At 47.5% G+C, this 50,459-nt stretch carries 41 protein-coding genes; 27 read left to right on the forward strand and 14 right to left on the reverse strand.

Translation table 11 applies throughout. The annotated features are described in order from the left end of the window. The first annotated feature begins 361 nt into the window (after window positions 1–361). The 4 genes from hrcA to dnaJ all read left to right on the forward strand — a co-directional run bounded on the left by hrcA (window position 362) and on the right by dnaJ (window position 5,391). The gene (gene hrcA / locus GKG43_RS12660; protein ID WP_025657232.1) at window positions 362–1,411 is read left to right on the forward strand and encodes a heat-inducible transcriptional repressor HrcA; all 1,050 of its coding nucleotides are present in this window, start codon (window positions 362–364) and stop codon (window positions 1,409–1,411) included. Between the two features lie 27 nt (window positions 1,412–1,438). After that, complete coding sequence (gene grpE / locus GKG43_RS12665; RefSeq protein ID WP_129879189.1) at window positions 1,439–2,140, forward strand: nucleotide exchange factor GrpE; 702 nt, start codon at window positions 1,439–1,441, stop codon at window positions 2,138–2,140. Between the two features lie 40 nt (window positions 2,141–2,180). Beyond that, window positions 2,181–4,058, forward strand: a complete 1,878-nt coding sequence (gene dnaK / locus GKG43_RS12670) for a molecular chaperone DnaK (RefSeq protein WP_025657234.1) — start codon at window positions 2,181–2,183, stop codon at window positions 4,056–4,058. Between the two features lie 136 nt (window positions 4,059–4,194). Continuing rightward, window positions 4,195–5,391 (forward strand): molecular chaperone DnaJ, encoded by a 1,197-nt coding sequence (dnaJ, locus tag GKG43_RS12675; RefSeq protein WP_129879164.1) that lies wholly within the window; start codon window positions 4,195–4,197, stop codon window positions 5,389–5,391. Between the two features lie 481 nt (window positions 5,392–5,872). On the opposite strand, the gene glgX is transcribed toward dnaJ, so the two are convergent. The 3 genes from glgX to GKG43_RS12690 form a co-directional block, all read right to left on the reverse strand. Continuing rightward, window positions 5,873–7,990 (reverse strand): glycogen debranching protein GlgX, encoded by a 2,118-nt coding sequence (glgX, locus tag GKG43_RS12680; protein ID WP_129879165.1) that lies wholly within the window; start codon window positions 7,988–7,990, stop codon window positions 5,873–5,875. Window positions 7,991–8,051: 61 nt separating this feature from the next. Next, a complete protein-coding gene (locus GKG43_RS12685) occupies window positions 8,052–8,672 on the reverse strand; it encodes a response regulator transcription factor (protein ID WP_129879166.1) in 621 nt (206 codons plus the stop codon). Window positions 8,673–8,675: 3 nt separating this feature from the next. After that, on the reverse strand, window positions 8,676–9,743 hold the full coding sequence (locus GKG43_RS12690; protein WP_129879167.1) for a histidine kinase: 1,068 nt from the start codon (window positions 9,741–9,743) through the stop codon (window positions 8,676–8,678). Between the two features lie 358 nt (window positions 9,744–10,101). On the opposite strand from GKG43_RS12690, the gene GKG43_RS12695 reads away from it, so the two are divergent. The 5 genes from GKG43_RS12695 (at window position 10,102) to GKG43_RS12715 (ending at window position 15,858) form a co-directional block, all read left to right on the forward strand. Further along, window positions 10,102–11,031: an ABC transporter ATP-binding protein gene (locus tag GKG43_RS12695; RefSeq protein ID WP_129879168.1), complete on the forward strand. Its 930-nt coding sequence runs from the start codon at window positions 10,102–10,104 to the stop codon at window positions 11,029–11,031. A gap of 11 nt (window positions 11,032–11,042) precedes the next feature. Beyond that, complete coding sequence (locus GKG43_RS12700; protein ID WP_129879169.1) at window positions 11,043–12,173, forward strand: ABC transporter permease; 1,131 nt, start codon at window positions 11,043–11,045, stop codon at window positions 12,171–12,173. Continuing rightward, on the forward strand, window positions 12,160–13,311 hold the full coding sequence (locus GKG43_RS12705) for an ABC transporter permease (protein WP_129879170.1): 1,152 nt from the start codon (window positions 12,160–12,162) through the stop codon (window positions 13,309–13,311). Before GKG43_RS12700 ends, GKG43_RS12705 begins: the two co-directional genes overlap by 14 nt. A gap of 178 nt (window positions 13,312–13,489) precedes the next feature. Beyond that, window positions 13,490–14,884 (forward strand): MATE family efflux transporter, encoded by a 1,395-nt coding sequence (locus GKG43_RS12710; protein ID WP_347562038.1) that lies wholly within the window; start codon window positions 13,490–13,492, stop codon window positions 14,882–14,884. 146 nt (window positions 14,885–15,030) lie between these two features. Continuing rightward, a complete protein-coding gene (locus tag GKG43_RS12715; protein WP_025657242.1) occupies window positions 15,031–15,858 on the forward strand; it encodes an Mrp/NBP35 family ATP-binding protein in 828 nt (275 codons plus the stop codon). A 73-nt stretch (window positions 15,859–15,931) separates the two neighbouring features. On the opposite strand, the gene GKG43_RS12720 is transcribed toward GKG43_RS12715, so the two are convergent. Continuing rightward, window positions 15,932–16,627: a S1 RNA-binding domain-containing protein gene (locus tag GKG43_RS12720; RefSeq protein ID WP_025657243.1), complete on the reverse strand. Its 696-nt coding sequence runs from the start codon at window positions 16,625–16,627 to the stop codon at window positions 15,932–15,934. A gap of 381 nt (window positions 16,628–17,008) precedes the next feature. Here GKG43_RS12720 and GKG43_RS12725 point away from each other — a divergent pair, with 381 nt between their 5' ends. Together GKG43_RS12725 and GKG43_RS12730 are read left to right on the forward strand one after the other, a co-directional pair. After that, complete coding sequence (locus GKG43_RS12725; RefSeq protein WP_129879171.1) at window positions 17,009–18,661, forward strand: putative manganese-dependent inorganic diphosphatase; 1,653 nt, start codon at window positions 17,009–17,011, stop codon at window positions 18,659–18,661. Window positions 18,662–18,732: 71 nt separating this feature from the next. Then, a complete protein-coding gene (locus GKG43_RS12730; RefSeq protein WP_129879172.1) occupies window positions 18,733–19,314 on the forward strand; it encodes a flavin reductase family protein in 582 nt (193 codons plus the stop codon). Window positions 19,315–20,076: 762 nt separating this feature from the next. Here the strand turns inward: GKG43_RS12730 and galT are convergent. From galT to GKG43_RS12745, 3 genes are read right to left on the reverse strand one after another with little or no spacing between them, the layout of a single operon-like run. Next, the gene (gene galT, locus GKG43_RS12735; RefSeq protein ID WP_129879173.1) at window positions 20,077–21,567 is read right to left on the reverse strand and encodes a UDP-glucose--hexose-1-phosphate uridylyltransferase; all 1,491 of its coding nucleotides are present in this window, start codon (window positions 21,565–21,567) and stop codon (window positions 20,077–20,079) included. Further along, on the reverse strand, window positions 21,561–22,571 hold the full coding sequence (galE, locus tag GKG43_RS12740) for a UDP-glucose 4-epimerase GalE (protein WP_025657248.1): 1,011 nt from the start codon (window positions 22,569–22,571) through the stop codon (window positions 21,561–21,563). The genes galT and galE overlap by 7 nt, the downstream gene beginning before the upstream one ends. A 36-nt stretch (window positions 22,572–22,607) precedes the next feature. After that, window positions 22,608–23,780, reverse strand: coding sequence for a galactokinase (locus GKG43_RS12745; RefSeq protein ID WP_129879174.1), 1,173 nt, complete (start codon window positions 23,778–23,780; stop codon window positions 22,608–22,610). A 254-nt stretch (window positions 23,781–24,034) separates the two neighbouring features. Between GKG43_RS12745 and GKG43_RS12750 the strand changes: the two genes are divergently transcribed. Continuing rightward, entirely contained in the window at window positions 24,035–24,865 is an 831-nt protein-coding gene (locus tag GKG43_RS12750) for an AraC family transcriptional regulator (protein WP_129879175.1), read from the forward strand. Between the two features lie 2 nt (window positions 24,866–24,867). Here the strand turns inward: GKG43_RS12750 and GKG43_RS12755 are convergent, their stop codons facing one another. After that, a complete protein-coding gene (locus GKG43_RS12755) occupies window positions 24,868–26,262 on the reverse strand; it encodes an MATE family efflux transporter (protein ID WP_129879176.1) in 1,395 nt (464 codons plus the stop codon). A gap of 98 nt (window positions 26,263–26,360) precedes the next feature. Here GKG43_RS12755 and GKG43_RS12760 point away from each other — a divergent pair, with 98 nt between their 5' ends. The 3 genes from GKG43_RS12760 to GKG43_RS12770 all read left to right on the forward strand — a co-directional run bounded on the left by GKG43_RS12760 (window position 26,361) and on the right by GKG43_RS12770 (window position 29,259). Then, complete coding sequence (locus GKG43_RS12760; RefSeq protein ID WP_129879177.1) at window positions 26,361–27,095, forward strand: polysaccharide deacetylase family protein; 735 nt, start codon at window positions 26,361–26,363, stop codon at window positions 27,093–27,095. Between the two features lie 86 nt (window positions 27,096–27,181). Further along, a complete protein-coding gene (locus GKG43_RS12765; RefSeq protein WP_129879178.1) occupies window positions 27,182–27,907 on the forward strand; it encodes a tRNA threonylcarbamoyladenosine dehydratase in 726 nt (241 codons plus the stop codon). Between the two features lie 35 nt (window positions 27,908–27,942). Next, a complete protein-coding gene (locus GKG43_RS12770) occupies window positions 27,943–29,259 on the forward strand; it encodes a replication-associated recombination protein A (RefSeq protein ID WP_129879179.1) in 1,317 nt (438 codons plus the stop codon). On the opposite strand, the gene GKG43_RS12775 is transcribed toward GKG43_RS12770, so the two are convergent. From GKG43_RS12775 to GKG43_RS12785, 3 genes are read right to left on the reverse strand one after another with little or no spacing between them, the layout of a single operon-like run. Beyond that, entirely contained in the window at window positions 29,236–29,748 is a 513-nt protein-coding gene (locus GKG43_RS12775; protein ID WP_129879180.1) for a DUF4364 family protein, read from the reverse strand. The genes GKG43_RS12770 and GKG43_RS12775 overlap by 24 nt on opposite strands. After that, window positions 29,741–30,667: a TIGR01212 family radical SAM protein gene (locus tag GKG43_RS12780; RefSeq protein ID WP_173020108.1), complete on the reverse strand. Its 927-nt coding sequence runs from the start codon at window positions 30,665–30,667 to the stop codon at window positions 29,741–29,743. Before GKG43_RS12780 ends, GKG43_RS12775 begins: the two co-directional genes overlap by 8 nt. Beyond that, window positions 30,668–31,816: an NADP-dependent malic enzyme gene (locus GKG43_RS12785; protein ID WP_129879181.1), complete on the reverse strand. Its 1,149-nt coding sequence runs from the start codon at window positions 31,814–31,816 to the stop codon at window positions 30,668–30,670. 696 nt (window positions 31,817–32,512) lie between these two features. Between GKG43_RS12785 and rho the strand changes: the two genes are divergently transcribed. Next, window positions 32,513–33,862 carry a transcription termination factor Rho gene (gene rho, locus GKG43_RS12790; RefSeq protein WP_025657258.1) on the forward strand — a complete coding sequence of 450 codons (1,350 nt, stop codon included), beginning with the start codon at window positions 32,513–32,515 and terminating at the stop codon, window positions 33,860–33,862. Window positions 33,863–33,929: 67 nt separating this feature from the next. Here the strand turns inward: rho and GKG43_RS12795 are convergent, their stop codons facing one another. Continuing rightward, entirely contained in the window at window positions 33,930–34,712 is a 783-nt protein-coding gene (locus GKG43_RS12795) for a TSUP family transporter (RefSeq protein ID WP_153920998.1), read from the reverse strand. 195 nt (window positions 34,713–34,907) lie between these two features. On the opposite strand from GKG43_RS12795, the gene rpmE reads away from it, so the two are divergent. The 4 genes from rpmE to prfA all read left to right on the forward strand — a co-directional run bounded on the left by rpmE (window position 34,908) and on the right by prfA (window position 38,377). Next, window positions 34,908–35,108, forward strand: a complete 201-nt coding sequence (rpmE, locus tag GKG43_RS12800; protein ID WP_025657260.1) for a 50S ribosomal protein L31 — start codon at window positions 34,908–34,910, stop codon at window positions 35,106–35,108. A 212-nt stretch (window positions 35,109–35,320) separates the two neighbouring features. Next, window positions 35,321–36,373: a DUF1385 domain-containing protein gene (locus GKG43_RS12805; protein WP_243125855.1), complete on the forward strand. Its 1,053-nt coding sequence runs from the start codon at window positions 35,321–35,323 to the stop codon at window positions 36,371–36,373. Further along, the gene (prmC, locus tag GKG43_RS12810) at window positions 36,370–37,275 is read left to right on the forward strand and encodes a peptide chain release factor N(5)-glutamine methyltransferase (RefSeq protein WP_129879182.1); all 906 of its coding nucleotides are present in this window, start codon (window positions 36,370–36,372) and stop codon (window positions 37,273–37,275) included. Before GKG43_RS12805 ends, prmC begins: the two co-directional genes overlap by 4 nt. Before the next feature lie 28 nt (window positions 37,276–37,303). Further along, entirely contained in the window at window positions 37,304–38,377 is a 1,074-nt protein-coding gene (gene prfA / locus GKG43_RS12815) for a peptide chain release factor 1 (RefSeq protein WP_129879183.1), read from the forward strand. A gap of 116 nt (window positions 38,378–38,493) precedes the next feature. Here prfA and GKG43_RS12820 read toward each other — a convergent pair whose 3' ends face one another. Further along, window positions 38,494–39,111, reverse strand: coding sequence for a VanZ family protein (locus tag GKG43_RS12820; protein ID WP_129879184.1), 618 nt, complete (start codon window positions 39,109–39,111; stop codon window positions 38,494–38,496). Window positions 39,112–39,454: 343 nt separating this feature from the next. Here GKG43_RS12820 and GKG43_RS12825 point away from each other — a divergent pair, with 343 nt between their 5' ends. The 4 genes from GKG43_RS12825 to hisC all read left to right on the forward strand — a co-directional run bounded on the left by GKG43_RS12825 (window position 39,455) and on the right by hisC (window position 44,813). Continuing rightward, complete coding sequence (locus GKG43_RS12825; RefSeq protein WP_025657265.1) at window positions 39,455–41,191, forward strand: ABC transporter ATP-binding protein; 1,737 nt, start codon at window positions 39,455–39,457, stop codon at window positions 41,189–41,191. A 350-nt stretch (window positions 41,192–41,541) separates the two neighbouring features. Further along, the gene (locus GKG43_RS12830) at window positions 41,542–42,456 is read left to right on the forward strand and encodes a phosphatidylglycerol lysyltransferase domain-containing protein (protein ID WP_025657266.1); all 915 of its coding nucleotides are present in this window, start codon (window positions 41,542–41,544) and stop codon (window positions 42,454–42,456) included. Window positions 42,457–42,547: 91 nt separating this feature from the next. Further along, entirely contained in the window at window positions 42,548–43,735 is a 1,188-nt protein-coding gene (locus tag GKG43_RS12835) for a pyridoxal phosphate-dependent aminotransferase (protein WP_129879185.1), read from the forward strand. Between the two features lie 16 nt (window positions 43,736–43,751). Then, the gene (hisC, locus tag GKG43_RS12840) at window positions 43,752–44,813 is read left to right on the forward strand and encodes a histidinol-phosphate transaminase (RefSeq protein ID WP_129879186.1); all 1,062 of its coding nucleotides are present in this window, start codon (window positions 43,752–43,754) and stop codon (window positions 44,811–44,813) included. 170 nt (window positions 44,814–44,983) lie between these two features. Here hisC and GKG43_RS12845 read toward each other — a convergent pair whose 3' ends face one another. Beyond that, complete coding sequence (locus GKG43_RS12845; protein ID WP_025657268.1) at window positions 44,984–45,349, reverse strand: helix-turn-helix transcriptional regulator; 366 nt, start codon at window positions 45,347–45,349, stop codon at window positions 44,984–44,986. Window positions 45,350–45,552: 203 nt separating this feature from the next. Between GKG43_RS12845 and GKG43_RS12850 the strand changes: the two genes are divergently transcribed. The 3 genes from GKG43_RS12850 to GKG43_RS12860 all read left to right on the forward strand — a co-directional run. After that, window positions 45,553–46,011: a hypothetical protein gene (locus GKG43_RS12850; RefSeq protein ID WP_129879187.1), complete on the forward strand. Its 459-nt coding sequence runs from the start codon at window positions 45,553–45,555 to the stop codon at window positions 46,009–46,011. 74 nt (window positions 46,012–46,085) lie between these two features. Beyond that, window positions 46,086–47,141: a flavodoxin-dependent (E)-4-hydroxy-3-methylbut-2-enyl-diphosphate synthase gene (gene ispG / locus GKG43_RS12855; RefSeq protein ID WP_129879192.1), complete on the forward strand. Its 1,056-nt coding sequence runs from the start codon at window positions 46,086–46,088 to the stop codon at window positions 47,139–47,141. Beyond that, window positions 47,129–50,459 (forward strand): PolC-type DNA polymerase III (locus GKG43_RS12860; RefSeq protein ID WP_129879188.1); only part of this gene is annotated, 3,331 nt, incomplete at its 3' end. The genes ispG and GKG43_RS12860, both read left to right, overlap by 13 nt.

Raw genomic sequence — 50,459 nt, forward strand, 5'->3', positions numbered from 1 at the left:
TTTGCCTTACCAGGCAAATTCTGATGCCGCCTGCGGCGCGAATGCATCGGCATTCGGGCCAAATGCGGCATGTACCTCCCTTCCCGTTCCGTTTTCTTCTACAGCTTCTTCGCGAAGTGTCAGGACATTTCACCAGCAGACATTGCCCCGCCAGCTCCCGGACTCACCTCGTCATTCGCGTCCGCCGTCCGTCAACGAGGTCTAAAGCTCGTTAACTATATCCCGATTTTGTATAAAAAATATATAAAGACTGTTGACAAAAATTATTCATGGTGCTATCTTAGTATACGTAAGGTGTTAGCACTCAAAAGTAAAGAGTGCTAATAAGCAAGAAGGCTGAATCAGAAAGGAGGGTCCGGATATGGCAGCAGTTACTGAAATGACTGACAGGAAGTTAGTGATATTAAAAGCAATTATCCGGAATTATCTGGAGACAGGCGAACCGGTAGGTTCCAGAACCCTTTCGAAATATACGGAATTAAATTTGAGTTCAGCCACCATTCGAAACGAGATGGCAGATCTGGAGGATCTGGGATACATATTCCAGCCTCACACGTCTGCAGGGCGCATTCCTTCAGACAAAGGCTATCGGTTGTATGTGGATATGCTGATGGAGGAGAAAGAGCAGGAGATCACGGAACTGAGGAATACAATGCTGGAGAAGACAGACAAAGTTGACAAGATATTGCAGCAGGCAGCCAAAGTTCTTGCAGCGAATACAAATTATGCGACTATGGTTTCGGCTCCGGTCAACAGCAGGAACACATTGAAGTTTATCCAGCTATCACAGGTGGATGAAGAACAGATTGTGGCAGTGATCGTGATGGGAGGCAACGTCATCAAGAATAAAATTATTGATGTCGGTGAAACTTTAAGTAGTGAGACTCTGCTAAAGCTGAATATGCTGCTGAATACGACCCTGAACGGGATGTCCATAGAAGAGATTAACCTCGGGCTGATCGCAAGGCTGAAGGAACAGGCTGGGATTCACAGCCAGGTGATCAGTGATGTTCTGGATGCTGTGGCAGAAATCATCCATGTGGATGATGATATGGAGATTTATACCAGCGGTGCCACGAATATTTTTAAGTATCCGGAGCTTAGCGATAAGCAGAGCGCACAGGAAATTATCAGTGCATTTGAAGAAAAGCAGCAATTGGCCGATCTCGTTACCGAGACACTGGCCAGTGAAGATAATCATGGAATTCAGGTATACATTGGAGATGAAGCACCGGTGAAGACCATGAAAGACTGCAGTGTTGTGACAGCAACCTACGAATTGGGCGAGGGCATGAAGGGTACTATAGGTATTATAGGTCCAAAGCGTATGGATTATGAACATGTCATGAAGACGCTGAAGACTCTGCAGAATGAGTTGGATGCAATTTATTACAAAGACCCAAAAGAATAGGAAGGTGAATAGCTGGTGGAAGAGAAGATGAGCAAAGAAGATATGGTAAGAGAAGCCGTAGAGGAAGCCAAGGCCAAGGCCGCAAAGGAAGCGGAAAAAGAAAGAGACGAAAACCAGTCTGAGTCCGAAGCCGGGCCGGAAGCTTGCGAGGACGTACAGGAAGAAACAGAATGCACAGACAGCGGTGAGGACGCGGAAGAAGCCGAAGATAATGAAGAACCGGATGCGGCTGAGGATGAAGAAGACAAATCCGTTAAAGAAAAGAAGCGCTTCGGCAGAAAGAATAAAAAAGATAAAAAAGACGAGAAGATCGAAGAACTGACTGACAGGCTTACCCGTCAAATGGCAGAGTTTGATAACTTCCGCAAGCGTACAGAAAAGGAGAAATCCCAGATGTACGAGATAGGTGCGAAAGATATCATAGAAAAGATTCTTCCGGTCGTGGATAATTTTGAACGCGGCCTGGCAGCTGTGCCGGAGGAAGAACAGTCCAATCCTTTTGCAGAGGGAATGGAAAAGATTTATAAACAGCTGATGACTACACTAGAAGAGATTGGCGTGAAACCGATCGAGGCGGTTGGAAACGAATTTAACCCGGACTTCCATAATGCAGTCATGCATGTGGAGGACGAAGAAATTGGCGAGAATATCGTAGCCGAGGAGTTCCAAAAAGGATACACATACCGCGACAGTGTAGTGAGACATAGTATGGTAAAAGTAGCAAACTAATTTCTCATTCAAAATCAAAATATTTTAGGAGGAAATGATTATGGGCAAAATAATTGGTATTGACTTAGGTACAACAAACAGCTGCGTAGCTGTTATGGAAGGTGGACAGCCGACTGTCATCGCAAATACAGAGGGTGCAAGAACAACTCCGTCCGTAGTAGCATTTACAAAGACAGGAGAGCGTCTTGTGGGAGAACCTGCAAAACGTCAGGCAGTAACAAATGCAGACAAAACAATCTCTTCCATTAAAAGAGAGATGGGAACCGATTACAAAGTAACAATCGATGACAAAAAGTATTCTCCACAGGAGATTTCTGCTATGATTCTTCAGAAAATGAAAGCGGATGCGGAAGGATATCTTGGAGAAAAAGTAACGGAAGCAGTTATCACCGTACCGGCTTACTTTAACGATGCACAGCGCCAGGCAACAAAGGATGCAGGAAAGATCGCAGGGCTGGACGTGAAGCGTATCATTAACGAGCCTACAGCAGCAGCGCTTGCATACGGCCTGGACAATGAAAAAGAGCAGAAGATCATGGTATACGATCTTGGCGGCGGTACATTCGACGTATCAATCATTGAAATTGGAGACGGAGTTATCGAAGTATTATCTACAGCAGGAAATAACAGACTCGGCGGAGACGATTTTGACCAAAAGATTACAGATTATATGCTGGCTGACTTCAAATCAAAAGAGGGCGTAGACTTATCCGGGGATAAGATGGCTCTTCAGAGACTGAAAGAAGCTGCTGAGAAGGCAAAAAAAGAGCTTTCATCTGCAACAACAACCAACATCAACCTTCCATTTATCACAGCTACATCCGAAGGACCAAAGCATTTCGATATGAACCTGACAAGAGCAAAGTTCGATGAACTGACACATGATCTTGTTGAAAAGACAGCCGAACCGGTAAGACGCGCACTGTCAGATGCAGGCATCTCCGCATCTGAGCTGGGCCAGGTACTGCTGGTTGGTGGTTCCACACGTATTCCTGCAGTTCAGGAAGAAGTAAAACGTCTGACAGGCAAAGAGCCAAGCAAGTCTCTGAACCCGGACGAGTGTGTTGCACTTGGCGCTTCTGTACAGGGCGGTAAGCTGGCAGGAGACGCAGGTGCAGGCGATATCCTTCTGCTGGATGTTACACCACTGTCACTTTCTATTGAAACAATGGGCGGCGTAGCAACAAGACTGATTGAAAGAAATACAACAATACCTACAAAGAAGAGCCAGATCTTCTCCACAGCTGCAGATAATCAGACAGCAGTTGATATCAATGTTGTACAGGGAGAGAGACAGTTCGCAAGAGACAACAAGTCTCTCGGACAGTTCAGGCTGGATGGAATTCCGCCGGCTCCACGTGGAATCCCGCAGATCGAAGTAACATTCGATATCGATGCAAACGGTATCGTAAATGTATCAGCGAAAGACCTCGGAACAGGCAAAGAGCAGCACATCACAATTACGGCGGGCTCCAACATGTCAGATGATGACATCCAGAAGGCAGTTAAGGAAGCTGCTGAATTCGAGAGCCAGGATAAGAAACGTAAAGAGGCGATTGATACGAGAAATGAAGCCGACAGTATGGTATTCCAGACCGAAAAAGCGATTAAGGAAGTGGGCGATAAACTGGATGCTACAGACAAAGCAGCCGTAGAGGCTGACTGCCAGGCATTGAAAGATATCCTTGCAAAATCTACTCCGGAAGATACCTCAGACGCTCAGGTTGCTGAGATCAAGGCGGCCAAGGATAAACTGATGGAAAGCGCTCAGAAGTTATTTACAAAGATGTACGAGCAGGCAGGAGCTGGTGCAGGAGCTGGAGCAGGCTTCTCAGAGGGCCCGGGACCGGAAGCAGGTCCGGCGCCGGAAGGCTACCAGGGAGATGATGTAGTAGACGGAGATTATAAAGAAGTATAAAATCCGTTGGCAGAAAGGTTCTACGAAGCCGCGAAATGCGGCCTCGTAGAATTTCTTTGTTGCAAACTGTCTATAAAAAGGCTGCGAGCGTCTTTTTGTGGCAGAATTAAGCAGACAGATGAAAGGGTAGAGTGTTATGGCAGAGTCAAAAAGAGATTATTACGAGGTGCTTGGCGTAGGCAGGGATGCAGATGACGCGGCAATTAAAAAGGCATACCGAGTTCTGGCCAAAAAGTACCATCCGGATATGAATCCCGGAGATGCCGAGGCCGAAAAAAGGTTTAAAGAGGCATCGGAAGCGTATGCAGTACTTAGCGACCCTGATAAACGCCGCCAGTATGACCAGTTTGGACACGCAGCATTTGAAGGTGGGGCCGGCGGAGCAGGCGGCTTCGGCGGATTTGATTTTAACGGTGCTGATTTCAGTGATATATTTGGTGATATTTTCGGAGATTTGTTTGGCGGAGGCGGACGCAGAGGCGGCAGGGCCAGCAACGGTCCGATGAAGGGGGCAAATATCCGCAAGAGTATTAGAATTACATTCGAGGAAGCAGTCTTTGGGTGTGAAAAGGAATTGGACGTTGCATTAAAGGATCCATGTACAGCATGTAACGGAACAGGGGCAAAGCCGGGCACATCTCCTGAGACTTGTCCGAAGTGCGGAGGAAAAGGCCAGGTGGTCTATACATCCCAGTCCTTCTTCGGCACAGTACAGAATGTCCAGACCTGTCCGAACTGCGGTGGTTCAGGAAAAGTCATTAAAGAAAAATGTCCGTCCTGTTCAGGCACGGGATATACATCCAGCAAGAAGCGCATCAAGGTAATTGTGCCTGCCGGCATAGACAGCGGGCAGAGCGTCCGTTTGCGGGAAAAGGGCGAGCCGGGGGTTAACGGCGGACCGAGAGGCGATTTGCTGGTAGAAGTAAATGTAAGCAGACATCCGATCTTCCAGAGGCAGGATATGCATATCTTCTCAACCGTACCGATTACATTTGCACAGGCAGCGCTGGGGGGGGACATCAGAGTACCTACCGTAGACGGGGACGTTTTGTATACCGTAAAAGCAGGCACCAAGACAGATACAAAAGTGCGCTTAAAAGGAAAAGGTGTTCCGTCCCTTCGTAATTCTCAGGTGCGGGGAGACCATTATGTGACATTAGTCATCCAGACGCCGGAAAAACTTAGCCCGGAGGCAAAGGAAGCATTGAAGCAGTTTGATAAATTATCGGGGAATTCACTGAACCAGGATGTGGAACCGGAAGAGGAAAGCAAACCTACAAAGGGGAAGAAAAAAGGGTTCAGAGGGAAAGTGAAGGATGCGGTGGATGAGTGAAGAGGGGGACGCTTCGTGAAACCTCGGAATGGCCGTCCTCCCAGGAATCGGATATAGGGGCAGTCGGAGAGACGGGTTTTGACTGTAAGCTGGAGTAAAGCAAAAGAGAAGAAAAGCCAGGGTAACCTGGCCACATCACGTGAAGTCTTGATGGCTTCACGCGTTGGGGCCAGGGATTCTTGTGATTTGTGATCACAAGAATCACCCTAGTTTTTCTTCTCTTTTCCTTAACTCCAACTAACAGCCAAAAGACGCTTCCGACTGCCCCTATATCCGACTCCCGGGAGGACGGCCATTCCGAGGTTTCACGAAGCTGGGGCGTCCAAGGCGGGAGGTACGCTGCGGGGATGGGGATCGAAGGAAGTATAGTTTTAATGGTGGGTATACTGGACTCTACTTTAAATAAGGACTTAATTAATATCAAAGGATTTATATGTCACTCGTGCTCTCGGGGGCTAGCTGCCGTCAAAGAAAGGGGGACTTACTGACATTGGGAAGCAGCAGTCAGGCAGATGATTGAGCGGCCTCCCAGGAGTACGGTTCCAGTTGCCTTGGGGGCAGTGTTTTCATCGTAAAGCATTTGTGACGAATCGCCGGTGTTTACTGCTATGTGCCAGCTGTAATCCGGGGGGAGCTCAGGAAGGGTTAGTTCTAGTGTTCGCCAGTAGGGGTTCACTGCCAGGTATACGATGTCTTCTTTTTTCGTTTCTTCGTCGTATCCGGCGAACATGATTCCTATGGTTCTTGATTCGGGAGTGTAGTCTGGTGTCCAGGGGGTCAGGCCGTGTTCACTGGTGCACGGAAAACCTGTACGGCTGGGAGCCAGGTTCTTTCGGATTGCGGGATGGCTTTTCCGAAAGGCGGTCATGTAGCAGAAAAACTGGAAGAGATCTTTGTTTTTCTCTAAGAGACGCCAGTCCAGCCAGGAGATGAGATTGTCCTGGCAGTAGGGATTGTTGTTTCCAAAACGGGTATCCCCGAACTCGTCTCCAGCGAGGAACATGGGGGTTCCTCTGCTGCACATTAAGACCGCACAGGCGTTGCAGATCATGCGGAAACGGAGTGTATTGACCTCAGGATTGTCGGTTTCGCCTTCTACACCGCAGTTCCAGCTGTTGTTGTCATCCGTTCCGTCGGTATTGTCCCAGCCGTTGGCTTCGTTGTGCTTCTGGTTGTAGGAGTACAGGTCGTAGAGGGTGAAGCCGTCATGGCAGGTCAGGAAGTTGACAGAGGCATTCAGGCCTCTGGAATCCGGATCGTATAGATCAGGTGAACCCAGGATTCTCATGGCGGCGGCTCTGGCCATGCAGGCATCTCCTTTTAAGAATCTGCGGAGGTCATCCCGGTATTTGCCGTTCCATTCCGCCCAGCGCTTCCAGGATGGGAAGGAGCCTACCTGGTATAACCCGCCCGCATCCCAGGCTTCTGCGATCAGCTTTACATTGCCGAGAATAGGGTCAAAGGCAAGGCTGCGCAGCAGCGGAGGCTGGCTCATAGGAGAGCCGTCGTCGCTGCGGCCGAGGATGGACGCCAGGTCGAAGCGGAATCCGTCAACACGGTAATCTGTCACCCAGTAACGCAGGCAGTCCAGGATCAGCTGCTGTACGACCGGGTGGTTGCAGTTCAACGTATTGCCGCAGCCGCTGAAGTTATAGTAATAACCATCGGGGGTCAGCATGTAGTAAATATGATTATCAAATCCTTTAAAACAAAAGCAGGGGCCGTATTCATTGCCCTCGGCAGTGTGATTGAACACAACATCCAGAATCACATCAATGCCGTTGTCGTGCAGGGTTTTGATCAGTTCCTTGAGTTCCCTGCCCTCCTGGTTATATTCCACGGAAGAGGCGTAACTAGTGTTTGGGGCGAAGAAACTGACCGGATTGTAGCCCCAGTAGTCCAGCAGCTGGTTATTGTCCAGCAGCCGTGCATCGCGCATCTCATCAAACTCAAAGATAGGCATCAGCTCCACGGTATTGATGCCGAGCTGCTTCAGGTATGGGATCTTTTCTTCCAGCCCCCGGAAGGTGCCGGGATGTTTTACACGGGAGGAATCATCTTTGGTAAAGCCTCTGACGTGGGTCTCATAGATGATCATATCTTCCATGGGGATCTGAGGCTGGCGTTCCCGTCCCCAGTCGAAATTATTGCGCACAACGCGCGCCCGGTAGCCGTGCTGTGAGCAGTTCATGCAGCCCCATTTGCTCTGGCCGGTGACGGCCCTGGCATAAGGGTCCAGCAGAATCTTTGTTTTATCAAAACGAAGGCCTTTCTTCTCGTCATAAGGCCCGTCCAGGCTGTATGCATATTCGAAATCTTCGATGTCCAGCCCGAAAACAATCATAGAATAGACAAACCCGATCTTATAATGTTCAGGAAAGGGAATCACTGCGAAAGGGTTCTCCGCTTTCCTGTGGAAGAGAAGCAGTTCGCAGGAATAAGCTTTATGGGACTGAATTGTAAAATTGACCCCTCCGGGAATGATAGTTGCTCCAAAGGTATTAAAAAATCCCGGACGAACGAGAAAACCGCTGATCATGTCAAGCGGTTCCAGCTGCCCGCTGGGGACAAGAGACATATCGGTAGTCTGTAATGGCATAAATATCAGATCCTTTCTTTTTTTTCTGAGAATATTTTGGCTGTAATTTTGTGTGCCGGCATTATTTGTGCTGATAATAAAAGACGGCAACCTGGGTCCGGTCCCTCAGCTCCAGCTTATCGAGGATAGAACTCAGGTAATTCCGTACAGTTCCTTCGCTTAGATACAGAGCAGAGGCAATCTCCTTATTGCTCAGCCCGTCAGCTATGAGCCGGATGATTTCCAATTCTCTGTCATTGATATCATAGGAAGCGTAGTCGAAGGCCGGGAGCCTCTGGAGAAGTGAGGGAATCTTCGAGACTATGGCATCTCCGAACACGGTCTGGCCCGAATACACGGCCCGGATGGCAGGCACGATATTTTGGTAGTCCTGTTTCAGGAGGTACCCCTTTGCACCCAGCTTCAGCGCTTTGATAATATATTCATCGTCAGAAAATGTGGTAAGAAGCAAGATTCTTGCTTCCGGAAATTCTCGGAGTATTTCCGCTGAAGCATCCAGTCCGTTCATATCTTTCATACGGATATCCATGAGAAGGACATCAGGCCGGTGCTGCCTAAACAGCGCTGCTGCCTCACTTCCGTCACTTCCGCAGGCCGGTACATGAAAGTCTTCCTGCGTCTCAAGTATCGTTTTCAGGGCTCCTGCCACGAGAAAATCATCGTCTACGATCAAAATGTTCATACTTTAAATCTCCTTTGGTATGGTGATAAATATTTTGAAACCTTTGTCCGTCTGAATCTGTATATTGCCTTTCAGGGACTGGATCCTGTCTTTCATATTGACAAGCCCGATCCCGGTACCCGAGGGGGAAAGGACTGTTCCGTTGTCCTCAATTAAGAGCTGGTAAAGTGCCGGATGCTCACGCATAATAATCGTTACATGTGTCGCATTGCTGTGTTTTATGATATTGGAGAGCGCCTCTTTTGTAATACTGATAAAGGAGTATTTGACTTCACGGGGTAATTCCCGACTCATGTCATATTCAAATGATACCGTGCAGGCTGTAAAATCTTTGAGCAGGCTGTTCACCGCCTCTTCTAAGTTTATGGCCTCATCATGGAGGTCATGCACGCTGCTGCGAATGGTGTTCATGGCAGAATTTAGAGTAGAATCCAGGGTCTCCAGCGGCTCCGACAGTGCAGGCTCCTTATGAACAGCGCGCAGGGCCCCCACCATGAGAATGGAGCGGGAAAGAAGATGTCCGACATTATCATGAATCTCACGGGCAATCCGGTTGCGTTCCCTCAGGGTGGCGGCGTAGATCTCGTAATCCTGTTTTTCCAGCAGTGCATGGTTCTTTTCCGTAAGAAGAAGATTCAGCTCCGTACTGTCATCTCTTGTCCGTTTATAGAGACTGTCCAGCTGCTCATAGGTTCCTGAGTTTCTTTGGAGCAGAAAGGCTAGCATCACCCCGAAGATTCCAAGAAAGAGAAGGTACAGGTCTGCTTCCCGGATGCCATATGCCCAGATATACAGGCAGAGGCCTGCAGCGGCAGGAATATAGCGCTTATGATGCAGGAGCACATATGCACATGCCGGATAAAAATAAAGCAGCTCAGGAAGCAGTATGGATACGAGCAGATACAGGAGGGAGATGGGCAGGAGCAGCTTATTCAGCTCCAGAAAATAATCGGCGCAGCAGATAATCAGAGCCGTTAAAAACCCAAATACATAAACAATATCCGGTGAATCATGAAATAAAGTGAAAAAGCAAAATACAATCAATAATCCAGTGTCTCTGAAAAAATTCATGGGAACCTCTTTCTGTGCGGATAAATCATCACAGTCTGTTATATTTTCCATTATATCATGAATCAAAGATTCATGACCGCCATTTGCTGTTCGGAAAATGTACAGACACGCTTTTCTAACTAACGCTCATTATATCATAAAATGGCTGGATACGTAACTAATATGGTACAGGCTCCGCGGGTAAGAGATACCGTTCCTGTATATACCCTGCGGACGTATACAGGAAGAAGGTGACATTTGTCACATGAAGATCATGACGTATGACACTACCAGAAGGAAAGAAAAGAAAGTATACTAAAACTATAAAGAACAAGGCCGCCGAGCGGCTAAGGAAAATGAAGTCAGAGGAGGCTTTGGAATGATAAAAATAGAAAACCTGGTAAAACGTTATGGAAAACTTGTGGCACTGGATCATTTGAATCTGGAGATAGAGGAAGGGGAGATATATGGACTGCTCGGTCCAAACGGATCCGGAAAAACGACGGCGATCAGCTGTATGCTCGCACTTTTAAAATACGACAAAGGCACGGTAAGCATTTTCGGCGAGGAGATGAGGCCTGATAATTATGGTATTAAACAGCAGATTGGAATCGTCCTTCAGAATATAGCAGTCTTTGATGAGCTTACTGTCTATGAAAATATCGACTATTTCTGCGGGCTGTATGTGAAAGAAAGAGAGAGAAGAAAAAAGCTGGTTTTGGAGGCCATTCACTTTGTGGGGCTGGAGGACTATATAAAAATGCGGCCAAAGAAGCTTTCGGGAGGCCTGCTCAGACGTCTGAACATTGCATGCGGCATTGCACATAAACCCCGCCTTATCATCATGGATGAGCCGACTGTTGCGGTGGACCCGCAGAGCAGAAACCGGATTCTGGAGGGGATACAGGAATTGAACAGACAGGGATCTACCATCATCTACACATCCCATTACATGGAGGAGGTAGAACAGATCTGTACTAAAATCGCTATCATGGATCACGGCAGAAGCATTGCGGTCGGAACAAAAGAAGAACTAAAGGGCATGATTAAGACAGGGGAGACGGTTACCATAGAGGCAGCTGCTCTTGATTCGGAACAGATCAAGGATATCCGCCTTCTGCCCCATGTGTTCGATGTAAAATATGAAGAACAGACACTAACCGTGCGCTGCACAGGGGCAAAACACAATCTGATACGTATATTGAACTATTTACAGGAAAATGAAATACCATTCGGCAGGGTATTCTCGGAGCTTCCGACACTGAATGACGTTTTCCTCGAAATCACGGGAAAAGAGCTGAGAGACTAGGAGGGGATCACATGCTGCATTTAATGAAATATGATGTCAAAGTAAAGCTGCATAATTTTAATATGCTGTTTTGGCCCTTCTTTTTTCCGCTTTTGCTGGCTACCTTCTTTTACTTTGCGTTCGGCAAAATAGACGAAGCTGATTTTGAGACAGTGCCGGCTGCGGTTGTAGAGGAGAAAGGGCAGGCAGCGGATCAGGAATTTTTGGAGTTTCTGGATATGATGGAGCAGGATGATTCCAAACTGATCCATATAGAAACTATGGATGAAAAAAAGGCACTCCGTGCTCTGAAAGGAAAAGAGATATCCGGGATATTCTATGTAGGGGAGACTCCAACCCTTACCGTTGGAGGCGTGGGAATGGGAGAAAGTATCCTGCAGTCTCTGCTGGAAAGTTATTTGGACGGGAAACAGACGATGATGACGATCGCGGCGGAACACCCGGAGGGAATCCGTAATGCAGCCGCCCAGATGTCCGATTATCAAGAGATGGTAAAACAGGTTTCTTTGGGCGGCAAGACAACAGACGGAAACTCACAGTTCTTTTATGCGCTCATCGCAATGGGCTGCCTGTACGGCTGTTTTATTGGATTTGGTTCCGCGCTCACCCTGCAGGCCAACCTGACCGCACTTGCGTCCAGAAGATGTGTTACGCCGACTCATAAACTGAAACTGATCCTGTCAGAGATGCTGACTTCATTTGGGATACATTTTATGAATATCATCATCCTGCTATTATATCTGCGTTATGTGCTTCACTTAGAATTCAGAGGGGAAATGCCGCAGATGCTGCTCGTGTCATTTATAGGCTGTCTGATCGGTGTTTCCATGGGAATCTTTATCAGCAGTATCAGCAAGTTTGGGGAAGGCATCAAGATAGGGATACTCCTCGGTATTTCCATGGTGTGCAGTTTTCTGGCAGGGCTGATGAACTCGGAAATGAAATATACGGTAGAAAGATACTGCCCGATTTTAAACCGCATTAACCCGGCGGCTCTGATATCAGACGCATTCTACTGTATCAATGTCTATGATGATCCGGCGAGATTCAAGCGCAGCCTTCTTATTTTAACGTTCATGTCAGTGGTGTTGATCCTGGGATCATTCTTAGTAGTCAGGAGGGAACGTTATGACAGTATTTAAAGGTTATATGAAAATTGTAAAAGCAAATGTGGGACTGATGCTGATGTACCTGGCTATCTTTTTCGGCATCACTATGATGATCCAGGCAGTTACAAAAGATACCGGGAGCGGCAGCTACAGCGCGGAAAGCGTACATGTAGGCATCGTTGATGAGGACGGGGGCGCTCTGGCAAAAGGGCTGAAGGAGTATCTTGGACAGTTCCATAACCTGACTATGATAGATAATGACAAAGAAAAATTACAGGAAAGCCTGTTCTACAGAGAGTTAGAGTATATAGTAAAGATTCCCGCCGGCTTTGAAAAAAAGTGTCTGGAAGGCGGGGAGAAGCTGGAGGTGACGAAGGTGCCCGGCTCTTACACCAGTTTTTATGTGGATCAGCAGATTACCAGTTTTTTGAATAGTGTGAAGACCTACTATGCAGCCGGATATTCTGCATCGGATGCAGTTGATGCGGCTCTGGAAAGGCAGGGGGCAGAGATCACCATGCTGGACATCAATGGCAATGCAGGAGAAGTGCCAGGTTATACTTATTATTTCAGATACATTCCATATCTGATGATGAGTGTCCTCTGCTATGTGCTGGGAAATATCTTATCCGCATTCCATAAAGGGGATATCCCCAAAAGAATGCAGGCATGCGCAGTTTCAAACCGGAGGCAGAACCTGGAAGCGCTTCTGGCTGCCGGGCTGCTGGGCGGAGCGTTGTGGGCGGTCTGCATGCTGGGGAACCTGGTTCTCTATGGCAAAGCGTTCCTCAAGAGCAGTTCCATTCCTTACTATCTGCTCAACTCGCTGGCGGTTCTGCTCGTGGTTCTGGCGCTGGCATATCTGGTGGGAATGCTGACCAACAATACAAATGCACTCAACGGCATTGTTAATACGGTGTCGCTTGGCATGTGCTTCCTGTGCGGGGTCTTTGTGCCGCTGGAAGTCCTGAATAAAGGGGTAATAACAGTTGCACAGTTCCTGCCGGTTTACTGGTACGAAAAAGCCAATGATATGCTGGCGGATTTTGGAAATATTACAGGCAGTGTGCGCACAGAAGTGCTGCAGGCGGTTGGAATCCAGCTGGTATTTGCAGCTGCTATCCTGTGTATCGCTATGGCAGTGTCAAAAAAGAAGAAGATAGGGGCATAAACTGTAAAAACAGGACTGTACCTTTCTGGGAATATATGTTAGAATCTAAAAAAGATGTTCTCTGCACAGTGCGGAGAACATTTTTTCTGGGATTGAAAGAAAAAATTGTTACTGTCTACAGACAAACCTGTAAACGGTAACGATAAATTTTACTGAGTGAGGAGAGGTACGGGACTATATGACATTTATGAAGCGAATACTATTCGGAGATGACGGATTAGGGATTGACTGGGGAAAGTTTTACCGGAGTGTTTTTGCTCTTGTAATTCCTATGGCGCTGCAGAACCTGATTAATGTGGGGGTAACCGCCGCCGATGTAATTATGCTGGGGAGGGTGGGAGAGAAGGCGCTTTCAGGAGCGTCCCTGGCGGGACAAGTGCAGTATATCATGGTGCTTTTTTTGTTTGGGCTGACCTCCGGCGCCACAGTGCTGACTGCACAGTACTGGGGGAAGGGAGATAAGAAAACTATAGAAAAGATTCTGGGACTGGGGATGAAAGCGGCCATTATTGTCACTGCCATATTTACGGTGGCGGCCCTGCTGATCCCGGATATTCTGATGCGGATATTTACAAATGATCCTGCGGTCATTTCCGAGGGTATGAAGTATCTGAGAATTGTTGCCTTTTCCTATGTCTTGATGGGAATTACCCAGGTTTACCTTTTCATTATGCGCAGCGTGGAACGGGTGGTAGTCGCAACGGTTGTATACCTGGTCTCTCTGATCTGCAATGTCATACTGAATGCGATCTTTATCTTCGGCCTCCTCGGCTGTCCTGCAATGGGAATACAGGGAGCCGCGCTGGGTACGCTGGCAGCCCGGTTTGTGGAGCTGATACTTGTGTTCGGTTATGCTAGGCTCTTTAATAAGGACATTAAGTTCCGTTTCCGCTATCTTATGCGGACAGACAAACTGCTGGTAAGGGATTTTCTCAGGTATGCGCTGCCGGTGGTGATGAATGAGGTGATGTGGGGGCTTGGAACGGCGGCGAACACCGCGATTCTTGGACATATGGGCAGTGCGGCTGTGGCGGCCAATTCCGTGGCGCAGGTGGCCAGGCAGCTGGCGACGGTAGTTGCATTCGGACTGTCCAGCGCGACAGCGATCTATCTGGGCAAGACGATAGGGGAGAAGAAGTTCGAACATGCAAAGGCCTATGCACACCGCTTCCTTCTTCTAAGCGTGGTGATGGGGGCGATAGGCGGCGCGATTATACTCGTGGCAGCTCCGGTAACAGCGGCTCTTCTTTCACTGACACCGGCGGCAAAGAGCTATCTGAAGTTTATGTTCTTTGTTATGTCTTATTTCGTGATTGCCCAGTCGTTCAATACAACGATGGTGGTCGGGACGTTCCGCTCCGGCGGAGACACGAGGTTCGGCCTGATCATGGACGTTGCTACGATGTGGGGATGCTCCATACTCTTTGGTTTCCTGGCAGCCTTTGTATTTCACTGCGGCGTGCCCGTAGTCTATATCATACTGATGAGCGACGAACTGATTAAAGTACCTATCACATGGATCAGGTACCGCAGCTATAAATGGCTGAAGGACGTGACCCGGAAGTTGGATTAGTTGTTATTGCGGGCGTGTACAGTAACGATTAGTTTTCTCCCATGGGTGTACTTTTTTTTAGAGTGTGTTATAATAGGAACAGTGGGCCGGCGTTCAGGACGAAGGCCCGGATTTGGTATCATGAAAGAAAGAGAAGGTAGAGTATTATGGCAGAAGAGTACAACAATGGCTGCAGTGAGCAATCCTGCTCCGGATGTTCACATGCCGGGACATGTGAAAGTAAAAAAGAAGATTTCAGAGTCCCTGCAAATGCATATTCACAGGTAAAAAAAGTAATCGGCGTTATCAGCGGAAAGGGCGGTGTGGGCAAGTCTCTTGTGACCGCTTCACTTGCCAGAATGATGCGTGAAAAAGGATATACGGTAGGTATTCTGGACGCCGACATTACAGGGCCGTCCATACCCAAGATGTATGGCGTGCACGAGATGGCAAAGGGCAGTGAGGATGGAATGTTCCCCTGCATTGCAAAGGATGAGACAAGGATTATGTCCGTGAATCTTCTTCTGGAGGAAGAGGACACCCCAGTGATCTGGAGAGGGCCGGTCATAGCAGGTGTTGTCACACAGTTCTGGACCGATGTTATGTGGGGCGACCTGGATTATCTATTTGTGGATATGCCGCCGGGAACCGGTGATGTTCCTCTTACCGTATTTCAGTCCCTGCCGGTAGATGGTGTAGTTATCGTAACCTCTCCGCAGGATCTGGTACAGATGATCGTGAAAAAAGCCTATAATATGGCAAAACAAATGAATATTCCGGTACTGGGAATCGTAGAGAACTATAGTTATTTAAAATGTCCGGACTGCGGCAAGGAGATCAGCATCTTCGGCGAAAGCCACATCGATGAGATCGCAGCAGATCTGGGACTGCCTGTTCTTGGCAAGATGCCGGTCGATACAAAGATTGCAGAAGCCGTAGAACAGGAAAAATTCTACGAGACGGAGAATCCGTATCTCAAAGATATCGAACTTTAGAGCGTGTCGGAAAAGAAAAGGCATCATCCGCTGTGAATACTTCATAGGGATGATGCCTTTTAACAATCAGTTATTAAAGTTTGATATTCTTGAAGAGATCTCCAAGACTGGTTCCAATGTTCTCACTCTTCGGAATCTCGACTCTTTCTTCAACTTCTTCCTGATGTTCTTCCAGAGCCTTCATGCTCAGGCTGATCTTTCCTTCTTTGATGCCGATTACTTTCACTTTCACAGTGTCGCCCACCTTCAGTACTTCGCCAGGGGTTTTAATACGCTTCTGGGAAATCTGGGAAATGTGGACAAGACCGGACAGACCGTTGTCAAGCTTAATGAATGCCCCATAGTTCTGCAGCGTCTCTACAGTTCCTTCCATAACAGTGCCGGTCTTAATGCTGGCAATCTGTTCTGCACGTGCCTGCTGTTCTTTTTCCTTCAGGATCTCACGTGCGGACAATACAAGGCGGTTATTCGCCTGATCCACATCAATCACACGGACTTCTATGTCCTTCAGTAAATATGTTTCAAGATCTTCAATATATGAAAGAGAAAGCTTGGAAGCAGGGATAAATCCTCGTAGCCCTTCTACCATGGCTATAGCACCGCCGTTGACAATGCCTTCTACCTTAACTGGCAGAACCGTTTTCTTTTCCATATAATCCATCACTCTGTTCCATGGGTTGGCATCATCAAAATGTTCCTCGTAATCTGCCATTGTCTCAACCGGTTCATCGTTTGTCTGTAATTCTTCAGTTCTCAATTCTTCACTCATCGTCGCACCTCAACTTATCTTTTATAATTCATGTAGTCCATATAGTATAAGTATAGCATATTTGTGCCACAAAAAACAACAGGTCTTGTAACATTACTGAATTTAGATTGAGAGTTTTTTGAGGGAGGACGCCTGGCGGCAGGGAAGAACTCGTTTCTTGACGAGGAGGTAAAACGAGGGCAGGCGGATGAGATTGGGGAAAGGCTGGTAGTTTGTGAGGAAAGGCCAAATGTAGGGGATAGGGACAGATGTGGGATTCAGGTCGTTTTTTGAGTAGTATCTTATGTAAAAAATAATGTGAATGTTTAAAATCTGGTTGACGAAAACTTAAAAAGGTGGCAATCTACTATTATGTGAATTTATGCTTAAAGGGGATATAAAATGGATAATGGAGTTAATAAACGAAAAGTATATGTAGTCGGCCATAAAAATCCAGATACGGATTCTATTTGTTCTGCGATTGCTTATGCAAGGCTTAAGACGATTGTGACAGGGGAGGACCATACTCCTCGCAGGGCGGGGCAGCTGAATGAGGAGACCCAATATGTGCTGGATCGTTTTAAGGTGAAGGTTCCTGCACTTTTGTCGGATCTGCGTGTACAGGTTAAGGACGTGGAACTGAGGAAGATTGAAGGGCTGAGCGGCAGTGTATCGATTAAGACGGCCTGGGCGCGGATGAAGGAACTGAATATTAAGACACTGCCGGTTACGAGGGAGGGGAAGCTGGAAGGGCTGATTACGATCGGCGATATCGCCACATCCTATATGGATGTTTATGATAGTACGATTCTGTCGAGAGCTAGGACGCAGTACCGCAATATAGCGACAACGATTGGCGGGCGGGTCGTGATCGGTAATGATCACAGCTATCTGCTGAAAGGAAAAGTAGGCATTGCAGCTTCCAGCCGGGATCTAATGTCGGATTTTATAGAACAGGATGATCTGGTAATATTGGGAAACCGAAGAGAAGCCCAGCAGTGTGCGATTGACCTGAATGTGGGATGCATGGTTGTATGCCAGGGGGCAGAAGTACCGGATGACATTATTGATCAGGCAAGGGAGAAGGAGATTGTGATCATAAGCACGCCTCATGATACGTTTACCGTAGCCAGACAGATCAACCAGAGCATTCCTGTCAGGCATTTTATGACTAAGGAGGGGCTGATATCATTTAGGATGCGTGATTATGTGGATGATGTGAAGGAGGTCATGGCACATAAGCGGTTTCGTGATTTTCCGATTCTGGACAATAGAGGGAATTTCCTTGGATTTATTTCCAGAAGGAGGCTTCTTAACTGCAGGAAGAAGCAGGTGATCCTCGTGGATCACAATGAAAAGAATCAGGCTGTGGACGGGATCGAAGAGGCTGATGTACTGGAAATCATAGACCACCACAGACTGAGCAGCATTGAGACGATGGGCCCGGTATTTTTCAGAAATCAGCCGGTGGGCTGTACAGCCACGATTATTTACCAGATGTATCAGGAAGAAGGCGTGGAAGTGGAGCCGACGATAGCAGCTCTCCTCTGTTCCGCAATCATCTCCGATACACTGATGTTCCGCTCACCCACATGTACATCCCTGGATGAGGCATCCGCAAGGAGTCTGGCCAGGGCCGCGAACATCAATATAGAAGAATTGGCCCTGGAAATGTTCAATGCGGGCAGCAATCTAAAAGGCAAGAGTGCGGAAGAAATTATCTTCCTGGACTTCAAACAGTTTACAGTTAATGAGACCGTTATAGGCGTAGGCCAGGTGAACTCTATGAGTGCGGATGAACTGAAGGAAATCAAGACCACAGTGCTTCCACATCTGGATAGCGCGCGAAAATCACACGGCCTGGATATGGTATTTTTCATGCTGACCAATATCGTGACCGAATCCTCCGAACTGCTCTGCTGCGGGCCGGATGCAAGGGAAAAGGTAATGTCAGCCTACGATTTGCGTGAGGATACGGAGGATCTCCTTCTGAAGGGGGTTGTATCGAGAAAGAAACAGCTTGTGCCAACACTGGTAGGCGCACTGCAGCAATAGGATCATATCGTGATTGAAACTGATTAAAGTACCCATCACTTGGAAGAGAAAGAAAAGAGGCACATACATTCATGAGCAGACAAATATGGAAACCAGGCAATATGCTGTACCCCCTCCCGGCAGTTATGGTAAGCGCAGGGGACAAGGAAGGCAATCAAAACATCCTGACTGTCGCATGGACGGGAACCATCTGTACGAATCCGCCCATGGTCTATATATCCGTGCGGCCGGAGCGCTATTCCTATCAGATGATAAAAGACACGGGTGAATTCGTTATAAATCTGACAACAGAAAAACTGGCGAAGGCCACGGACTACTGCGGGGTTAGATCCGGCCGTGACACAGACAAATGGAAAGAGACAGGCCTCACACCGGGGCCCGCCGAGACTCTGCTCTATGCACCGGTCATAAAAGAATGTCCTGTCAGCATTGAATGCCGGGTGACCGAGATCAAAGAACTCGGCAGCCATGACATGTTCCTGGCCGAGGTAAATACAGTACAGGTTGACGAATCCTACCTAAACGAAAAAAACAAGTTCGAACTCAATAAAACAGGACTCCTCGCCTATTCCCATGGAGAATACCTGGGGCTGGGAAAAAAAATCGGAACCTTCGGATATAGTATTCGCAAGAAGAGGAAACGGGGGAAGTAGGTTTGCGGGTGGGGGGGGCGCCTGCCTGAGATGGGGAGAGGGATGCCGCCGGGACTTAGAGGAGGCTTTTTGTTTGTAACCCGCTTACGGAGAAGTCCTAACGCAAAAGGAACTGCCATGAGGGCACGTACTACATGCAGCGAGAAAGCTTGATGCTTTCTCGCATTAGGTAGTACTGAAAAGTGATTTCGGAAAATCACTTTTCATCCCTCATGGACAGTTCCTTTTACGTAAGGACTTCTAGACTGTGCGCTCTATACGAACAAAAAGCCTCCTCTAAGTCCCGGCGGCATCCCTCTCCCCATCTCAGGCAGGCTGGGCGTATCCGGCCGGAAATAAAAACTTACTTTGGGAGGCGTTTCACGAGGGCAGTGGATCTTGGTTGGATGTGAGGATGAAGATGGGAGCGGAAGCGCATTCCAAAAAATATTTTCAATATTTCCAATCTTCCCCAGAAATTTCGTGATATTCAAACCGGGTTTTCCGATACGCCCTTCAAAAACGGCCCTCCGTATCGCCGCCCCCATCCGTCTCTCCCGCAGATTCCCTCACACAGGCTGGTCTCTGCATACCGGATGCACGCAGCCTGTGGAAGGAGGGAGGTCTGGGGCGGGGAAGAAAATACAGGGGAGCCTTTGCAAAAGCATAGAATGCGCGGTCTAGAATGGGCTGCTTTAGCAAAGGTTCCCCTGTATTTTCTTCCCCGCCCCAGACCTCCCTCTTTCCACAGGCGGACCCTTACCCGATTCCGCGTCCCAGCCCCTAAAGAATCCCTATGAATTTATGGAAAGCTTTGAGTCCGCTTTCGTTGCATTTATACACTCCGGCATCTTCGAGTACCTGGCAGAAGACTTTACCGATTTCCTGCTGGAGTATATGGTCGATATTTTCCGGGGTGATCTCTGGATACCCGGGCAGGAAGCTTTCCGCCCAGTCGGCGTGTTTCGTCAGCATCTCATCGCTGCGGAGGTCTTTTTTCTCTAGTATAAAGGTCTTCAGCCGCTCCATCTCATCCTTTAAACGGGCGGGGAGTACGGCGAGGCCCATGACCTCTATCAGACCGATATTTTCTTTTTTGATGTGATGCAGGTTTGCGTGCGGGTGGTATACACCCAGCGGGTGCTCCTCTGTGGTGATGTTATTACGCAGTGTCAGGTCAAGCTCGTACAGACCGTTGTGCATTCTGGCAATCGGGGTGATGGTGTTGTGAGGCTGTCCTTCTGTTTCTGCGTAGATGAAGGCTTTCTCATCGGTATAGCCTCTCCAGGCCTTAAGGATGTGGTCCGCCAGATCGATGATCCGGTTTTCATTATTTCCTTGGAGACGGATGACAGAGAGAGGCCACTTTACAATGCCGGCTTTGACATCCTCGAAGCCTTTTACCTCAAATGTGCTGATTACTGGTGCCTTTGCCATTGCAAAGGTGTAATTACCGCCCTGGAAGTGGTCATGGCTCAGAATGGAGCCGCCTACGATCGGCAGGTCGGCGTTGGAACCAAGAAAATAATGTGGAAATAATTTGACAAAATCAAACAACTTCCGGAAGGTGTTTTTTTCTATCTTCATGGGAACATGTTCGCCGTTCAATACGATGCAGTGCTCGTTGTAATAAACATAGGGGGAGTACTGAAAGCCCCAGCCGCTGTCGTTGATAGTGACCGGAATAATCCGGTGATTTTCGCGGGCCGGATGGTTGGTACGTCCCGCATACCCCTCATTCTCCATGCAAAGCAGGCACTTCGGATAGGAGGAAGCCTTGGCGTTCCTTGCTGCAGCGATGGCCTTGGGGTCTTTTTCCGGTTTGGATAGGTTGATCGTGATATCCAGTGTGCCGTATTGGGTATCAACCGTCCATTTCATGTCCTTTGCCACGCGGTAGCGGCGGATATAATCGCTGTCCTGGCTGAACTTATAATAATAGTCTGTGGCAGCCACAGGTGAGGTTTCGTACAGTTCCCAGAACTTTTTCTGGATCTGGGCGGGGCGGGGCAGCAGACAGTTCATCAGTTTAGTATCAAATAAATCGCGGTATACGATGCTGTCTTCTATGATGCCGCGGCTGCATGCTTCGTCCAGAAGGTTTCTGAGCACATCCTCCAGGACAATGCCGGAAAGATCGCAGTCAGTATCTTCATACTCGTCTTCATGATACAGATCCAGCAGCAGATTCGTTGTGTAAACGCGTTCGCATTCCGGAGTCAGGCCGGTCTGAATTCCATACTGAACCAGCTTTTTTATAGAATTACTTAACATGAAGCGTCCCTCCTGCCATCGGCAAATCCTGTGGGGTGGGTGCTGTGCCATTTCCAGGCAGAAGAGATGATCTCTTCAAGATCCGCATGCTCTGGTTTCCAGCCGAGTACTTTCTTTGCCTTTTCACTGGAGGCAATCAGCCTTGCCGGATCTCCGGCGCGTCTCGGCGCAGTCTGTGCCTTGATTTCCAGACCTGTGGCTTTGCGTGCGGTTTCAATGACCTCCTTTACGGTAAAGCCAACGCCATTGCCGAGATTAAAAGTATTGCTCTCCCCGCCGTTCATTAGATACTCTACCGCCAGGATGTGGGCCTGTGCCAGATCGGTTACGTGAATATAATCCCGGATACAGGTGCCATCCTTTGTGTCATAATCATCTCCGAAAATGCTGATATAATCGCGTTGTCCCAGCGGAACCTGGAGAATCAGCGGGATCAGGTGGGTCTCCGGGCTGTGTGCTTCACCGATACAGCCGCTTTTATGAGCACCGCAGGCATTGAAATAGCGCAGCGCAACAAATTTGAGGCCATGAGCCTTATCTGTCCACATCATCATTTTTTCCATAGCCAGCTTGGTCTCACCGTATGTATTGGTGGGACAGGTATTATCATCTTCCAGGATCGGAATGTTTTCCGGCTCTCCGTAGGTAGCAGCAGTGGAAGAGAAGACAATTTTCTTGACATTGTGGGCAATCATGGACTCCAATAGCACTTTAGTGCCGCAAACATTGTTATCATAATATTTTAGCGGATCAACCATGCTTTCACCTACCAGGGAATTCGCTGCGAAATGGATGACCGCGTCGATGGTTTCCTTTTCAAAAACGGAATCAATAAAAACACGGTTCCGGATGTCTCCCTGATAGAAGCGCGCTTTGGGATGAACCGCTTCGATATGGCCTGTTTCCAGATTATCCGCAATGACGACATCCTCTCCCTTGTCAATAAGTTCATACACTGTGTGGGAACCGATATATCCGGCTCCTCCTAATACTAATACAGACATTTCATTTCCACCTTTCTGATCTTGTTTCCAGGTTACCTAAGACGGAATCCTGCGGGCCCCGCCGCCGATTTCTACAATATAGAATTCCGCTTCGCCGCCAGTTTTTTCCTGATAGCCCCTGCCCACAGCCTTGATAAATTCATCTACTGCGCTGTTTTCCACGATGCTGACCGTACATCCGCCGAAACCGCCGCCTGTGATACGGGAACCGGTCACGCCGGGAACTTTCCATGCCAGGTCGACCAGAATATCGATTTCCTCGCAGGACACTTCATAATCATCCCGCAGAGATATGTGGGACTGGTTCATCAGCTCCCCAAAACGGGTGATATTTCCTTCTTTCAGCGCCTTGACAGCCTCGATGGTGCGCTGGTTTTCAGCAACGGCATGTTTAGCGCGCCTTACTTTGACCGGGTCAGGGATGACCTCCTTGAATTTTTCAAAGGTATCCATATCCAGGTCGCCGAGCGTATTGATATCCAGCTCCTTCTGGAGCGCTGCGAGTGCATCGGCACATTCCTGGCGCCTCTCATTGTATTTGGAATCCACCAGGCTGTGTTTTACCTTACTGTTGGTGATAATGATTTTGGCATCTTCCAGTTCAACCGGGGCGTACTCGTAATTCAGGGTCGCGGTATCCAGGAAAATGGCATGATCCTTTTTGCCCATGGCTACGGCAAACTGATCCATGATACCGCAGTTGCAGCCGTTGAAGTTATTCTCGGAATACTGCCCAATGAGTGCAAGATCGGTCATGCTGAAGCGTTCAATACAAAAGAGATCGGTCAGAATGACGCCCGTGAGCACTTCCAGGGAAGCAGAGGAGGAGAGACCGGAACCGTTCGGGATATTGCCCCAGATCACCATGTCAAAACCAGTGTCCAGTGTGATGCCCTTTTGGGCGAAGGCCCATATAACGCCGAGGGGATAGTTAGCCCAGCCATAGGAAGCTTTGTTTGTCAGATCGTCCAGAGATGCTTCCACCACATCGAAGCTATCCAGGTTCATGGAATAAAAGTGCATGGATCTGTCAGTACGTCTTTTGGCAATGCCATAGGTGCCGAGGGTCAGCGCACAGGGAAAAACATGGCCTCCATTATAGTCGGTGTGTTCTCCGATCAGGTTCACACGCCCTGGCGAAAAGTAAAATCCTGCACCCTCAGTGCTTCCGAAGAATTCTTTGAATTTTGCGAATAATTTGTCTTTCATGATACTGCCTCACTTTCGTCTATGTATAATACATTCTCTGGTTGTTACTATTCACGGCCTATGTACCGTGAATAGTAACATCTGGTTTCTTCTTTATCCTGCCCCTATTATAGCGAAAAAGGGATGGGATGTATATAAAAAATCCGTGCAGATATATGTAATAATGTTGCATGGGAATCGAAAGGAGGATATAATAAGAGAAGGGAATAAAGGTATCAGAAAAAGGATGAAATCTTAGACGAAAGGGGAGATTGATGTTGGAAGGAACCTATAAGTATTCTTATAAAGCAGATGAAAACCTGCTGACCTCCTTATCAGTCTATAATGTGGGCCATCAGAAATGCGGGCCGGGTTATCAGTGGGGGCCGGGAGTGCGGGACCATTACTGTATCCACCATATTATCTCGGGAAGCGGGTTCTACAGCGTAAATGGCAGCACCAGCAGGCTGGCGGAGGGCGATACCTTTATCTTGTATCCGGATACGGAGGTCAGATACTATGCGGACCGTGAAGATCCGTGGGAATATGCCTGGGTAGGATTTATGGGGACCGATGCTGCGCCGATTATCCGTGCAACTGATTTCACAAAAGAAAAACCATTCATAGAGAACGGAGGTCCGCCCAGAAAGATTCTGCAGGGCCAGCTGAGCAGAATCTATGAGGTGAAGGGGAACAGCCATGAAGCGGCTGTAGCCATGACAGGCGCCCTGTACACGCTGCTCTCCACATTTATGCATTATTCGGGCAATAGGGCACCAGCCAGGGATATTCAGCTCTCCTATGTGGAAAAGGCAAAGGCTTATATATCAACCAGCTATTCCTATCCTATCACGGTGGAAGATGTGGCGGCCTATGTGGGGATCAGCAGAAGCCATCTGTACCGCTCATTCCAGGCCTGCCAACAGCAGTCCCCCAAGGAGTATCTGAGCAGTTTCCGAGTAAAACAGGCCTGCCTCCTCTTGAAGGAGACAAGCCTGTCTATTGCTGCAATCGCATATTCTGTTGGATTTGAGAATAATCTCTATTTCTCAAAAGCATTTAAGAAACAGATGCTGGTCAGCCCCACCGAGTACAGACGAGGCTAGTCCTATCCTGCTATCAGTTCCCCGTTCAGCCGAGGCTCCTCGAGCGGCTTGATTTTCAGCCGTATAATGCGCCTGAACATCAGTGTGGTGACCGTAACGGCTACAATCTCTGCAATCGGAATTGCCCACCAGACTCTGGAAAGACCGAACACTCTTGCAAACAGATAAGCCACAGGCAGAATGACAAAAAGCTGTCTAATTACGGAGACCATCAGACTGTAAACCCCGTTCCCGAGCGCCTGGAAAACGGAGATGATGATAATATTGTATCCTGCAAAGATAAAACTCAGACTGATGATGCGCAGTGCAGGCACACCGATTCCAAGCATGTTTTCGGAAGCATCAAAAATTTCCAGAAGCTGTACAGGGAAAATCTGGAACACGACCAGCCCCACCAGCATGATCCCTACGGCAATCAGGACGCTCATTTTGATGGTAGCCATGATTCGCTCCCTTTTCTTTGCCCCGTAGTTGTATGCTATGATGGGGATCATGCCGTTATTCAGGCCGAATATGGGCATGAAGATAAAGCTCTGCAGCTTGAAATACACGCCGAATACGGCTGCGGCAGTGGACGAGAAGATCAGAAGGATCTTATTCATCCCGAATACCATGACGGAACCGATGGACTGCATGATAATCGAAGGAACACCAACCTTATATATAGTGGCAATAATTGTCTTATTGGGCCGGAAAGTCCTCATATTCAGATCCAGCTCCGTATTCTTTTTACAGTTAAAATAAAGGGACATGCAGACCGCTACCAGCTGTCCGATCACGGTAGCCAGAGCCGCGCCTGCGACCTCCATGCGCGGCAGGCCGAACATTCCGAAGATCAGGATCGGATCCAGGACAATGTTGATAATCGCACCGGTTCCCTGGGTGATCATGTTGTAAATCGTCTTGCCTGTGGACTGGAGCAGGCGTTCAAAAGTGATCTGCATAAATATCCCCACAGAGACAACGGTTATAATCAGCATATACTGGGTGCCGTAGAGAACAATGACCGGATCTTTTGTCTGGACGGTAAAGAAAAAATGGGAGCCGGCCAGACCGATGACCGCCATGACAATATAACTGATCATGCCAAGAAAGATTCCGTTTTTAGCGGCAGCATTTGCCCCTTCAAGATTTTTCTCCCCAAGATTCCTGGACAGGAGGGCGTTGATGCCGACCCCGGTGCCCGCGGCTATAGCTATCATCAGATTCTGCACAGGAAACGCAAGGGAAACCGCCGTCAGGGCCTCCTCATTGATCTGTGCGACAAACACGCTGTCAACGACATTGTAGAGCGCTTGTACCAGCATAGAAATAATCATTGGCAGGGACATGGTGATTAATAATTTTGGAACGGGCATAACGCCCATTTTATTTTCCGCTTGTGGTGTTTTTTCCATTTTAAATACAACCTCCTCATATGTAGAACGTGTTCATTATAACATCAATAAAATTTAAGTACAATGCATATATATAAAAGAATCGTTAAAAAAGGGGTGTGTGCTGTTTGTGTTTAAAAAGAATGATGCAGGGAGCCGGTTTTGTATACGTGCTTCTGCTGCTGGGAGCGGTCTGCCCGTCCCTGTTTACAATTGGAAAGCAGGCGGAAGGGGAGGCGCCGGGAACCGCATATGCCAATGCATCCGCCTATGTGGCGGATTCTATAATGGAAAAGCCGAAAATTGCCATTACCTTTGATGACGGGCCAAGCACCGTCTACACGCCCCGGCTTCTGGATGGGCTGAAGGAAAGGGGCGTGAAGGCAACTTTCTTTCTGATTGGGCAGAACATAGAAAAGGAAGGCGGCAGTGAGATTGTAAAGCGTATGTATGAAGAAGGGCACCTGATCGGGAACCATACATATCACCATGTGGAAATTACGAAGGTAAGCAACGACGAGGCCTACCAGGAGCTAATGCTCACCAATGAGGCCATCGAAAACATTACGGGTGAGGAAGTGCAGTTTATGCGCCCTCCGTTTGGCCTATGGCAGAAAGCGCTGGAAAAGAAGATCCATGTGCTGCCAGTGATGTGGAGCATTGACCCATTGGACTGGGCTACGGAAAATGTAGATGAAATTGTCAATAAAGTAGTGACGGAAGCGCAGGAAAATGATATTATTCTGTTGCATGACTGTTACGACAGCTCAGTAAAAGCGGCGCTGCGCATCATCGATCTGCTTCAGGCAGAGGGGTATGAGTTTGTAACCGTGGATGAGCTGATGCTGGACTGACATGCAGAATAAACGTAACCCCGGGGCAGTTGGGATACAAGCCCTGTTGAGGGGCTGCAGCAAAGCTGCAGTTTATGGAGGAAAAGATGTTAAATGAATATTCCAGGACGGAATTATTGATTGGAAAAATCGGGATGGAGCGGCTGAGGGCGGCGTCTGTCATGGTATTCGGCGTAGGGGGAGTGGGCTCACACTGCATTGAAGCACTTGCGCGCAGCGGTGTCGGCCGTCTGACGCTGATCGACAATGACACCGTCTCTTTGACCAATATCAACCGGCAGTCCATTGCCTATCACAGTACCATCGGAAGATATAAAACAGAAGTTATGAAGGAGCGGATCAGGGATATCAATCCGGAGATCTGCGTAAAAACATATGAGATGTTTGTGCTTCCGGACAATCTGGAAGCATTGTTTGAGGAGAAGCCGGATTATGTCATCGACGCCATAGATACAGTTACTGCCAAGCTGGCGCTGGTGGAACTGGCGCTGAGACTGGATATCCCGGTCATTAGCAGCATGGGGACAGGAAATAAACTGCACCCGGAGATGTTTGAGATCACAGATTTGTCCAAAACAAGCGTGTGTCCGCTGTGCAAGGTGATGAGAAAAGAGCTCAAAGCCCGGGGGATCTATCACTTGAAAGTACTGTATTCCAGAGAAAAACCGATTGATACATCCGAAAGGGATACCGGGGAGGACAAAGGGCAGCGCCGCAGCATACCGGGCAGCATCTCTTTTGTGCCCCCAGCTGCAGGGCTTCTGATTGCGGGGGAGGCCCTGCGGGATATCATTGAGAAAGGAAAAGCCTGATGGTCTGTTTCGGATTGTCAAGCAGTGGAAAAAGAATGGATTTATTTGATTATATGAGAGAGACAAATCAGGAGAAGGAAGCGCCGCTGGCATCCAGAATGCGGCCGTCTATTCTGGAAGAGGTGGTAGGGCAGCAGCATATTATCGGAAAGGACAAACTGCTGTACCGTGCAATCAAGGCGGACAAGCTGGGTTCCTTGATATTTTACGGACCTCCTGGCACCGGAAAAACAACGCTGGCCAAAGTAATAGCCAATACAACAAGCGCCCAGTTTAAGCAGATCAACGCCACAATTGCCGGAAAAAAGGATATGGAAGAGGTGGTAAAAGAGGCAAAAGAGCTTCTTGGCATGTACCAGAAGAAGACCATCCTCTTTATCGATGAGATCCACCGATTTAATAAAGGGCAGCAGGATTACCTGCTTCCTTATGTGGAGGACGGAACCATCACGCTGATCGGGGCGACGACAGAGAATCCCTACTTTGAGGTAAACGGAGCCCTGCTTTCAAGGTCCAGTGTGTTTGAGCTGCGGTCTTTGAGCCGCGGAGATATAAAGACATTGCTGAAACGCGCCGTTTATGATAAAGAGAAGGGGATGGGAACTTTCAAGGCAGAGATCACGGAGGAGGCGCTGGAGTTTTTGGCCGATGTGTCGGGCGGTGATGCGAGAAATGCACTGAATGCGGTGGAGTTGGGAATCCTGACCACCGAAAGAGGGGCGGACGGGGTGATCCATATTACGCTGGATGTGGCCTCTGAGTGTATCCAGAAGCGTGTTGTGCGGTATGACAAGACGGGAGATAACCATTATGATACAAGCTCTGCATTTATAAAAAGCATGAGGGGGTCAGACCCCGATGCTGCCGTTTATTACCTTGCAAAAATGTTGTATGCAGGGGAAGACATCAAGTTCATCGCGCGGCGGATTATGATTTGTGCCTCGGAGGATGTGGGAAATGCGGACCCCATGGCGCTGACGGTTGCGGTATCTGCAGCACAGGCGGTAGAACGCATCGGGATGCCGGAGGCGCAGATCATCCTCGCGCAGGCAGTGACCTATGTTGCATCCGCACCAAAGAGTAATTCCGCCACCAATGCCATTTTCTCTGCAACAGAATGTGTCCGCCAGAAGAAGACAACGGTTCCCGCCCATCTGCAGGATGCTCACTATAAAGGTTCACAGAAGCTGGGGCACGGAGTAGGGTACAAATACGCACACGATTATCCGGGGCATTACGTAAAGCAGCAGTACCTTCCGGACGAAATAAAAGACGCCAGATTCTATGAACCGGGCGTCCTTGGATACGAAAAAACGATACGTGAATATTTAGAGAAGCTGAGACAGGAGTGAGGAATAGATCTTCTGGCTCTCCCTTGACCAGTTGCTGGCAATGGTTTCGGCCTCGATCTCCGTCGGGACAGTGATCTTAAGATCAATCAGGCTGAAGCCATTTTCCACGATCTGGCAGCGCACCTCATATTCATGGTTTGTATTCAGGTAATAGTCTGATTTGATAGCGACTTCTTCTTTTAGGTCATACTTTTTTTCTTTTAAAAACTCATCAATATCGTTCTGTATTGCGGTTGAGATCTTATTCTTGAAGAACTGGATTGTCTCCGCTCCATTTTCCGTCAGGTGGTACAGCGTACGGTTGTGAGTGGTCTCTACCCGGAGCAGCCCGGATTCCACCATCTCCGACAGCGCTTCCTGCAGCTTAAAATAAGTAGTATAACCCTTGTCCAGAATGAATTCCGAAATCTGGGATGTGGTCAGAGGAAAATCTACTTTCTCCAGCATGTATAATACGATTAACTTATATAGGGTAAATGTTTCAGTCATAATACTCCTTTCCCTGCCAGATGTCCTGCTCCTTCAGATAACGGTGCAGGGTATTCAGGACAGTTCTTTTATTGCTGCTCCAAAGCGGGGCAGCCAGAAGATCGCTGGGACCGTCGCCGGTCAGACGGTGTATTGCGATCCGGGGATTGAGATGCGAGATACATGTGCCCAAAAATTGAATATACTCCATCATCCCGGGGACGTAAAACGGATGCTGTTCATATTCCAGGGCAAGATCCGTTCCTTTTAAAATATGCAGAAGCTGCAGCTTTATGCCCTGTATATCCATGTGGTTCAGATAATCCAGTGTCTCCAGCATCTGCTCCCTGGTCTCGCCTGGCAGATAGAGGATGGTGTGGACGATCACGGCAATGTCCCTGCTTCTGAGAGCACCGACTGCACTTTCAAAGACAGGCAGGTCATATCCCCTCCGGATGTACGCTGCAGTTGCTGGATGGATTGTCTGAAGCCCCAGTTCCACCCATACTGGTTTGATCCGGTTGATTCTGTCTAACAGTTCCAAGACGTCAGGGCCCAGACAGTCGGGCCTAGTGGCAATAGAAAGAATTCGGACATCAGGATCTGCAATGGCCTGCATGTACAGCTCTTCCAGACGGCGTGCCGGAGCATAGGTATTGGTAAATGCCTGAAAGTATGCGATATAAGAGTGAACCGGACGTTTCCCATTCAGGGCCTGCTTTCCGGCGGCAATCTGCTCTGTGACGGAGCAGGCTCTTGAGCCGGCGAAGTCCCCGGAGCCCTCGGCGCTGCAGAAGATACAGCCTCCGTGCCCTAAAGTGCCGTCCCGGTTCGGGCAGGTCATGCCGCCGTCCAGGGTGATCTTATATACCTTTTCTCCATAGGCCTGTTTCAGGTCATAGTCCATGGAGTGGTAACGCTTTTCCCCCCAGCGCATCATCTATATCAGTTCCTTTACTGCTTTGCTCACCGCCTCGGCTACGCGCGGATCAAAAGCTTCCGGCAGGATATTGTTTTCATTCAGGTCTTCCTCCGCAACAAGCCCGGCGATTGCCTTGGCAGTAGCCAGCTTCATATCCTCCGTAATCTGGGACGCGCGCCCCTCCAGGGCACCCTTAAATATACCCGGGAAAGCTACCACATTATTCACCTGGTTCGGAAAATCTGAACGTCCGGTTCCAACGACTTTTGCACCGGCTTCCTTTGCAAGATCCGGCATGATCTCCGGTACCGGGTTCGCCATTGCAAAAAGAATTGCGTCCTTATTCATAGAGGCCACCATCTCTTTTGTCACAATATTAGGTGCAGAGACACCTACAAATATATCTGCACCCTGAAGCGCATCGGCCAGCGTACCTGTCCGTCCTTCCAGATTCGTAACCTCTGCCATCTTTTGCTGCATCCAGTTCAGATCAGGGGAGGCCTTGCTTATCATACCATTGATATCACACATGGTAACATGACGGAAACCATATGTAAGCAAAAGCCTGGTGATAGCAACACCGGCAGATCCCGCACCGTTAATCACCACGCGGCATTCTTCTTTGACCTTTCCGGTGACTTTCAGCGCATTGATAATACCGGCCAGGACAACGATAGCCGTCCCGTGCTGGTCATCATGGAAAACAGGGATATCCAGCAGCTCTTTTAAACGCTCCTCGATCTCGAAGCAGCGCGGGGCCGCGATATCTTCCAGATTGATGCCGCCAAATGCGGGAGCAATGTGAACTACAGTCTTAATGATCTCTTCGGTATCCTGGGTATCAAGACAGATCGGAACCGCATTGACACCGCCAAATTCCTTAAAAAGAACGGCCTTTCCCTCCATAACAGGCATTGCAGCCAGGGCGCCGATATTGCCGAGTCCAAGAACCGCACTTCCATCGGAGACAACTGCAATCGTATTAGATTTTATCGTGTATTTATAAGCATCTTCCGGATCCTCTTCGATTGCCTTACAGGGTTCTGCAACACCAGGAGTATAGGCAATGGCAAGATCCTCGCGGGAGTTCACATGAGCCTTAGCCGTAGTCTCGATCTTACCCTGCCATTTTTCGTGCATCTGCAATGCTTTTTCACTGTTTGTCATCTTTCTTACCTCGCTGTATCTTCATATTCTTATAGATTCTTGCTATCTGTCCAATATAATAACACTCTTATAAAAGCAACGCAAGGCAGGATTGCTATAGTAACGAGATTTAGTCTCGTTGGCGGACTGGGACGTTCCATGAAGTGTTAGCCGCAAGCCCCCTAAAAAAACTCTTTCTTTTTGGTGGAAGATGATGTATAATAGCTACAGATTTAACAAGTCAAGTGAGGATTCATCCCCTTTATAAGTGGAGTGATGAATCACGGGAAACAAGATTAACGGCAGTGTTGGGTGGAGAGGAATCGGTATCCCCCACTGACATGAGATGAATCTACGCATCGATGGAAGATGCAGTCGTACTCTATAGAATTACCGAGTGCGGATAGGAATAGTATATCTTTGAGGATACAGGCAGACGCCTGAATTCGGACAAGTCGTTTCAGACTAAAGGCTCCCGTAAAATTTAACAAGATAAGATGAGGATTTTCCCGCCGCTATAGACGGTGAGATGAATCATGAAAAACAAGATTAACGACAGTTTGGGCAGGAGAGGAGTCACTATCTCCCACTGGCATGAGATCAATCTACGCATCTGTATTGGATGTACACGTACTCTGTGAAATTACCGGGCGTGGATTGAAACAAAAGAATACTGTAGAAAAGCCATATATTTATTGAGAAAGGAATTAAAGTATTATGACGAGAGAAAAATATGAATCTCTGCCGCTTGCAACATTAAAAGACCTGGCAAAAGCACGAAAAATGAAAGGTGTATCAGCTATGAAAAAAAGCGGGCTGATTGACGCTATGCTGGCTCAGGATGAGAAAGAGAAGATGGAAGAAGCAAGGGCAGAAGCCAAGGAAGAAGTAAAAGAAGAATTGAAAGAAAAGAAGGAAGGCACGGATATTGAACAGCTGGACAGCGGTAAGTCAGCCAACGGGATTCTGGAGGTTCTGCCGGACGGATACGGATTTATCCGATGCGAGAACTACCTGCCGGGAGAAAACGATGTTTACGTATCCCCTTCACAGATCAGGAGATTTAATCTGAAAACCGGTGACATCATTTCCGGAAATACACGAATTAAGACACAGTCGGAGAAGTTCAGCGCCCTTTTGTATGTTTCCACCATCAATGGCATGAGGCCGTCGGAGGCAATGAAGAGAAATAATTTTGAGGACCTGACTCCGATCTTCCCGAATCAGAGGCTGCGCCTGGAGACACCGGGATGTTCTACAGCTATGCGTATCGTAGATCTGCTTTCTCCTATAGGAAAAGGGCAGAGGGGGATGATCGTGTCACCCCCGAAGGCCGGAAAGACGACCCTGCTGAAGGAAGTGGCGCTCTCTGTACAAAAGCGTGAGCCGAATATGCATCTGCTGATTCTGCTCATTGATGAGCGCCCGGAGGAAGTAACAGATATCCGTGAGGCGATCGCAGGACCGAATGTAGAAGTCATTTATTCTACATTTGATGAACTTCCGGAGCATCATAAAAGGGTATCCGAGATGGTGATTGAGCGCGCAAAAAGGCTGGTTGAGCATGGCAAGGATGTTACGATCCTTCTGGACAGTATTACAAGGCTTGCCCGTGCATACAATCTGACGGTTCCTCCATCAGGGAGAACACTTTCCGGCGGTCTTGATCCGGCAGCGCTTCATATGCCGAAGCGGTTTTTCGGTGCAGCCAGAAATATGAGAGAAGGCGGCAGCCTTACGATCCTGGCTACTGCACTTGTGGAAACAGGGAGTAAGATGGACGATGTGGTATACGAGGAATTCAAGGGAACCGGCAATATGGAACTGGTGCTGGATCGAAAACTCCAGGAGAAGAGGGTATTCCCGGCGATAGACATACCAAAATCAGGAACCAGAAGGGAAGACCTCCTGCTCAGCAGAGAGGAACAGGATGCAGTCTATATTATCCGCAGGGCAATGAACGGCCTGAAAGCGGAAGAAGCCGTGGACAACCTACTGAATATGTTCTCACAGACAAAGAGCAATGCAGATCTTGTCCAGGTTGTGATCAAAAAGAAATTTCTATAGCAATGGCATAAGGCTACGCTGGTCCAGACAGCGAATACCATATCAAAGGAATTTACGCAGCGCAGTTCTAGTATACATTGAGTACCTTCAGAAGCAATAGGAAAAGCACTAGCAGAATGCTTGGTTTTACGATTTTAGCGCCATTTTTCATAACCATTCCTGCACCCAGGTAGCCGCCGGCCATATTGCACAGTGCGGCTGCGATCCCAACGGGGATCAGTACCTGGCCATTTAGCAGAAAGATAATGAGGGATGTAATATTCGTCGTCAGATTAATTACTTTTGCCTGTGCGTTGGCGGTTTTAATACTGAGCTTAGCAAATACGGTAAAAGCGATGATCAGAAACGTACCCGTACCCGGCCCATAGAATCCGTCATAGATACCGATGATAAAAGCAGCAATGACTGCGGTTATGTAAGTTCTTTTGTCCAGCGTAACAGAATCGCTTCCTTTATCATGGAACAGCTTTTTATTCAGCACCAGGAATGCAGATACTGGCAGTATACCAATGAGTACATACAGCATGATCTTCTCCGGTACGATCATGGAAATATGTGCACCGATTGAAGAGCCCGCAATTGCGGCAATCACGGAAGGAATGGCCAGCCGGAAGCTGACAAGCCCGTTTTTCATAAAACGTATTGTGGCAAGCGTGGTTCCGCAGGTGGAAGACATCTTATTGGTGGCAACCGCCATATGAGGAGGAAGTCCCGCGATAAGATAGGCGGGCAGAGAGATCAGGCCACCGCCGCCTCCGATTGCATCTACCAGCCCGGCAAGAAAAAGAAAGGGGCATACGATTAGAAATGTGGAAGCGGAAAGTTCGATAATTGGGGTAGTGATATCCATATGAGCAACTCCTTATGTCATTAATGATAAATCAAACATGGGAATTATATCACAAACCGGATATACAAAAAAGACTTGTCCTATTTTATTTGTTTATTCTGAAAAATAGCTTGCAAAACCATAAATCTTATGATACAATAACAAAGCTGTTTAGAGATTATAATGACTATATATTAAAATAGAGAGGTGAAAATCATGAGAGAAGGAATCCATCCAGAGTACCATCAGGCGACAGTAACTTGCAACTGCGGCAACACATTTGTAACAGGCTCAACAAACAAGAATATTCACGTGGAAATCTGTTCCAAATGCCATCCATTCTACACTGGACAGCAGAAAGCAAATCAGGCTCGCGGACGTGTTGACAAGTTCAACAAAAAATATGGTATTAAATAGGAATGACTTATTGCAGGCTGAGGTGAGATATCTCAGCCTGTTCTTGGGTAAAGGACTGTCTGTAATCACATGTACACTTTGCTCAGCAAATTGCGCAAGTGATTTCCGGGCAGTTCCTTACAAGTAACTATATATGCAGATTTGATCAGAAGGTCAGCAACTTCGGAGAAGAAGGAACTGACCCTTTTCTGGTACAGAAGACAGGAGGACGCATGAAGTCATCGAACATAGGCGGACAGGCAGTTTTGGAAGGCATCATGATGAAGAATGGTAATCAGTATGCGGTGGCGGTCAGGAAACCTGATAAAGAGATCGCGGTAGATATACAGGAGTACAAGAGTGTAATTCCATGTAAGCCGCTGATGAAGATTCCTTTTATACGGGGTATCTTCAATTTTGTAGATTCCCTTGTCCTGGGGATGAAGACACTGATGTTTTCGGCGAGCTTTTTTGAAGAGGAAGAAGAGACAGAGGTGGAGCTGACAGAGGAAGCAATTGCAAAGAAGGAGAAGCAGGATAAACTGTTTATGAATCTGACGGTTGCATTTTCCGTAGTTCTTGCGGTTGCCATATTTATGGTTCTTCCTTATTTTTTGAGCAATATACTGCGGAAGCACATTGCATCCAGAGGGGTAATCACCATTCTGGAAGGCGTGATCCGCCTGGCCATTTTTCTGGGATATATTCTGCTCGTCTCCAGGATGGAAGATATCCAGAGAACATTTATGTATCATGGCGCAGAACATAAGTGCATCAATTGTATTGAACATGGGCTTATTCTGAATACAGACAACGTAAGGAAAAGCTCCAAGCAGCATAAACGCTGCGGCACAAGCTTTCTGTTCTTTGTCATGATAGTGAGTATTATATTCTGCTTCTTTATTACAGCAGAGTCACAGGTTATGAGAGTTGTGCTGCGTATCGCGCTTCTCCCGCTGATCGCAGGGGTATCATATGAGATTATCAAACTGGCCGGAAACAGTGATAATTATTTCATCAACCTGCTGAGCAAGCCGGGAATGTGGGTGCAGAATCTGACCACGAAAGAGCCGGATGACAGTATGATTGAAGTGGCGATTTGTGCAGTGGAAGCCGTATTTGACTGGAAGGCATATCTGGCGGAGAATTTCGGTACCCAGCTGCCGGCAGGCACGCCAGATGAGAAGACACTGGATCAAGTAATGAAAACCGTTGTGGCATCCGGGCAGATGGCCGGACAATATGATATGACGGGCCGGGCCGCAGCCAAAGGGCAGCATTTATGACACTGCGTGAAGCGTATCAAAGGGGAGAAGCGTTGTTAACAGAGGCCGGAATCACAGATGCCCGCCTGGATGCCTGGTATCTTCTGGAACATGTGAGCGGTGTCGGCAGGACCATGTATTATACCATGCCGGATAAAATTCTGACCGAGGTACAGGAAAAGCAGTATATAGGATTTGTAGAAAAAAGGGCGCAGAGGATCCCCCTGCAGCATCTGACGGGAACGCAGGAATTTATGGGTCTGGAATTCCGGGTGAATGAACATGTGCTGATTCCGAGACAGGATACGGAAACTTTGGTGGAGGAAGCCATCCGGTTTATTCATAAATATAAAGAAAAGTCATGCGGTGCGCTCGCCGGAAACATCTGCAGGAAGAATGAAAAAATATTCCGTCTTCTCGATATGTGTACCGGTTCCGGATGTATCCTGCTGAGTATTCTGCATGAGATTAGAAAAGAAGAGAAGATGCGGATCCAAGGAACAGGGACGGATGTCTCGGAGAAAGCATTGGAAACAGCCAGGGAGAATGCGGAGTCGCTCCATATCCGCGCAGATTTCCTGCACAGCGATCTATTTGACAAGGTGGAGGGAACCTACCAGATGATCGTGTCCAATCCGCCCTATATCAGAACCGATGTGATAAAGACCCTGCAGGAAGAAGTGAGGCAGCATGATCCTCTTCTGGCGTTGGACGGCAAAGAGGACGGCTTGTATTTTTACAGAGAGATTGTGGACAAGGCAAGGCGCTTTCTCGTAAGCGGCGGATGTCTTCTGTTTGAAATCGGGGCCGATCAGGGTGAGGCCGTGCAATCCATGATGTGTGAGGCGGGCTATACCCATGTTGCCGTAAAAAAGGATCTGGCAGGACTTGACCGGGTCGTTTCGGGCGTGTATGATGAATGAAGTGAGTTGTGAGAAAGGATAGAGAAATATGTTTGACAGATTAGAAGATTTGCTGATCCGCTACGAGGAAGTAATGGGAGAACTGCAGGAGCCGGGTGTGGCTAATGATCCGGAACGATTTCGGAAACTGATGAAAGAGCAGAGTGACCTGACTCCGATCGTAGAGGCATACAAAGAATATAAGCAGTGTAAGCAGAACATAGAGGACAGCCTGATCATGCTGGATGAAGAATCTGATGAGGAGATGCGGGAACTCGCAAAAGAGGAACTCAATGATTCCAAAGCCCGTGTTGAAGAGCTCGAGCAGGAACTGAAGATCTTGCTGCTTCCGAAGGATCCCAATGACGAAAAGAACGTAATCGTAGAGATCCGTGCAGGAGCCGGCGGAGATGAGGCGGCGCTGTTTGCGGCAGAGATCTATCGTATGTATGTTCATTATGCAGAAGGACGCCGCTGGAGAGTGGAGATGATTTCCCTGAATGAAAACGGAATCGGCGGTTTCAAGGAGTGTGTGTTTATGATCAGCGGGCAGGGCGCATACTCCCGTTTGAAATATGAGAGCGGCGTACACCGTGTACAGCGTGTGCCGGAGACAGAGAGCGGCGGCAGAATCCACACCTCCACAATTACGGTTGCCATTATGCCGGAGGCAGAGGAAGTGGACGTTGTCATTGAGGAGAAGGATATCCGAATCGACGTTATGCGTGCGTCAGGAAACGGCGGACAGTGCGTCAATACAACGGACTCCGCTGTACGTCTGACTCATTATCCAACGGGGATCGTGATTTACAGCCAGACCGAAAAGTCACAGCTGCAGAACAAGGAAAAGGCGTTCCGGCTGCTTCGCTCCAAGCTGTATGACCTGGAACTGGAAAGGCAGCAGGCGTCCGAGGCTGAGGCGAGAAGAAGCCAGGTCGGAACCGGGGACCGTTCTGAGAAGATCAGAACCTACAATTTCCCCCAGGGACGGGTTACGGATCACAGAATTAAGCTGACGCTGCACAAACTGGATACGATTCTAAACGGGGACCTGGATGAAATCATAGATAGTCTGACCGCTGCAGACCAGGCAGCAAAACTGGCGAATATGAATGGTAACTAAGCAGGATTAATCAGAGTCCGGCACCAGCGGTATAAGCTGATGCCGGACTCTTATAGTTGTGCGCCGTCAGAAAACTTTAGTACAGATTGAAAAAGGTTTCTTATGTGTATGCTCTGTTACATATACAACTTATATACCATCCACCTCCAGTTGCACAGGAAAAATACGGCAAGTACGCTCAGCACCATATAAACCGCTGGTTCGTGTGTGGAGAGTGCGAGCTCTTTCCTCGTGCCGGTCCGGGAAAACAGGCGACGGTATACGATCCAGATGCAATAACCGGCCAGTGCGCCGAAAGTGTTCATGATCAGGTCATTAATATCGGTAACCCTGTTGTTGAATAACTGGCAGATTTCGATGGAAAGAGAATAGCCGGCTCCGGCCAGAAGGACTCTGGGGAGTGTACGGTAATTGCTCCAGAGCAGCGGCAGGAGAAATCCAAGTGGCATGAACATGATGATATTCAAAATCTGTGAAAGCTCCAGCCCATCGTTAAATGGAATCAGGTTGATCTTATCCAGTGAAAGGATGCTGTCGTATTTGCCGATGTCCCATATGGTTCCGATCCCTGTTGTGTCCAGTACCATATGGAGGTAGAACACAAACAGGAATACCCAGATGAAATGAGCCTTAGTCAGATGGTTCCCGGGCTTGCGGGCCCGGATAAACATATAGATAAGACAGGGCAGCAGCACACATAAAATAGGATAGAGCGTAATAATAATATCAGCCATAGCGGTTTCCTCCTTGATGCTTGTACATCGAAAATAATTAACTTACTGTTATACTGACCTAAATTTTCGATGCATTAGTTTGTAACGGTTCAGACAGGCCTGCCTGATTTGTTACGTTAGTTTCATTATTTCAGCTTTTTCTTAAAATACTTTGGGAATTTTATTAAGATTTTATGATTTAGGAAGTTCCTGTATCACGATAAGCCTGAGGGCGTAGATACTGCGGATGCAGGGCCGTATAACTGTATTGAAGCATGGACATATAAATGAAGGGGTTACAGATACGAAGGAACTGGAGTAATATGATTAACATACGAATTGTTATAATGAGAGAGGTAAGATCATGAAAGAAAAACTGAAGAGATTATTTTCCTATTATAAGCCCTACAAAGGGCTGTTTTACAGCGACATGTTTTTTGCCATACTTGGAGCGGCTGTGACCCTGGTCATTCCGATGATTGTCCGATATATTACAAACGACGTTATTTATTTTGACAGGGCCGATGCGAGACATGCAATTCTGGTTCTGGGTGCTGTGATGCTGGCGCTTGTGGCACTGGAAGTCTTCTGCAATTTTTACATAGCGTACTTCGGACATACGATGGGCGCAAAGATGGAAGCCGATATGCGCAGCGATATATTCGGCCATTATCAGAAGCTGACATTTGCGTTTTATGATAATCAGAAGGTCGGCCACCTGCTCTCCAGAATTACAAGCGATCTGTTCGATATCAGTGAGCTGCTTCACCACGGACCGGAGGACCTTGTGATATCTATTATTAAAATAATCGGTTCCTTTGTGATTCTGCTGACTGTTAATGTAAAACTGGCTTTGATCGCTTTTATATTTATTCCGGTTATGGCGATATTCGCCTTTTATTATAACGGTAAAATGAAAACTGCATTCAAAAGAAACCGAGAGAAGATTGCAGACATAAACAGCCAGATTGAAGACAGTCTTTCGGGTATCCGTGTCGTAAAATCATTTGCAAATGAAAATATGGAAATGAAAAAATTCAAGGCAGGGAATGAGAATTTTGTGGCGGCAAAGAAGCTGAGCTATAAGTACATGGGAATTTATAATTCCGGGCTTGGGGCAATGAGTACTCTGATTACTGTTGTCGTACTGCTGGCTGGCGTGAGCCTGATGCTCAATGGCTCGATTGCCGTGACGGATCTGATTACATTTCTGCTTTATATTAATAACTTTACGGAACCAGTAAGGAAACTGGTGAACTTCACCGAGCAATTCCAGAACGGCTATTCCGGTTTCGAGAGATTTCTGGAAATCCTGTCTATAGCTCCGGATATTGCCGATGAGCCTGATGCGGTTTCCTTGAAAGACGTAAAAGGCACCATTGAGTTTAAAAAAGTATCCTTTTACTATGAAAATGAGAGTGAGAAAGTTCTGGACAATCTGGATCTCAAAGTAGAGGCAGGCGACTATATAGCACTGGTAGGACCGTCGGGAGTGGGTAAGACAACGCTTTGCAGCCTGATCCCCCGTTTCTATGAAGTATCTGAGGGCGGGATCCTTCTGGATGGAACGGACATCAGGCATATCAAATTGGAAGAACTGCGCAGTCATATCGGAATCGTACAGCAGGATGTCTATCTGTTTTCGGGCAGTGTGATGGATAATATCCGTTACGGAAAACCCGGGGCTACGGACGAAGAAGTGGTACGTGCGGCCAAAAATGCCAATGCCCACGAGTTTATCATGAGTTTTCCCGAAGGTTACGATACAGATATCGGACAGCGGGGCGTAAAACTGTCAGGAGGGCAAAAACAGCGCCTTTCCATTGCCAGAGTCTTCCTTAGGAATCCTGAAGTGCTGATCTTTGACGAAGCAACCTCTGCGCTAGACAATGAAAGTGAAAAAGTAGTACAGCAGTCAATGGAGAACCTGGCAAAAAACAGAACCACCTTTGTGATTGCGCACAGGCTGTCTACGATCCGCAATGCACAGCGTATACTGGTCATGGCGGATCATGGGATTGCGGAAGAAGGGACACATGAAGAATTGCTGAGAAAACGGGGGATATATGCGGGGCTGTACCAAATGCAGTTCGGGAATTAAGGGACGAGCCTTAGCCTCATTGACAGGTATGTTCTTCCGGGGGCTTTCACTGAAAAGTCTTACAGACCAGTGTGGTCAAAGATATAAAAGCACTCAAAAAAGTTTTGCCGATATAAACGAACCACCAATTCTCTCCCATATACAACCCTAGTCCCTCCCCGGCATCCCTGTCATTAAGCGTCCCCTTCCGCGCCTGGACTAAAGCTCGCTAAATCCCATTTTTTAAAATATCTATGCTTTTATTGTCAGTTAAAGAAAAAATGTGGTATACTATCAAAGTATTATTTGTCTGTGAGACAAGTTTATACAAAAGGTTATTAGTAATTACATTCAGAAAGAGAAGGATAGGAATGGACGATATAAATTTTAAACGGCCGGAGCTGGAGGACAGGGAGATCATTACTTCTTATTTTTATAAGGCGCCTAGCAGGAGCTGCGAAAGGACATTTAGTAACGTGTACCTCTGGTCCAGGCATTACCATGTTAAGTATGCTGTTATAGAGGATGCCCTGATATTTCAGGACGATGAATTTGATCTTGCGTTTGCTTATCCGGCGGGAGAACCACAGTGCGTTAAAAATGCACTGGAATTTCTTATGAAATACAGCGTGGAGAAGGGATATCCGTTTAAACTATATAACGTGACGGAAGAAAATTTTGCGCAGTTGGATCGCTGGTATCCCGGTGAATACCAGATTGAGTATGAACGGGATCAAGCGGATTATGTGTATGAAACGGAAAAGTTAGCGACGCTGGCAGGCAAGAAGCTTCACAGCAAACGAAACCACATTAATAAGTTTAAGACGGCGAATCCGGACTGGAGCTATGAGACGCTGGATGACAGTAACCAGGAAGAGTGTTTCCAGATGGCATTGAAATGGCGTAACCAGAATGGGTGTGAGGAGGATTCCGATAAGAATGCGGAGATGTGCGTGACACTGAATTCGCTGCGTTTGTTTAAGGAACTTGGGCAGAGGGGCGGTGTTCTCAGGGTGAACGGAGAGATTGCCGCATTTACGATTGGCGAACCTGTATGCGGGGATACGTTTGTTGTTCATATAGAAAAGGCATTTGCTGATATTGACGGTGCATATCCGATGATTAACCAGCAGTTTGTGCTGCACGAATGCATGGATTATAAATATGTGAACCGCGAGGAGGATACGGGGGCGGAAGGGCTGAGGAAGGCAAAACTTTCGTACAGGCCGGCCTTTCTGGTAGAAAAAGGGGTTGTTACTAAAAAGACGGCCCGCGGTACCGAATAGCGAATTCAGTTCTGCGGCTATTCCGCAGAACTGTCAGAAGGGTATCCCCGGATGTCCATATATAAAATAAATCAGAAATGGAGAGAGGAAAATGATTTCAAAAAAAATGGAAAATATGGTCGCGAACAGTTCTGCGATCCGCGCAATGTTTGAAGAAGGCAACCGTCTGGCGGGGATTTACGGAGCGGAGAATGTATATGATTTCAGCCTGGGCAATCCCAATGTTCCCGCGCCGGAGGCGGTAAAGGACGCGATCCGCGAGCTGCTTGATGAAGAAAACCCCGTTGTGCTTCATGGATATACAAACAGTAATGCAGGCTACGAGGATGTAAGACAGGCCATTGCAGAATCTTTAAATAAAAGATTTGGTACATATTTTGAATCTAAGAATATTACAATGACGGTTGGTGCGGCAGGCGGCCTGAATGTCATTCTCAAATCGCTTCTGAACCCCGGAGACGAGGTCATTGCGTTCGCCCCTTATTTCGGCGAATACAGGAGTTATACGAATAATTATGACGGAGTGCTTGTGGAGATTTCTCCGGATACCTCCACATTCCAGCCAAAACTGGATGAATTTGAAGCCAAAATCACGCCGAAGACAAAGGCTGTCATTGTAAATACTCCGAACAACCCGACCGGCGTTGTCTATTCGGAGGATACCATTCGTAAGATGGCCGCTGTCATGGATGAAAAGCAAAAAGAATATGGGACGGAGATTTATCTGATTTCCGACGAGCCATATAGAGAACTGGCATATGACGGAGTAGAAGTTCCGTATCTTACAAAGTATTATGCCAATACGGTTGTAGGATATTCCTACAGCAAATCCCTCTCCCTTCCAGGGGAGCGCATCGGTTATCTGGTAATTCCGGATGAGGCGGCTGACAGTGAAAAGCTGATCGGAGCAGCAAATGTGGCGACCAGAATTCTGGGCTTTGTAAATGCGCCTACCCTGCAGCAGAAGGTGGTTAAGAAATGTCTGAACGAAAAGACAGATATTTCTTATTACAATAGAAACAGAGAAACATTATATAACGGTTTAAAAGAATTAGGCTTTGAATGTATCAAACCGGAAGGCGCTTTTTATTTGTTTGTAAAATCACCGGTTGCAGATGAAAAAGAATTCTGTGCCGCAGCGAAAAAGTATAATATTTTGATTGTGCCCGGCTCCTCATTCGCATGCCCTGGCTATGTCAGGCTGGCATATTGTGTATCCTATGAGACAATCGTGAATTCCCTGCCTAAATTTGCGGAACTGGCGGCAGAATACAGATAGGACAGGAGCAGCGAAAATGGAACCAAATGCAAAGTTGTTAGAAAATATACGTAAAGTAGAGCCTTATGTTCCCGGTGAACAGCCACAGGAAAAGGTAATCAAGCTTAATACAAATGAAAATCCCTATCCACCGGCGCCGGGGGTGCTTGAAGCGTTGAAGCATCTGGACACAGACCGTCTGCGTCTTTATCCGGATCCTGCCTCGGGCACACTTGTGGAGGCACTGGCAGAGTATTACGGTGTTAGCCGTGAACAAGTCTTTGTTGGAGTTGGCTCTGATGATGTACTGTCAATGTGTTTTTTGACATTTTTCAATTCAAAAAAGCCGATTTTGTTTCCGGATATTACATATTCGTTTTATAAAGTATGGGCTGAGCTTTATCACATCCCGTATGAGTGCCCGAAACTGGATGAAGATTTTCGTATCCGAAGGGAAGATTACTATAAGGAAAACGGAGGGATTATATTCCCCAATCCAAATGCTCCTACGGCTGTTTATGAGGATCTGGAGTTTGTTGAGGATATTCTAAAGCATAATCAGGAAGTGATTGTGATCGTAGATGAGGCATACATTGATTTTGCGGGAAGATCTGCGCTGGAACTTTTGAACAGGTACGAGAACCTGATCGTAGTGCAGACATTTTCAAAAGCGAGATCTATGGCGGGGATGCGAATCGGATATGCCATCAGCAGCCCGGCTTTGATTAAATACCTGGATGATGTGAAGTATTCATTCAACTCTTATACCATGAATCTTCCGTCGCTTGTATGCGGGACAGAAGCAGTAAAAGATAAAGTGTATTTTGGTATGACAACAGCAAGTATCATAGAAACCAGAGAGTGGGCCAAGAAAGAGCTGAGTAGTCTGGGCTTTCAGTTTCCCGACGCAAAAGCTAATTTTATATTTGCAGCTCACCCGGATTATGATGCAGCAAAACTGTTTGCTGCTCTGAAAAAAGAAAATATTTATGTAAGGTACTGGGGCAGCGAACGGATCGAGCAGTATCTGCGAATCACAGTAGGAACCAGAGAAGAGATGGAAGCACTTTTCACATTTCTGAAAAGTTATATAAGATAATTTGTAACAGTTCAGGCTTGCCTGAACTGTTACGATAGTTTTATAGAAGCATCCCCATAAATGTGGAAGTGACAGGTTTCAAATCACCAGATAGAAAACCGGAAGCCAAAATGTGTATTGAGACAGGAAACAGAGCTGTCAGAAATACATATTTTGACTTCCGGTTTGGTTTAGGATCCCGCTTCCATCTGTCCTTTTCCCTCATTTTGTTCTTTCAGCATCAGCAGATGCAGATATTCTTCCAGTTTCCGTTGGGATTCCGCGGAAAGATGAAGATAAGAAATCAGGATCTCACGCCCCCTTTCAGGTGCAGTACTGGCGGTTGTGATAATCCCTAGCTTCGAACCCGTCAGCAGATAATCGGCTGATACGCCGAAGTATGCGGCGATGCGCAGCAAACGTTCATAATCCGGCTGTTTGCCCTTCGTCTCATAGCCTGCGATTGTCGAGCGTGTCACTTTCAGATAATCAGCCAGTTCCTTCTGCGTGACATGATTTTGTTCCCTTAGTAGTTTCAATGTAGATGCAAACTTCATGATGGCACCTCCCGGAATATGGTATATTTTACCAGCTTGTTACAATTTATAGACAAATTGTGTCAAAAATCAACATAAGAAAAATAAAAGTGTCAATATGATACGTATTGATTACTGAACAAATTGCTGCAAAAGTGATACCCGTTGACACAGACCGGTAAAATTCGTATAATGAAATTGAGAAAAAGAAGGGAAGTATATGCATGATCGCAAAGAATAACGAAGAAAAAAGAAACCGGATTTGGAGGGCTGTAATGGCTGTGACAACTGTGCTGATCATCATCATAGCAGCCTTTTTCGTGATAAAGCTTTTTACTGCCAATCCAGTGGAAGGCAAGTGGAGTCATGAGGACAGCGGCCTGGTTATGTCGATCAGGGGGAATGGAACCGCAGTACTTCAATGGCCGGAAGAGTTCGAGAGCGAAGGCGTCTCTGTTAAGATGAGGTATAGTGTTGACAAAGATACAAAGACATTTACACTGCGGTCGGATGACGAGGCAGTACAAAAGGCAGCGGATGCATCGGACGGAACTGCTACAGCAGAAGGATTAAGTTCGGCAGTGAATTCGCTGGAGGGAACGTATGACTACAACATTGAAAAAAGTACACTGACACTGACCGACAGAGAGTATGGAGATCAGATGATATTTGATAAAAAGTAACCGGAAAACAGGGAATTCACTCCCTGTTTTTCTACGATAAGACGGTGTGTGCAGAAAGGATAATTACGATGGAGATGTTAAGAGAAAAGACAAAAACAGTCAGAATAGGAGATGTCCTTATTGGAGGCGGGCATCCGGTTGCAATCCAGTCTATGACGAATACAAGAACCGAGGATGTGGAGTCTACAGCCGCACAGATACGAAAGCTGGAGGCGGCAGGCTGCGAGATCATCCGTTGCGCAGTACCAACGATGGAGGCGGCTTATGCCTTAAAAGAGATTAAGAGACAGATCCATATCCCACTGGTTGCAGACATTCATTTTGATTACAGGCTTGCAATTGCGGCGATCGAGAACGGAGCAGATAAGATCCGGATCAACCCTGGTAACATCGGGAGCAGGGAACGTCTGCAGGCCGTCGTGAAAAAGGCAAAGGAATATGAGACGCCGATCCGGGTGGGCGTCAACAGCGGTTCGCTGGAAAAACCATTGCTGGAGAAGTACGGCGGCGTGACCGCTGAGGGGATCGTGGAGAGTGCGCTGGACAAGATCCGAATGATCGAAGAGATGGAGTATGATAACCTTGTGGTCAGTATCAAATCTTCTGATGTAATGATGTGTGTGAAGGCCCACGAACGGATCGCTTCGAGGTGTCCTTACCCGCTCCATGTGGGGATCACAGAGGCAGGAACTGTTTACTCGGGAAATGTCAAATCTTCTGTAGGACTGGGAATCATCCTGTACGAAGGCATCGGCGATACCATCCGTGTCTCTTTGACCGGAGATCCACTGGAAGAGATAAAAACTGCAAAGCTGATATTGAAGACACTGGGGCTGCGCAAAGGCGGGATCGAAGTGGTGTCCTGCCCGACCTGCGGTCGGACGAAGATTGACCTGATCGGCCTTGCAAACCAGGTTGAGAATATGGTGGCAGATATCCCTCTGGATATCAAGGTTGCCGTTATGGGATGTGTCGTTAACGGCCCGGGTGAGGCAAAAGAGGCAGATATCGGAATTGCAGGGGGAATTGGAGAAGGCCTTCTGATCAGGAAAGGTGAAATTGTGAAAAAGGTGAAGGAAGAGGAGCTTCTGGAAACCTTGCGGCAGGAGTTGTTAAATTGGAAAAGATAGGGAACGAAAAGATATTTTTTCATGTTTTTCCAACATTAAAAGTGGAAAATGATATTAAGATGCTTTTTAGCGATGTGGAGGTCTCGAAGATCACAACGAACTCAAAACGTGATTTTCTCCGTGTCCACATTTTTAGCAGGCATCTGATCCAGAAAAAGCATATATGGCAGATGGAACAGAAGATTAAAGAGCAGCTTTTTGGCAATACGAGGGTGTCCATCCGCCTGGAAGAGCAGTATGCGTTGTCCGAGCAGTACACGGCGAGCACGCTCATGATGGAATACCGGGAAAGCATTGTGCAGGAACTGAAGCAGCACAGCGTGCTGGCGGCAAGTATGTTTGAACAGGCAGAGATGCACTTTGAAGGCAGTGATATCCTGTATCTGGAGATGCTCAATACGATCGTATCCGAAGGAAAACGGGAGTATATCGTAGATCTGCTTCATGAAATCTATGAAAAGAGATTCCATATCAAAGCCGACATCAGGGTAACGTACCGCGAGGCGCAGGGAGAGCAGGACCGTCAGTATGAAGAGCAGAGGATCCAGCAGGAGATCAATGCCATATTTGAACGCAGGGCAAAGCAGAGAGGCGAAGAACCGGCAGAGGACAGCGCTGGCGGCCAGAGAGAAAAAAAGGAGGGGAACCAGGAAAAACGGGGAGACTCCGGGAAGAAAGGCGATTTCAAGAAGAAAGATTTCAAGAAAAAAGATTTCTACAGGCCGCTTAAGCAAGGCGATGACCCGAGTCTGATATACGGCAGGAATTTCGATGATGAGCCGATCACACTGGATCAGGTTGTTACCGAGATGGGAGAGATTACCGTCCACGGAAAGATCATTAATTTTGACACCAGAGAGATTAGAAATGACAAGACGATTCTGATGTTTGCAGTCACGGATTTTACCGATACGATTACGGTGAAGATGTTCACCAGAAATGATCAGCTGCCGGAGCTGCTGGGGGATTTAAAAAAGGGTGTTTTCGTTAAAATCAAGGGGATTACAACCATTGATAAATTTGACGGGGAACTGACCATCGGCTCAGTGACAGGCATCAAAAAGAGCGGAGATTTTACCGTTACAAGAAAGGATCTGAGCCAGGTTAAGAGAGTGGAGCTCCACTGTCACACAAAGATGAGCGATATGGACGGGGTTTCTGAGGTAAAGGATATTGTGAAGCGTGCCCATGACTGGGGGCATCCCGCCGTTGCCATTACAGACCATGGCATTGTGCAGTCGTTCCCGGATGCCAATCATTTTATCGAGACACTTGATAAGGACGATCCTTTTAAAGTGATTTATGGTGTGGAAGGCTATGTTGTAGATGATCTGACGGAGATCGCGGTGAATGCCGGGGATGAGCGGCTGGATGATACATATATCGTATTCGATCTGGAGACGACGGGTTTTAGCGCTATTAAAGATAAAATAATTGAGATCGGAGCAGTTAAGGTTGTAAATGGAGAGATTGTGGAACGGTTCAGCACCTTTGTCAATCCCAAAAGGCCGATCCCGTTTGAGATCACACAGCTCACAAGCATTACGGATGAAATGGTGATGGGATATCCGGATATCGAGACGATATTGCCGCAGTTTCTGGAATTTGCGGCGGATGGGGTGCTTGTTGCGCACAATGCGGGGTTTGATGTGGGATTTATCGAGCAGAATTGCAGATATCAGGATATAGAGCCGGACTTTGTTTATGTGGATACGGTGGCTATGGCGAGGGTACTTCTGCCTACACTGTCCAAGTATAAGCTGAACGTGGTGGCGAAGGCGCTGGGGATCTCCCTGGAGAACCACCACCGGGCGGTAGACGACGCTGCCGCTACAGCGGAGATATTCGTAAAGTTTGTCCAGATGCTGAAAGAACAAAATATCACAACCTTAAAGGAAATGAACCAGTTTGGAGATATGAATCCGAATGCCATCCGCAAACTGCCCACCTATCATATCATCATACTGATAAAAAATGATATCGGCCGGTATAACCTTTACCAGCTGATTACCGAGTCCCATTTGACCTACTATGCAAGAAGGCCAAGGATCCCCAAAAGTGTGCTGAACAGGTACAGGGAGGGGCTGATCGTGGGGAGCGCATGCGAGGCTGGAGAACTGTACCAGGCTGTCTTGAACAATAAGTCTGCAGAGTCCATCGCAAGACTTGCAGATTTCTATGATTACTACGAAATCCAGCCACTCGGCAACAACCGGTTTATGATGGTCAGTGACAAGTTTCCGGATATCAACACTACGGAGGACTTAGAGGAGATTAACAGAAAGATTGTGGAACTGGGAGAAAAGTTCAAAAAGCCGGTTGTAGGTACCTGCGACGTGCATTTCCTGGATCCGGAGGACGAGGTGTACCGTCGGATTATCATGGCAGGTAAGGGATTCAGTGATGCTGATGAACAAGCGCCGCTGTATCTGCGGACAACGGAGGAGATGCTGGAAGAGTTTGAATATCTTGGTTCAGCAAAGGCCAGAGAGATTGTCATAGAGAATACGAACAAGATCTGCGATATGGTTGAGAAAATATCTCCGATCAATCCGAATAAGTGTCCGCCGGTGATCGCAAATTCGGAGCAGGATCTGAGGAATATCTGTTACAACAGGGCTCATGAAATCTATGGCGAAGACCTGCCGGAGCCGGTGTCCACCCGTTTGGAGAAGGAACTGAACTCGATCATATCAAACGGGTACTCCGTCATGTATATCATTGCCCAGAAGCTGGTATGGAAATCAAATGACGACGGATACCTGGTAGGTTCCCGTGGATCTGTTGGTTCTTCCTTTGTTGCCACAATGTCAGGGATCACTGAGGTAAATCCCTTAAGTCCGCATTATTACTGTGAGAAATGCCACTATAATGAATTTGACTCCCCGGAAGTAAAGGCATATGCGGGGGGCTGCGGCTTCGATATGCCGGACAAGATATGCCCAAACTGCGGGGAAATGCTGATAAAGGCGGGATTTGACATCCCATTCGAGACCTTCCTCGGCTTTAAGGGCGATAAAGAGCCTGATATTGACCTGAACTTCTCGGGAGATTATCAGGCAAAGGCACATAAGTATACGGAAGTGCTATTCGGGGAAGGCCATACGTTTAAGGCCGGGACTATCGGAACACTTGCAGATAAGACCGCATTTGGTTATGTGAGGAACTATTATGAGGAACGCGGGCACAGAAAAAGAAAGTGTGAGATTGACAGAATTACGGTGGGATGCACTGGGATCCGCAGAAGTACGGGCCAGCATCCGGGAGGGATCGTCGTACTGCCTCACGGACACAGCATCAATGAGTTTACCCCGGTGC

Origin of the sequence: Eubacterium sp. BIOML-A2, assembly GCF_009680135.1 — a bacterium.
GTDB lineage: Bacteria > Bacillota > Clostridia > Lachnospirales > Lachnospiraceae > Faecalicatena > Faecalicatena contortus_B.

Bases quoted from the DNA above. Each gene is read 5' to 3' on its own strand.
- GKG43_RS12805 (WP_243125855.1), top strand. From the start codon at position 35,321: ATGAAGTCATCGAACATAGGCGGACAGGCAGTTTTGGAAGGCATCATG.
- GKG43_RS12835 (WP_129879185.1), top strand. From the start codon at position 42,548: ATGATTTCAAAAAAAATGGAAAATATGGTCGCGAACAGTTCTGCGATC.
- GKG43_RS12795 (WP_153920998.1), bottom strand. From the start codon at position 34,712: ATGGATATCACTACCCCAATTATCGAACTTTCCGCTTCCACATTTCTA.
- GKG43_RS12755 (WP_129879176.1), bottom strand. From the start codon at position 26,262: ATGGAAAAAACACCACAAGCGGAAAATAAAATGGGCGTTATGCCCGTT.
- hisC (WP_129879186.1), top strand. From the start codon at position 43,752: ATGGAACCAAATGCAAAGTTGTTAGAAAATATACGTAAAGTAGAGCCT.
- GKG43_RS12715 (WP_025657242.1), top strand. From the start codon at position 15,031: ATGGCAGAAGAGTACAACAATGGCTGCAGTGAGCAATCCTGCTCCGGA.
- GKG43_RS12780 (WP_173020108.1), bottom strand. From the start codon at position 30,667: ATGATGCGCTGGGGGGAAAAGCGTTACCACTCCATGGACTATGACCTG.
- rho (WP_025657258.1), top strand. From the start codon at position 32,513: ATGACGAGAGAAAAATATGAATCTCTGCCGCTTGCAACATTAAAAGAC.
- dnaK (WP_025657234.1), top strand. From the start codon at position 2,181: ATGGGCAAAATAATTGGTATTGACTTAGGTACAACAAACAGCTGCGTA.
- GKG43_RS12775 (WP_129879180.1), bottom strand. From the start codon at position 29,748: ATGACTGAAACATTTACCCTATATAAGTTAATCGTATTATACATGCTG.
- GKG43_RS12730 (WP_129879172.1), top strand. From the start codon at position 18,733: ATGAGCAGACAAATATGGAAACCAGGCAATATGCTGTACCCCCTCCCG.
- GKG43_RS12850 (WP_129879187.1), top strand. From the start codon at position 45,553: ATGATCGCAAAGAATAACGAAGAAAAAAGAAACCGGATTTGGAGGGCT.
- galT (WP_129879173.1), bottom strand. From the start codon at position 21,567: ATGTTAAGTAATTCTATAAAAAAGCTGGTTCAGTATGGAATTCAGACC.
- GKG43_RS12705 (WP_129879170.1), top strand. From the start codon at position 12,160: ATGACAGTATTTAAAGGTTATATGAAAATTGTAAAAGCAAATGTGGGA.
- GKG43_RS12770 (WP_129879179.1), top strand. From the start codon at position 27,943: ATGGATTTATTTGATTATATGAGAGAGACAAATCAGGAGAAGGAAGCG.
- GKG43_RS12745 (WP_129879174.1), bottom strand. From the start codon at position 23,780: ATGAAAGACAAATTATTCGCAAAATTCAAAGAATTCTTCGGAAGCACT.
- dnaJ (WP_129879164.1), top strand. From the start codon at position 4,195: ATGGCAGAGTCAAAAAGAGATTATTACGAGGTGCTTGGCGTAGGCAGG.
- grpE (WP_129879189.1), top strand. From the start codon at position 1,439: ATGAGCAAAGAAGATATGGTAAGAGAAGCCGTAGAGGAAGCCAAGGCC.
- GKG43_RS12765 (WP_129879178.1), top strand. From the start codon at position 27,182: ATGTTAAATGAATATTCCAGGACGGAATTATTGATTGGAAAAATCGGG.
- hrcA (WP_025657232.1), top strand. From the start codon at position 362: ATGGCAGCAGTTACTGAAATGACTGACAGGAAGTTAGTGATATTAAAA.
- GKG43_RS12725 (WP_129879171.1), top strand. From the start codon at position 17,009: ATGGATAATGGAGTTAATAAACGAAAAGTATATGTAGTCGGCCATAAA.
- GKG43_RS12845 (WP_025657268.1), bottom strand. From the start codon at position 45,349: ATGAAGTTTGCATCTACATTGAAACTACTAAGGGAACAAAATCATGTC.
- GKG43_RS12720 (WP_025657243.1), bottom strand. From the start codon at position 16,627: ATGAGTGAAGAATTGAGAACTGAAGAATTACAGACAAACGATGAACCG.
- GKG43_RS12750 (WP_129879175.1), top strand. From the start codon at position 24,035: ATGTTGGAAGGAACCTATAAGTATTCTTATAAAGCAGATGAAAACCTG.
- GKG43_RS12785 (WP_129879181.1), bottom strand. From the start codon at position 31,816: ATGACAAACAGTGAAAAAGCATTGCAGATGCACGAAAAATGGCAGGGT.
- GKG43_RS12830 (WP_025657266.1), top strand. From the start codon at position 41,542: ATGGACGATATAAATTTTAAACGGCCGGAGCTGGAGGACAGGGAGATC.
- glgX (WP_129879165.1), bottom strand. From the start codon at position 7,990: ATGCCATTACAGACTACCGATATGTCTCTTGTCCCCAGCGGGCAGCTG.
- ispG (WP_129879192.1), top strand. From the start codon at position 46,086: ATGTTAAGAGAAAAGACAAAAACAGTCAGAATAGGAGATGTCCTTATT.
- galE (WP_025657248.1), bottom strand. From the start codon at position 22,571: ATGTCTGTATTAGTATTAGGAGGAGCCGGATATATCGGTTCCCACACA.
- prmC (WP_129879182.1), top strand. From the start codon at position 36,370: ATGACACTGCGTGAAGCGTATCAAAGGGGAGAAGCGTTGTTAACAGAG.
- GKG43_RS12710 (WP_347562038.1), top strand. From the start codon at position 13,490: ATGACATTTATGAAGCGAATACTATTCGGAGATGACGGATTAGGGATT.
- GKG43_RS12820 (WP_129879184.1), bottom strand. From the start codon at position 39,111: ATGGCTGATATTATTATTACGCTCTATCCTATTTTATGTGTGCTGCTG.
- GKG43_RS12685 (WP_129879166.1), bottom strand. From the start codon at position 8,672: ATGAACATTTTGATCGTAGACGATGATTTTCTCGTGGCAGGAGCCCTG.
- GKG43_RS12700 (WP_129879169.1), top strand. From the start codon at position 11,043: ATGCTGCATTTAATGAAATATGATGTCAAAGTAAAGCTGCATAATTTT.
- GKG43_RS12695 (WP_129879168.1), top strand. From the start codon at position 10,102: ATGATAAAAATAGAAAACCTGGTAAAACGTTATGGAAAACTTGTGGCA.
- GKG43_RS12825 (WP_025657265.1), top strand. From the start codon at position 39,455: ATGAAAGAAAAACTGAAGAGATTATTTTCCTATTATAAGCCCTACAAA.
- prfA (WP_129879183.1), top strand. From the start codon at position 37,304: ATGTTTGACAGATTAGAAGATTTGCTGATCCGCTACGAGGAAGTAATG.
- GKG43_RS12690 (WP_129879167.1), bottom strand. From the start codon at position 9,743: ATGAATTTTTTCAGAGACACTGGATTATTGATTGTATTTTGCTTTTTC.
- rpmE (WP_025657260.1), top strand. From the start codon at position 34,908: ATGAGAGAAGGAATCCATCCAGAGTACCATCAGGCGACAGTAACTTGC.